The 57,123-nt window shown below is 62.3% G+C and carries 49 protein-coding genes and 1 pseudogene (2 of these 50 cut by a window edge); 17 read left to right on the forward strand and 33 right to left on the reverse strand.

Annotated elements, in window-relative coordinates; all coding sequences use genetic code 11:
- Together NKH80_RS16630 and NKH80_RS16635 are read right to left on the reverse strand one after the other, a co-directional pair.
- Positions 1-313 carry the 5' end (the start) of an ABC transporter ATP-binding protein gene (locus tag NKH80_RS16630; RefSeq protein ID WP_254820179.1) on the reverse strand. It extends 506 nt beyond the left edge of the window, so only the first 313 of its 819 coding nucleotides appear in the window; the start codon lies at positions 311-313; its stop codon lies beyond the left edge, outside the window.
- A gap of 1 nt (position 314) precedes the next feature.
- On the reverse strand, positions 315-1,499 hold the full coding sequence (locus NKH80_RS16635; protein WP_352705546.1) for an ABC transporter permease: 1,185 nt from the start codon (positions 1,497-1,499) through the stop codon (positions 315-317).
- Positions 1,500-1,576: 77 nt separating this feature from the next.
- Between NKH80_RS16635 and dgcA the strand changes: the two genes are divergently transcribed.
- Positions 1,577-2,560, forward strand: coding sequence for an N-acetyl-D-Glu racemase DgcA (gene dgcA, locus NKH80_RS16640; RefSeq protein WP_352645536.1), 984 nt, complete (start codon positions 1,577-1,579; stop codon positions 2,558-2,560).
- Here dgcA and NKH80_RS16645 read toward each other — a convergent pair.
- Complete coding sequence (locus tag NKH80_RS16645) at positions 2,531-3,748, reverse strand: MFS transporter (protein WP_352507850.1); 1,218 nt, start codon at positions 3,746-3,748, stop codon at positions 2,531-2,533. The genes dgcA and NKH80_RS16645 overlap by 30 nt on opposite strands.
- A 127-nt stretch (positions 3,749-3,875) precedes the next feature.
- Positions 3,876-4,697: a UDP-2,3-diacylglucosamine diphosphatase gene (locus tag NKH80_RS16650; RefSeq protein ID WP_352507849.1), complete on the reverse strand. Its 822-nt coding sequence runs from the start codon at positions 4,695-4,697 to the stop codon at positions 3,876-3,878.
- Between the two features lie 120 nt (positions 4,698-4,817).
- Here NKH80_RS16650 and NKH80_RS16655 point away from each other — a divergent pair, with 120 nt between their 5' ends.
- Complete coding sequence (locus NKH80_RS16655) at positions 4,818-5,597, forward strand: SDR family oxidoreductase (RefSeq protein ID WP_352705551.1); 780 nt, start codon at positions 4,818-4,820, stop codon at positions 5,595-5,597.
- A gap of 140 nt (positions 5,598-5,737) precedes the next feature.
- Here the strand turns inward: NKH80_RS16655 and NKH80_RS16660 are convergent, their stop codons facing one another.
- Positions 5,738-6,403 (reverse strand): hypothetical protein, encoded by a 666-nt coding sequence (locus NKH80_RS16660; protein WP_254820173.1) that lies wholly within the window; start codon positions 6,401-6,403, stop codon positions 5,738-5,740.
- Positions 6,404-6,427: 24 nt separating this feature from the next.
- On the reverse strand, positions 6,428-7,828 hold the full coding sequence (locus tag NKH80_RS16665) for a selenium-binding protein SBP56-related protein (protein ID WP_352507847.1): 1,401 nt from the start codon (positions 7,826-7,828) through the stop codon (positions 6,428-6,430).
- 399 nt (positions 7,829-8,227) lie between these two features.
- Here NKH80_RS16665 and NKH80_RS16670 point away from each other — a divergent pair, with 399 nt between their 5' ends.
- Complete coding sequence (locus tag NKH80_RS16670; protein WP_254820171.1) at positions 8,228-10,552, forward strand: NADP-dependent malic enzyme; 2,325 nt, start codon at positions 8,228-8,230, stop codon at positions 10,550-10,552.
- Positions 10,553-10,564: 12 nt separating this feature from the next.
- On the opposite strand, the gene NKH80_RS16675 is transcribed toward NKH80_RS16670, so the two are convergent.
- Positions 10,565-11,185, reverse strand: a complete 621-nt coding sequence (locus NKH80_RS16675; protein ID WP_352507845.1) for a DUF1287 domain-containing protein — start codon at positions 11,183-11,185, stop codon at positions 10,565-10,567.
- 258 nt (positions 11,186-11,443) lie between these two features.
- On the opposite strand from NKH80_RS16675, the pseudogene NKH80_RS30125 reads away from it, so the two are divergent.
- Positions 11,444-12,647: pseudogene (locus NKH80_RS30125) on the forward strand (DUF2865 domain-containing protein).
- Here the strand turns inward: NKH80_RS30125 and gltX are convergent.
- The 5 genes from gltX to NKH80_RS16710 form a co-directional block, all read right to left on the reverse strand.
- Positions 12,565-13,938, reverse strand: coding sequence for a glutamate--tRNA ligase (gltX, locus tag NKH80_RS16690; RefSeq protein ID WP_254820168.1), 1,374 nt, complete (start codon positions 13,936-13,938; stop codon positions 12,565-12,567). The pseudogene NKH80_RS30125 and the gene gltX overlap by 83 nt on opposite strands.
- 133 nt (positions 13,939-14,071) lie before the next feature.
- Positions 14,072-15,877 (reverse strand): ABC transporter ATP-binding protein, encoded by a 1,806-nt coding sequence (locus tag NKH80_RS16695; protein ID WP_352992564.1) that lies wholly within the window; start codon positions 15,875-15,877, stop codon positions 14,072-14,074.
- A gap of 374 nt (positions 15,878-16,251) precedes the next feature.
- Complete coding sequence (locus NKH80_RS16700) at positions 16,252-16,665, reverse strand: GNAT family N-acetyltransferase (protein ID WP_254820166.1); 414 nt, start codon at positions 16,663-16,665, stop codon at positions 16,252-16,254.
- A gap of 26 nt (positions 16,666-16,691) precedes the next feature.
- Positions 16,692-18,374 (reverse strand): NAD+ synthase, encoded by a 1,683-nt coding sequence (locus NKH80_RS16705; protein ID WP_352706623.1) that lies wholly within the window; start codon positions 18,372-18,374, stop codon positions 16,692-16,694.
- Between the two features lie 65 nt (positions 18,375-18,439).
- Positions 18,440-19,153 (reverse strand): DNA-3-methyladenine glycosylase I, encoded by a 714-nt coding sequence (locus NKH80_RS16710; protein WP_352706621.1) that lies wholly within the window; start codon positions 19,151-19,153, stop codon positions 18,440-18,442.
- An 83-nt stretch (positions 19,154-19,236) separates the two neighbouring features.
- Between NKH80_RS16710 and NKH80_RS16715 the strand changes: the two genes are divergently transcribed.
- Together NKH80_RS16715 and NKH80_RS16720 are read left to right on the forward strand one after the other, a co-directional pair.
- A complete protein-coding gene (locus tag NKH80_RS16715; RefSeq protein WP_352479010.1) occupies positions 19,237-19,800 on the forward strand; it encodes a DUF1003 domain-containing protein in 564 nt (187 codons plus the stop codon).
- Positions 19,797-20,384 (forward strand): DedA family protein, encoded by a 588-nt coding sequence (locus NKH80_RS16720; RefSeq protein WP_352992566.1) that lies wholly within the window; start codon positions 19,797-19,799, stop codon positions 20,382-20,384. The genes NKH80_RS16715 and NKH80_RS16720 overlap by 4 nt, the downstream gene beginning before the upstream one ends.
- 3 nt (positions 20,385-20,387) lie before the next feature.
- Here NKH80_RS16720 and NKH80_RS16725 read toward each other — a convergent pair whose 3' ends face one another.
- From NKH80_RS16725 to NKH80_RS16750, 6 genes are all read right to left on the reverse strand, one after another.
- Entirely contained in the window at positions 20,388-20,975 is a 588-nt protein-coding gene (locus tag NKH80_RS16725; RefSeq protein WP_352992568.1) for a hemerythrin domain-containing protein, read from the reverse strand.
- Between the two features lie 102 nt (positions 20,976-21,077).
- Entirely contained in the window at positions 21,078-21,437 is a 360-nt protein-coding gene (locus NKH80_RS16730; RefSeq protein WP_352992570.1) for a diacylglycerol kinase, read from the reverse strand.
- Between the two features lie 77 nt (positions 21,438-21,514).
- Positions 21,515-21,934, reverse strand: coding sequence for a GFA family protein (locus NKH80_RS16735; protein ID WP_352992572.1), 420 nt, complete (start codon positions 21,932-21,934; stop codon positions 21,515-21,517).
- A 125-nt stretch (positions 21,935-22,059) separates the two neighbouring features.
- Complete coding sequence (locus NKH80_RS16740) at positions 22,060-23,433, reverse strand: class II 3-deoxy-7-phosphoheptulonate synthase (RefSeq protein ID WP_352508814.1); 1,374 nt, start codon at positions 23,431-23,433, stop codon at positions 22,060-22,062.
- Positions 23,434-23,613: 180 nt separating this feature from the next.
- Complete coding sequence (gene mfd / locus NKH80_RS16745; protein WP_352992574.1) at positions 23,614-27,114, reverse strand: transcription-repair coupling factor; 3,501 nt, start codon at positions 27,112-27,114, stop codon at positions 23,614-23,616.
- A 13-nt stretch (positions 27,115-27,127) separates the two neighbouring features.
- Positions 27,128-27,415, reverse strand: a complete 288-nt coding sequence (locus NKH80_RS16750) for an FAD assembly factor SdhE (protein WP_352992576.1) — start codon at positions 27,413-27,415, stop codon at positions 27,128-27,130.
- 91 nt (positions 27,416-27,506) lie between these two features.
- On the opposite strand from NKH80_RS16750, the gene recG reads away from it, so the two are divergent.
- On the forward strand, positions 27,507-29,615 hold the full coding sequence (gene recG / locus NKH80_RS16755) for an ATP-dependent DNA helicase RecG (RefSeq protein ID WP_352992578.1): 2,109 nt from the start codon (positions 27,507-27,509) through the stop codon (positions 29,613-29,615).
- Here the strand turns inward: recG and NKH80_RS16760 are convergent.
- The 4 genes from NKH80_RS16760 to NKH80_RS16775 form a co-directional block, all read right to left on the reverse strand.
- On the reverse strand, positions 29,567-30,319 hold the full coding sequence (locus NKH80_RS16760; RefSeq protein ID WP_352491637.1) for a DUF502 domain-containing protein: 753 nt from the start codon (positions 30,317-30,319) through the stop codon (positions 29,567-29,569). The two genes, recG and NKH80_RS16760, sit on opposite strands and share 49 nt — an antisense overlap.
- A 79-nt stretch (positions 30,320-30,398) precedes the next feature.
- Positions 30,399-32,222 (reverse strand): glutamine--fructose-6-phosphate transaminase (isomerizing), encoded by a 1,824-nt coding sequence (gene glmS, locus NKH80_RS16765; RefSeq protein WP_352706613.1) that lies wholly within the window; start codon positions 32,220-32,222, stop codon positions 30,399-30,401.
- Between the two features lie 235 nt (positions 32,223-32,457).
- Positions 32,458-33,819 carry a bifunctional UDP-N-acetylglucosamine diphosphorylase/glucosamine-1-phosphate N-acetyltransferase GlmU gene (gene glmU / locus NKH80_RS16770; protein WP_352901363.1) on the reverse strand — a complete coding sequence of 454 codons (1,362 nt, stop codon included), beginning with the start codon at positions 33,817-33,819 and terminating at the stop codon, positions 32,458-32,460.
- Positions 33,820-33,949: 130 nt separating this feature from the next.
- Positions 33,950-34,897 carry an AraC family transcriptional regulator gene (locus NKH80_RS16775; RefSeq protein WP_352992581.1) on the reverse strand — a complete coding sequence of 316 codons (948 nt, stop codon included), beginning with the start codon at positions 34,895-34,897 and terminating at the stop codon, positions 33,950-33,952.
- A 129-nt stretch (positions 34,898-35,026) separates the two neighbouring features.
- Here NKH80_RS16775 and NKH80_RS16780 point away from each other — a divergent pair, with 129 nt between their 5' ends.
- Positions 35,027-35,920 (forward strand): SDR family oxidoreductase, encoded by an 894-nt coding sequence (locus NKH80_RS16780; protein WP_352706630.1) that lies wholly within the window; start codon positions 35,027-35,029, stop codon positions 35,918-35,920.
- A gap of 22 nt (positions 35,921-35,942) precedes the next feature.
- Here the strand turns inward: NKH80_RS16780 and NKH80_RS16785 are convergent, their stop codons facing one another.
- Positions 35,943-36,689, reverse strand: a complete 747-nt coding sequence (locus tag NKH80_RS16785; RefSeq protein WP_254820150.1) for a cytochrome c biogenesis CcdA family protein — start codon at positions 36,687-36,689, stop codon at positions 35,943-35,945.
- Positions 36,690-36,895: 206 nt separating this feature from the next.
- On the opposite strand from NKH80_RS16785, the gene NKH80_RS16790 reads away from it, so the two are divergent.
- The 8 genes from NKH80_RS16790 (at position 36,896) to rpmG (ending at position 45,947) form a co-directional block, all read left to right on the forward strand.
- On the forward strand, positions 36,896-37,273 hold the full coding sequence (locus NKH80_RS16790; RefSeq protein ID WP_352992583.1) for a COG4315 family predicted lipoprotein: 378 nt from the start codon (positions 36,896-36,898) through the stop codon (positions 37,271-37,273).
- A 445-nt stretch (positions 37,274-37,718) separates the two neighbouring features.
- A complete protein-coding gene (gene topA / locus NKH80_RS16795; protein WP_352823972.1) occupies positions 37,719-40,334 on the forward strand; it encodes a type I DNA topoisomerase in 2,616 nt (871 codons plus the stop codon).
- Between the two features lie 6 nt (positions 40,335-40,340).
- A complete protein-coding gene (gene rnr / locus NKH80_RS16800) occupies positions 40,341-42,644 on the forward strand; it encodes a ribonuclease R (RefSeq protein WP_502900965.1) in 2,304 nt (767 codons plus the stop codon).
- The gene (locus tag NKH80_RS16805) at positions 42,644-43,096 is read left to right on the forward strand and encodes a DUF983 domain-containing protein (protein WP_352823971.1); all 453 of its coding nucleotides are present in this window, start codon (positions 42,644-42,646) and stop codon (positions 43,094-43,096) included. Before rnr ends, NKH80_RS16805 begins: the two co-directional genes overlap by 1 nt.
- A 72-nt stretch (positions 43,097-43,168) precedes the next feature.
- Positions 43,169-43,903, forward strand: a complete 735-nt coding sequence (locus NKH80_RS16810) for an NUDIX hydrolase (RefSeq protein WP_352992586.1) — start codon at positions 43,169-43,171, stop codon at positions 43,901-43,903.
- 16 nt (positions 43,904-43,919) lie between these two features.
- The gene (locus tag NKH80_RS16815) at positions 43,920-45,095 is read left to right on the forward strand and encodes an MFS transporter (RefSeq protein WP_254820145.1); all 1,176 of its coding nucleotides are present in this window, start codon (positions 43,920-43,922) and stop codon (positions 45,093-45,095) included.
- 109 nt (positions 45,096-45,204) lie between these two features.
- Complete coding sequence (locus NKH80_RS16820; protein WP_352706598.1) at positions 45,205-45,660, forward strand: YqfO family protein; 456 nt, start codon at positions 45,205-45,207, stop codon at positions 45,658-45,660.
- A gap of 119 nt (positions 45,661-45,779) precedes the next feature.
- The gene (gene rpmG, locus NKH80_RS16825; protein ID WP_006201775.1) at positions 45,780-45,947 is read left to right on the forward strand and encodes a 50S ribosomal protein L33; all 168 of its coding nucleotides are present in this window, start codon (positions 45,780-45,782) and stop codon (positions 45,945-45,947) included.
- 169 nt (positions 45,948-46,116) lie between these two features.
- On the opposite strand, the gene NKH80_RS16830 is transcribed toward rpmG, so the two are convergent.
- The 8 genes from NKH80_RS16830 to NKH80_RS16865 form a co-directional block, all read right to left on the reverse strand.
- Positions 46,117-47,184, reverse strand: coding sequence for an ABC transporter ATP-binding protein (locus tag NKH80_RS16830; RefSeq protein ID WP_352992588.1), 1,068 nt, complete (start codon positions 47,182-47,184; stop codon positions 46,117-46,119).
- Between the two features lie 4 nt (positions 47,185-47,188).
- The gene (locus NKH80_RS16835; protein ID WP_352706594.1) at positions 47,189-48,037 is read right to left on the reverse strand and encodes a carbohydrate ABC transporter permease; all 849 of its coding nucleotides are present in this window, start codon (positions 48,035-48,037) and stop codon (positions 47,189-47,191) included.
- On the reverse strand, positions 48,037-48,960 hold the full coding sequence (locus tag NKH80_RS16840) for a carbohydrate ABC transporter permease (RefSeq protein WP_352992590.1): 924 nt from the start codon (positions 48,958-48,960) through the stop codon (positions 48,037-48,039). The genes NKH80_RS16835 and NKH80_RS16840 overlap by 1 nt, the downstream gene beginning before the upstream one ends.
- A gap of 215 nt (positions 48,961-49,175) precedes the next feature.
- The gene (locus NKH80_RS16845; RefSeq protein ID WP_352823969.1) at positions 49,176-50,453 is read right to left on the reverse strand and encodes an ABC transporter substrate-binding protein; all 1,278 of its coding nucleotides are present in this window, start codon (positions 50,451-50,453) and stop codon (positions 49,176-49,178) included.
- 30 nt (positions 50,454-50,483) lie between these two features.
- Complete coding sequence (locus NKH80_RS16850; RefSeq protein ID WP_254820139.1) at positions 50,484-51,671, reverse strand: PLP-dependent transferase; 1,188 nt, start codon at positions 51,669-51,671, stop codon at positions 50,484-50,486.
- Positions 51,668-52,402 carry a FadR/GntR family transcriptional regulator gene (locus NKH80_RS16855; RefSeq protein WP_352508833.1) on the reverse strand — a complete coding sequence of 245 codons (735 nt, stop codon included), beginning with the start codon at positions 52,400-52,402 and terminating at the stop codon, positions 51,668-51,670. The genes NKH80_RS16850 and NKH80_RS16855 overlap by 4 nt, the downstream gene beginning before the upstream one ends.
- 463 nt (positions 52,403-52,865) lie before the next feature.
- Entirely contained in the window at positions 52,866-54,239 is a 1,374-nt protein-coding gene (locus tag NKH80_RS16860) for a PleD family two-component system response regulator (RefSeq protein ID WP_352508834.1), read from the reverse strand.
- Between the two features lie 33 nt (positions 54,240-54,272).
- Positions 54,273-54,644 (reverse strand): response regulator, encoded by a 372-nt coding sequence (locus NKH80_RS16865; protein WP_006334976.1) that lies wholly within the window; start codon positions 54,642-54,644, stop codon positions 54,273-54,275.
- 217 nt (positions 54,645-54,861) lie between these two features.
- Here NKH80_RS16865 and NKH80_RS16870 point away from each other — a divergent pair, with 217 nt between their 5' ends.
- On the forward strand, positions 54,862-55,161 hold the full coding sequence (locus NKH80_RS16870) for a DUF3572 domain-containing protein (protein WP_352448688.1): 300 nt from the start codon (positions 54,862-54,864) through the stop codon (positions 55,159-55,161).
- 65 nt (positions 55,162-55,226) lie between these two features.
- On the opposite strand, the gene NKH80_RS16875 is transcribed toward NKH80_RS16870, so the two are convergent.
- Together NKH80_RS16875 and NKH80_RS16880 are read right to left on the reverse strand one after the other, a co-directional pair.
- Entirely contained in the window at positions 55,227-56,717 is a 1,491-nt protein-coding gene (locus tag NKH80_RS16875; RefSeq protein ID WP_352992593.1) for a hypothetical protein, read from the reverse strand.
- 104 nt (positions 56,718-56,821) lie between these two features.
- On the reverse strand, positions 56,822-57,123 hold the 3' portion of the coding sequence (locus NKH80_RS16880) for a GNAT family N-acetyltransferase (RefSeq protein WP_352992595.1). It continues 274 nt past the right edge of the window; the window shows 302 of its 576 coding nt (coding positions 275-576); its start codon lies off the right edge, out of view; it ends in the stop codon at positions 56,822-56,824.

The raw sequence follows: 57,123 nt of genomic DNA on the forward strand, positions 1-57,123 counted from the left end.
GGAACAGCACGCCAAGCCGCATGTCGATTCGAAGGCGCTCCCTTTCGGTTGCCTTCTCGACGTCGACGCCGAACAGTTTGATTGTGCCCGATTGCTTGCGCGTCAAGCCAAGGATGGTGCGCAAGAGAACAGATTTGCCCGCACCGGAGGCACCAACAAAGCCGAGAATCTCCCCGCGCCAGATATCGAGCGACAATTTGTCGAGAACGACCTGGTCGGCGAACGATACGGTGATGTCGTGTGCCGACAGCACGATCTCGTCTTCTTTGACCTTCGTCGCCACCTTGGTCGTGTTTGTGCCCGGCAGCGCCATCTCAGAACTCGATCGCTGCATAGAACATGGCGAAAAGCCCGTCGAGGATAATGACCACGAAGATCGACTTCACCACTGAGGCGGTCACATGCTGGCCGAGCGATTCGGCGCTGCCGCCAACCTTCATGCCCTCGACCGAGGCGATTATGCCGATGATCATGGCCATGAACGGCGCCTTGATCAGGCCCGCAAAGATGGTGCTGAGGTCGATTGCGACACGCAGCCGGTCGATGAACGCTGCCGGTGCAATATCAGAGTAGAGCCACGCAGCCAAAATGCCGCCGCCCAGTGCTGCAAAGTTGGCGATGATCGTCAGGCAAGGCAGCGCGACGACCAGCGCGACCAGCCGCGGAAACACCAGCACGCCGATTGGATTAAGACCGATCACCTTCAGCGCATCGACCTCCTCGCGCATCTTCATCGAGCCGATCTCGGCGGTGATCGCGCTACCGGAGCGGCCGGCGATCATGATCGCCGTCATCAAAACGCCGAGCTCGCGCAGGATCAGCACGCCGACCAGGTCGACGACGAAGATGTCGGCGCCGAAATAACTGAGCTGATAGGCGCCTTGCTGGGCAACGATCGCACCGACGATGGCCGACATCAGCACCACCACCGGTATGGCGCCGACGCCCATGCGATCGATCTGGTTGAAGATCGCCGCCATATTGACGGCATGGCCACGGCCAAGCTTCATCTGAGAGCCGCGTATCGTGGCGCCGAGGATGTTCATTGCGGCCAGGAAATCGTCGCGCATCTCATAGACGCGACGGCCTACCGCCTCGAGCCCCCGAATGATGAAGTTGGGCGGCTTTGTCGGACCGGATCCGGGCTCGCGTCGAACCGCATCGCCGACGGCGCCAAGCAGGATCGAGGCAATCTCGCTTTGCCCCTGCATCTTGATCTCGACGCCCTTCTTTTCGAAGCTGCTCACCAGGCGATCGATCAGCCACGCCCCGGCAGTGTCCATCTTCTCGATCTGCGACAGATCGAGCGCCAGCGTCTGGAAGCCGCTGCGCTTCTCGATCTTGCGCATCTCGGCATCGACCAGGGCGACGGTGCGTGTCGTCCAGCTTCCCGAGAACGCGCAGCCAAGAACGCCGCCCTCCTCGCCGATCGCGATGCGCGGCTGGTGGTCGGGCTCCTTGGCAGGGCCGCTTGCGTCGCGTTTGCGGATGGTCAACATGGCGTCCTGTTTAGCCTGACGGGGCCGAGCTGTCGATTTGCCGACATCCTCCTTGTGCACAGCCGGAGCAGAAAAATATGGCGCGTGTCATTTCGGTCGAGGCCGAGCGCTTTCCGATAGCCGGGACCTTTACCATTTCGCGCGGCTCGAAGACCGAAGCGGAGGTGATTTCCTGCGCCATCACCGAAAACGGCCGTACAGGGCGCGGCGAATGCGTTCCTTACAAGCGCTATGGCGAGACCGTTGAGGGTGTGCGTGGCGCGATAGAGGCGATGCGCAGTGAGATCGCGCACGGCATCAGCCGCATCGCCCTGCTCGGTGCCATGCCTGCCGGCGCGGCACGCAACGCCATCGACTGCGCGCTCTGGGACCTGGAAGCGAAGATCAGCGGAACACCGGTGGCGCATACGATACGAACCGTTCCGTTACGACCGCTTGAGACGGCGTACACATTGTCGCTCGCCGAGCCGGAAGCGATGGCGGCGCAGGCCCGCGCCAACGCCCAGCGCCCGCTGCTCAAGGTCAAGATCGGCGGCGACAACGACATCGCCCGCATCCGCGCAGTGACGGCGGCGGCACCCGACAGCCGAATCATTCTTGATGCCAACGAAGGCTGGACGAACGACAACATCGTAGAAAACCTCGCCTTTGCCGCTGCGCAAGGTATCGCCTTGATCGAACAGCCGCTGCCGGCGGGACATGACGGTATTCTTCGCCACATCGCGCATCCGGTGCCGATCTGCGCCGACGAAAGCGTGCACGAGGCGAAGGATATTGGAGCGCTTGTCGGCCTCTACGACGCCATCAACATCAAGCTCGACAAATCCGGCGGCCTGACCGCAGCACTCGTGCTTCGCGACCGCGCCCGCGAACTGGGTCTTGGCGTTATGGTCGGCTGCATGGTCGGCACATCGCTTGCGATGGCGCCGGCCGTTCTGTTGGCGCAGGATGCCGATTTCGTCGATCTCGACGGTCCGTTGCTGCTAGCCCGCGACCGCATTCCCGGTCTCGTCTATCAAGGGTCGCTGGTGTCACCGCCCGAGCCGGCGCTGTGGGGCTGAACGCGCCGCAAGTCCGATCAGCGCCAGGCCCGTCAGGGCGATCGGGATCATGGCAAAGAAGCCGTTCGCGCCGAAGCGGTCGTAAAGAGGACCGGAAATGAGCGTCGCCACCGCCATGAAGAAGCCGTTGGAAAAATAGGCGATGCCTTGCGCCGCCCCGGTGCGTTCTTCCACGACCGTCTCACCGATCATCTTTTGCAGGCCGATCAGCACCAGCGCCACCGAAACCGCGTGCAGCGTCTGGATCGCGAAAAACCCGCCAACGCCAAGTCCAAGCGGCCAGATCAAAGGGAAGGCGATCCAGCGCACGATAGCGCCTGTCCCGGCAATCAGCATGATCGACACGATCGAGAAGGAGGCGAAAGCCCGAGTGAAGACGACGAACATGCATATCTCGGCGACGACGCCCCACCCCCAGAGCAGCCCAACAACCGAATCGCTGATGCCGATCGACTTCCAGTAGATCGACACGAAGCCGTAGAGAAACGCGTGGCTGGCGGTGATGACGCCGACCCCGGTCGAAAAATAAAGAAAATACGGGTTGAGGAGTTTTGATGCCGATTGCTGGATGTCGGCAGCCGAAAGCGGCGAGGCGCGGCGCGGGCGGCCGAGGCGCGGCGCAATCAGCCCGGCGGCTAGCGCGGCGCATAACGACACGAAGATGATCACCGGGACAGCCTGAGCACCGCTCGCCGACAAGATGAAACCGCCGGCGAGATTGGCACAGAGATAGGAGATCGAGCCCCATTTGCGCATGCCGGCGTAGTTCGAGCCGAAGCGGCGAACACCAGAAAGGGCGAGCGAATCGGCAATCGGCGAATGCGGCGTCCAAACGACCGTCAGCGCCAGGGATACGGCAAGTACCATTGCGTAGGTCGGCGGCAGGAGGTAGCCGGCGGACAGGATCAGCGATGCGGCGACCAGCGCAACATAGACATTGGCGCGATCGCTCGCTTTGTCTGCCAGCGCGGTAAGAAAAGGCGTCGTTGCCACACGCAGGAACATCGGCGCGGCGAGGATCACGGCTATCTGCTCGGCGTGGAACCCCTTGGCCTGCAGCCACAGGGGAAAATACGGCACATGCGTTCCGAGCGGCACGAAGAGCGTGAAGAAGATCAAGCTCATGCGCAGTTCGAAATGGCGTGGCTTGACGAGCTGTTCGGGCGAAAGCGGCGGCAGCGAGGACATTGACAGGCGATCCGTCGGCACGGCATTCAGCCGGGTCGGCCCACCACACCTGCCGCTGCATAACACGGCGAAAAAGTCGATGAAACCGCTGGACTAACCGATTGAAGCGAGGGCGGCCGGGTTTTGGTCAAGCCGCCTGGACTGCCCTGCCCTTGATGTCGATCGGCACGAGCACCTCGCCGCCGACCGGAGTCTCCGGCAGGACATGCGCCCAGTGCAGGATCTCCATCCGGCCGTCAAAATGCTCGACCACCGCCGTGCAGCTCTCCACCCAGTCGCCGGTGTTGATGTACTGCACGTCCTCGTAGCTTTCGATCGCGGCATGGTGGATATGCCCGCAGATCACGCCGTCGACGTGCGAGCGGCGCGCCTCCTCGGTCAGCACGGTCTGGAACGAGCCGATGAAATTCACCGCCTTCTTGACCTTGACCTTGGCCCAGGACGAGAACGACCAGTAAGGCAGGCCGAGCACCTGGCGCAGGCGCGTGATGATGCGGTTGACCAGCATCGCCGCGTCATAGGCGTAGTCGCCGAGATAGGCGAGCCAGCGCGCATTGTGGACGACGGTGTCGAACTGGTCGCCATGAATGACAAGAAGGCGTTTGCCATCGGCGGTCTCGTGGATGGCGCGGTCGGCGACGACAATGCCGCCGAAATGCACGCCCTGGAACTGGCGCGCGAACTCGTCGTGATTGCCGGCGATATAGGTGATGCTGGCGCCCTTGCGCGCCTTGCGCAGCAATTTCTGGACGACGTCATTGTGGCTCTGCGGCCAATGCCAGCTTCGTCTCAAGCGCCAGCCGTCGACGATGTCGCCGACGAGATAGATGATATCGGCATCGTGATGGCGCAGGAAATCGATCAGGAACTCGGCCTTCGCCGCTTTCGATCCGAGATGGACGTCGGAGATGAACATGCTGCGGAAAGTGCGGGGCTCTGCGCCGGACATCATTTGTCACCGTTGCTTTCGCGTGAGGCTATGCCCCGATTCATGCAACAACCGTATGACGGTTGCGATTGGTCCAGCCATCCGGATAGGTTGCCACGGCAATCAGAGGAGAAAATCACCATGGATCTCGGCATTCGCGGCAAGAAGGCCATCGTCTGCGCTTCGAGCAAAGGCTTGGGACGCGGCTGCGCCATGGCACTGGCGGAGGCAGGCTGCGATCTGGTCGTCAATGGCCGCAGCGCCGACGTGCTGGCCAAAACCGCCGCTGAACTGCGGGAGAAATTCGGCGTCAAGGTGACCGAGATCGTCGGCGACATATCCAAACCCGATGTCCAGCAGGCGCTGCTTGCCGCCTGCCCCGATCCCGACATCCTCGTCAACAACAATGGCGGTCCGCCGTTTCGCGATTTCCGCGCGCTCGACCGCGAAAAGATCCTCGAGGGCGTCACCCAGAACATGGTAACCCCTGTCGAACTGGTTCAGGCCGTGATCGACGGCATGGCGGCGCGCGGCTTCGGCCGCATCGTCAACATCACCTCGCTGTCCGTCTATGTGCCTATCCCCGGCCTCGACCTGTCGTCCGGCGCCCGCGCCGGCCTCACCTCGTTCCTCGCCGGCGTCGCGCGGACGGTGATCGACCGCAATGTGACGATCAACAACATGCTGCCGGGAAAACTCGACACCGACCGGCTGCGCGGCCCGCATGAACCCGGCTGTGTCGAGGATCCGGCGGCAGCTGCCGCGCGCAAGGCGCAAGCAGCAGCCAATGTTCCGGCCAAACGGCTCGGCACGCCGGAGGAATTCGGCCAGATCTGCGCCTTCCTGTGCTCGGTCCATGCCGGCTACCTGACCGGGCAGAACGTACCGGTCGACGGCGGCCTCTACGTCAGCGCGTTCTAGTGGTAGAATCCAAACGCTTGGTTACCCTCTGGACGGCGGAAGAACGACCCTTTGCGGTTGTTGGGTGCGAGCGCCGCATGATGCGATCTGACCTTCCTGACATTCGCAGAAGGGAGAATTCCTTTGCCAATGCATGCAAGCTAGCGAGCGAATCCGATACTCGCGATCCCAATTCCGCCCACCAGGATCAGGCTCAGGGCCCACACAGTGTCGAGATTGAACCAGCTTTGTGAGATGAACTTGGGTCCGAGCCATCGATAGACGGCAATGGCGATAACACCGCCGCTTACAATCATCGCGGCCGTATGGACCACGGAGACGGTGGTGGCGGTGATCAGATTACCGGCCATGAGCGTGGTAGCCGCCTGGTGTCCAACATCGAGATCGCCTGCCTGGCACAAGCCGAGATAAATCGGCACCAGCATCAGCCCGGCGCCATGCGCGGTGGCGGCCGCGAAAGACCACAAGGCCAATTGCGCCGGCGGGATACGGGCAAGAACACGCGGGTGGCGCCGGTTGATCAGGAGATAGATCCCGGCTGCGATCACAATCAACCCCGCCGCGATGCGAATCTGTCGTTCCCAGACGATGAGCGTCAGCATCGCGCCGAAGGGCAGCAGGATACCGATCATCGCCACAAAGTGGCCTATTGCCAAAAGGCCGAGCGCCCGAAACAATTCGCCGGCACGTCTGTCCAAAAGGCCGGCCGAAACGGCCAACGGCCAGCCCATGCCAGGATTGATGCCGTGATAAATGCCGCTGGCGACGACGGCCAGCCAGAGACCGGCCGTCGTCCACTCGCTCATCGCTTCATTGACCCGGGCAGTCGGTTACACCGACGGATAGCAGAACGAATCCGTCGAGCAATCGCCACCTTCCAGACGAATCTGGTGCGAGCGATACCCCTCGGGGAACTCGACATAAAAGTCCTTGTCCAGGGTGATTCCACCGTTCTCGCCGACATTGGCCTTGACCATGGCTGCCGGAATACCATCGCGATAGAACTGATCGTCCCAAGTCGAATACAGGGAGTTGGTCCAGTAAACGCGTTTGCCGTCGCGGCTGATCTCGACCATTTGCGGTCCGCCCCTGTAGTCGCCGCCGCCGGGATGCTTGGCCTTGCGCGTGATGCCGCCAATATGGATGGACCCTGCAAGCTTAGGCTTCATCGGATCGGTCACATCGTATTGGCGCATCTCGCCGGTGCCCCAGCAGGATACGTAGAGGAATCGGTCATCGAGCGACAGGTCGATGTCGGTTACTAGCGGCGGCACCGCCTCGAAGCCCTGAAGCAACGGCGGCAGGTCATCCTTGGCGGCTGCCTCGGGCGGGATGGTCGCCGTCTTTTCGCAATGGAATTTGCCGCCCTCGCGCCACCAGGTCCAGATCGATCCCTCGAGGTTTGTCGTGTCGACGACCACTCCAAGGAAACCGTATTCCTTGACCGGGTCATGGGCGGGGCGGACTTCCAGCGCCATCTGGTGGTTGGCGCCCAGATCGATGGTCTGCACGTTCCTGCGTTCGCGCAAATTCCAGAAATGCACCCGGTGTCCGTATTTGTTCGACAGGAGGTCTTCAGGCACGATGCCCTGCTCGAACTGGGGCGGAAGGGCCCACTCGCTCGACACCATGTAGTCGCGTGGCAGGTTCCACCAGAAATCATACTGCTTGTCCTGCGGCCCGCGATCGATCTCGTAGCGCCCGATGACGTCGAACGTCTGGCAATCCATGACAAAGATGCCGGGAGGTCCGTCGGTGCCGTCAGGGCCACCGCCCCCAAGCGTCGAGACATAAATACCTTCCGGACCGCAGTGAATCGTATGAGGCCTGGAATAGCCCGTCTTGGCAAACACTTCTTCTGGCTCGATGACCTTGTGTATCTTGGCCTTGGTCGGTCCGCCCTTGGTGTCGATGACGTAAATGCGCGAAGATCGAATACCGGGAATGATCAGAAAGCGGCGCTCGAGAAACGGGTGACCATTCAGCGGCGAAAGGGCCGAAGAGCACGCGTTCCAGCCGAAATGGTGAAACTCGTCGCCCTTGTTCGGCATTATCACGCTATGGACGACCTGGCCGTAGTCCTTCGACTTCGGGTTTACGTCAACTATGGCTAGTCCATCTGGCTGAGAGAAGTCGGGACTCAACATCAAAGTGTAGGCAAAATTTTCGACTGGCGCCTGCATTGCGAGCTTGGCAGTCGCGTGGAAAGTCGGGTCTGGCCGTACAGTCATTGTCGTCCTCCCTTGGCAGGTTAAGCAGTCCGACCGACAATCAGGGGCACGATCTGTGATGCGTTTGGATGTCCGCCGAAAACGTCGGGGCGCTTTGTTGTTCGCACGCTATTTCGTGCGACTTTTCGAAGAATCTCACGGATTTTGGAGAACTGCAATGTCGACTTGTTTCGCCGCAAGGCCTCTGTGAGCGACGAGCGCCACCAGACATTCGAACTGGGCCGCGTACCTCGCCGCAGCACCCCGCCTATCGCCCCAACATCTCAATGGCAGACCGCACAGGAGGGCGGGGGTGCAAGCCGCAAGCTCGCGCTTGCGACATATCACCTCTCGAAAAGCCTCGGCTGCATGCTAAGAGACTCAAAACACCAAACGGACTGAACTGAGGAGGCGGCCGTCATGACAGGCGAAAGCAAGAAGGCGGCCCGATCCGACCTCGACGAAGCGGCGCTCTATTTCCATAAGCACCCCCGTCCCGGAAAGCTTGAAATCCAGGCGACGAAGCCGCTGGGCAATCAGCGCGACCTGGCGCTTGCCTATTCGCCGGGCGTCGCCGCCCCCTGCCTTGAAATCCGCGACGACCCGGCAACCGCCGCCGACTATACAGCCCGCGCCAATCTGGTCGGAGTTGTCACCAACGGTTCGGCGGTGCTGGGCCTCGGGAATATCGGTCCGCTCGCCTCCAAGCCGGTGATGGAAGGCAAGGCGGTGCTGTTCAAGAAGTTCGCCGGCATCGATGTCTTCGACATCGAGATCGACGCACCGGGCATCGAGCGCATGGTCGAAACGATCTCGGCGCTGGAACCAACCTTCGGCGGCATCAACCTGGAAGACATCAAGGCGCCCGAATGCTTCGAAGTCGAGGAGCAGTTGAAAGCCCGCATGGGCATACCAGTCTTCCATGACGACCAGCACGGCACCGCCATCATCGTCGCCGCCGCCGTGCTCAACGGGCTGGAATTCGCCGGCAAGTCCATCTCGGACATCAAGATCGTCACGTCGGGCGCTGGTGCTGCGGCGCTTGCCTGCCTCAACCTGCTGGTCTCGCTCGGCGCGCGGGTCGAAAACATCTGGGTCACGGACCGGTTCGGCGTCGCCCATAAGGGCCGCGTCGAGGAGATGGACCGCTGGAAAGACCCTTATGTGAAGGACACCGAGGCGCGTACGCTGGCCGACGTTCTGCCCGGCGCCGACGTGTTTCTCGGCCTGTCTGCTGCCGGCGTGCTGAAGCCGGAATTGCTCCACCACATGGCGCCAAAGCCGCTGATCCTGGCGCTGGCCAATCCCAATCCCGAAATCATGCCGGAAGCAGCACGGGCGGCGCGGCCCGACGCGATGATCTGCACCGGCCGCTCCGATTTCCCCAATCAAGTCAATAACGTACTCTGTTTTCCTTACATCTTCCGTGGCGCGCTGGATTGCGGCGCAAGCGCCATCAACGAAGAGATGAAGATGGCTGCTGTGCGAGCGATTGCAGCGCTCGCCCGCGAAGAGCCGTCCGACGTTGCCGCGCGTGCCTATTCCGGCGAGACGCCGATCTTTGGTCCGGAGTTCCTGATCCCCTCGCCTTTCGATCCGCGGCTGATCCTGCGCATTGCCCCTGCTGTCGCCAAGGCAGCTTGCGAGACCGGCGTCGCGACCCGGCCGATCACCGATTTCGCCGCTTATATCGACAAGCTGAACCGCTTCGTCTTCCGCTCCGGCCTGGTCATGAAGCCGGTGTTCTCGATGGCCAAGACGTCGAGCGCCAAACGCGTCATCTATGCCGACGGCGAGGACGAGCGCGTGCTTCGCGCCGCCCAGGTCGTGCTCGAGGAAGGCATTGCCGAACCGATCCTGATCGGCCGCCCGCATGTCATCGAGGTGCGGCTGAAGCGCTACGGGCTGCGCATCAAGCCGGGCGTCGATTTCGGCTTGATCAACCCGGAAGACGATCCGCGTTACCGCCACTATGTCGACCTTTTGATCGAGCTTGCCGGCCGGCGTGGGGTGACGACGGAAGCCGCGCGCACCATGGTGCGCACCGACAATACGGTGATCGCGGCCCTTGCCCTGAAGCGCGGCGACGCCGACGCCATGGTCTGCGGGCTCGAAGGCCGTTTCGAGCGCCATTTGCGCAACGTAACGCTGATCATCGGGCCGCGCCCCGGCATTAGGGATCGCGACCTGTCGACGCTGTCCATGCTGATCTCGCAGCGCGGCATCATTTTCCTCACCGACACCCATGTCTCCGTCGATCCGACCGCCGAAGAAATTGCGGAAATGACCGTTTTGGCGGCCGAGGAAATTCAGCGTTTCGGCATTGAGCCCAAGGCAGCGCTGCTGTCGCATTCTGATTTCGGCTCCCGCGATTCGCCAAGCGCCATGAAGATGCGGCAGGCGGCGGCGATCCTGGCGCGCATCGCGCCCGACCTGCAATGCGACGGCGAGATGCATGCCGACTCGGCACTATCGGAGCAGCTGCGCCAACGCGTCTATCCGCATTCGCGGCTGAAGGGCGAAGCCAATCTGCTGGTGTTTCCCAATCTCGATTCGGCGAACATCACGCTGACCGCGCTGCGCACGATGATGGACGCGCTGCATGTCGGCCCGATCCTGCTCGGCACCGACAGCCCGGCGCACATATTGACACCGTCGGTCACCTCGCGCGGCGTCGTCAACATGACGGCACTGGCAGTGGTCGAAGCCGCGCATAAGGCGCAAGCCATCGTCGATCTGGGCTAGCGATGGGCCTTCTCAGACTGGCTTGAACCGGAAATGCCCTGTCTGCCTGAAGGCAAACAAAGTGTCCTCTTCTCTGGCGCCGCCGCCGATGTTGTGAATAACCAGCCTTCTTGTCGGCACCACAGTGGAGTGATTGGACGACACGATGGCAATATGCGACAGATTGCCGGGCAGCATCTGGGCGACGAGATCCCCAGGCCGATAATCGGCGGGGTCTTGGCTGACGGGCAAGGCAGCACCGCGCCGTTCGAAATAGACCGCAAGATTGGGCACACGGCGGTGGTCGATGTTGCGGTCGGGCGCCTTCAGGCCCCAAGCCTTCGGATAGGCGGCAAAATTGGCCCGCATATCCTCATGCACCAATTCTTGCAGGTCGAGATCGAAGGCGCGGCGATAGGCACGGATCACGACATCCGTGCACACACCCCGCTCAGGCTCAACGTCCCCGCCCGGATAGGCCAGGCGTGTATAGGTCGGATCGTAGAGCGTGGTGACGCCGATCTGCTCACGAGCGGCTTCGACCAATCTGGTGCCCCAATCCGGCGTGACAAGCTTTTCCTGCGCCATGGCGACCGGCATCGCCAGGCATAAAAGACCAAATTGCACCGCGGCTCGACGGGTAATCGAGGTCATCCCAAGCCTCCGGGCATTACTGAATCCAGGCATTCTTCTCGGCGAATACGCCTTTTTCGTGCAACGCCAGGATGTCGCGGTTCTGGCCCTGTCCGAAAAGGCCGTGGGGGGTGGTCGGCATGACAGCCCTCGTCGTGATCGCGCACAGGCGCAAGCCATCGCCGATTTGAGCCGAAGCCGGAATCGGCGGTATGCTAAACGAACGGTTAACCGCGAGCGCGGTAGTTCTAAATGACAGGCAGGTGGAGGTCCGGAAGGATGACGGGCGCACGTTGCAAGCTGACGCGGGCGGCCGCGCTGCTCGGCGTCCTGCTACTGTGCAGCATTGCCGTCACTCAGGCGCAGGCCGCTTCGCGCCTCTGCCGCCAGCTTGAAGCCGATCTTGGCGCCGCTTCTCGTGGTGGCGGCGGCAAGCCGGGCCTACTCAGGAAATACGACGACGCGATCGTCCGGCAGCGCCAGCAGATTTCAAAAGCCGTCAGCCAGTCCAGCAGCGCCGGCTGCGGCTTTTCGCTGTCTCGCCGCAACGCCAATGCATGCGCGGCACTCGACGCCACCATCGATCGCATGGCTGCCAATCTCGACGCCTTGCAGGCCAAACGCACTGAGCTTGCCGACGGTGGTTCGCGACGCGATCGCGCGCGCATATTGGCCTCGCTTGACGCCAATGACTGCCGCGATGATGCGGCGTCGACGCCCACACCTGTCCGCGAAGCCAGCCGTGAAAACGGCAACCGAAGCCTGCTCGACCAGCTTTTGGGCAGTGAACCTGGTGCGCCCGACCAGCCCGAAGAGCTGCGACCAGGCTGAAGAGCTAAGTCAGCCGCGCAACATCCGCAGCATCCTCAACAACGCCGACGAGTTGGGCCAGCCGCGAGGCGAATTCCGCACCATGTGCGTGCGGACCTGCGACGGCTATTTCTTCCCGATGTCGAATGCTGCCTCGCTGGGCGATTTCGAGCGCGACCAGAAGAATTGCGAATCGAGCTGCCCCGGCACCGAGATGCAGGTTTTCTACACGCGCGGCATGAACGACGATTCGGCGTCTATGACGTCTTCAGTGACCGGCAGGCCTTATATCGAACTGTCGACGGCCTACCTCTACAAGCAATCCGACACGCCCCGGCCGCCGACCTGCGGCTGCAATGCCGTGCAGAATTTCCAGATCATCGCCGGCAACCCGCCAACCCCGGCACAATCCAAGGCGAGCGTGGAGACCACCCCGTTCATTCCGCTGCCGGTTGCCAAGCCTGATCCGGGCGCCGACCCGGAGACCTTGGCCAATTCGCAAGGCGGCCTCAACCGTGAGGCGATCAGACGGCTTGCCGCCAAACCTGTGCCCTCGCCGACGTCGCTGCCGCCGCCGGAGCAGCGCAAGGTCAGGGTCGTCGGGCCAACGTTCCTTCCCGACCCAGTAGCGGCAACAGATCTGCAAGCTCCGGACCGGAAGACTGTCCCGTAAGCGCCAGCCTGAGCGGCATGAACAGGGCCTTGCCCTTGCGGCCGCTCGCCGCTCGGATCTTGCCCGTCCAGTCCTTCCAGACAGTGCCGTTCCAAGGCTCTTCCGGCAGCAGCTCGAATGCCTGGCGAAGAAAGTCGCGGTCCTCGTCGGAAAACTCCGCCGGCTCCTCTGGGCCGTCTCGAAGCGTACGCCACCAGATCGCCGCATCGGCCAGTCTGTCGAGATTGCCGCGCACCGCCAGCCAGAAAGGCTCGGCCTGTTCGCCGGAGATGCCGAGCACGATCAGCCGGTCGCGCGCCTCTGAAAACGGCATGTGGTGCAGCAGCGTGCGGTTGAGCACGAAGAGCTCGTCCGGATCGAATTTGGCGGCGGATTTCGATGTTGCAGCCGGATCGAAGCGCTCGGCTAGCTCGGCCATCGTTGGCACCGCTACGACGTTTTCCGAGGTACCGACGAGCACCGCCAGCGAAGCCACCGCCATCGGCTCGATGCCGCTCTCACGCAGGCTTTGGATGGACAGCGCGCCGGTGCGCTTCGAAAGTCCCTCGCCTGATGCCGTTGTCAGGAGATTGTGGTGGCCGAACGCCGGCGGCTCCGCGCCAAGTGCTTGGAACAGGGCTATCTGGACGCCGGTATTGGTGACGTGGTCGTCGCCGCGAATGACATGGCTGACGCCCATGTCGATGTCGTCGACGACCGAAGGTAATGTATAGAGGTAGGTGCCGTCCTCACGCCGCAGAACCGGGTCTGAAAGCGAGGCGAGGTCGACGGTTTCTTCGCCGCGCACCAGGTCGTTCCAGTGGATTTCGGTGCGCTCCGGCTGCAGCGGATCACTGGTGAAGTTGGGCAGCAGAAAGCGCCAGTGCGGCCGCCGCCCATCGGCCTCATATTCCGCCACCTGCTCAGCTGTCAGCGTCAACGCCTCACGGCCATAGACTGGCGGCAGGCCACGCGTGCGGCGCACCTTGCGCCTCAGGTCGAGCTCTTCGGGCGTCTCATAGCAAGCATAGACGAGGCGCGCCTCCTTCAGCTTCTCCAGTGCGGCATCGTAGATTTCCACGCGCCGCGACTGGTACTCCGTGGCGTCGGGGAAGATGCCCAGCCAATGCAGGTCATACAGGATAGCGTCGGAAAACTCCTGCGTCGAACGGGCAACGTCGGTGTCGTCGAAGCGCTGGATGAAGCGGCCTTTGTTCTTGATGGCGAACAGCCAATTGAACAAAGCGGTGCGCGCATTGCCGATATGGATGCGGCCGGTCGGTGATGGGGCGAAACGGACGGTAACTGTCATGAGCGGGGCGTACCGGATGGTTTTGCTGTTGACAAGACGCGCCCCCGCGCTCGGCGGCAGACATAGAACATGACAAAGGCGAAGTAAAGACTGCTGCGCCGCACGTCTAACATGACGTGTGGCGCCGTAACCGTCAGATCACCAGGCCTTTGGTCAGTTCAAGCGCCTGGCGTTCGAACAGCCGGCGGTAGATGCCGCCTTGCAGCCGGATCAGCTGGTCATGCGAGCCCTCTTCGACGATGCGGCCGCGATCGAACACCAAAAGCCTGTCCAGCGCCCGCACCGTCGACAGCCGGTGGGCAATTACCAGCGTCGTGCGGCCGACCATCAAGCGCTCCATCGCCTGCTGGATCAGCACCTCCGATTCCGAATCGAGGCTCGACGTTGCCTCATCCAGGATGAGAATGCGCGCATCGGCAAGGAAGGCGCGTGCGATTGCAACACGCTGACGCTCGCCGCCCGACAGCTTTACGCCGCGCTCGCCGACCAGCGTGCCATAGCCTTTCGGCAAATTGGCGATGAAGTCATGCGCGCTGGCCAACCGCGCCGCGTGCTCGATCTCGGCCTGCGTGGCGGCCGGCCGGGCATAGGCGATGTTTTCGGCCAGCGACCGGTGAAACAGGATCGGCTCCTGCTGGACGATTGCGATCTGCGCGCGCAGCGACGCCTGCGCCACATTGGCAATATCCTGGCCGTCGATCAGGATATTGCCCGCAGTCACGTCGTAGAGGCGCTGGATCAGCTTGACGAATGTCGTCTTGCCGGAGCCCGAATGGCCAACCAACCCAACCCGTTCGCCCGGCGCGATATCCACCGAAAAGTCGCGATAGAGCGGCAGGCGGTGGCTGCCATAATGGAACGTTACATTGTCGAAGGTGATACGGCCATCGGTGATCCGGATCGGTTTGGCTCCGGGCCGATCCTCGATGCCGAGTGGTACGGACTGGAAGTCGACCAGTTCCTCCATGTCGTTGATCGAGCGCTGCAGATTGCGGATATGCGTGCCGATGTCGCGCAGATAGCCTTGCAGCACGAAGAATGAGGTCAGCACGAAGGCGACATCGCCGGCGCTCGCCTGCCCCCACGACCACAAAAGCAGGGAGAAGCCGATGACCGCTGCCCTCAAAAGCAGCAGCATCGTCCCTTGCGTGGTGCCGTTGACGGTGCCGCGCATCCAGGTGCGGCGCGTGCGACCGCGCCATTTGGCGACGACCTCGGCAAGCCGCGTCTCCTCGCGTTCCTCGGCGCCAAAACCCTTGACCACGGCGTTGCAGCTCACCGCATCGGCCAGCGAGCCGCCAAGCCGTGTATCCCACGCATTGGCAAGCCTTGCCGCAGGCGCGACATAGCCAAGCGACAGCATCGTCGTCACCGCGATGAACAGAACCGAACCGATGGCGACGACAGCACCCATCAGCGGCCAGAACCAGCCAAGCAGCAGCGTCGAGCCGACGAGCATGACGACCGACGGCAGCAGCGCGATCAGGATCGTGTCGTTGAGCAGGTCGAGCGCCCACATGCCGCGCGTTATCTTGCGCACCGTCGATCCGGCGAAGCTGTTGGCGTGCCAGTCGGTGGAGAAGCGCTGGACGCGGTGGAAGGCGTCAGCGGCGATATCCGCCATCATCTTCAACGTCAGCTCGACAATGGCCATGAAGGCGAGATTGCGTAGCACGACACCGGTGAGCGCCAGGGCAACCAGCATCGAAAAGGCCGCCATCGCCGCGTTCCACGCAACATCGTCGGCCGCAGCACTGCTAGCGACGGCATCCACCAGCCGGCCGGAATAGAGCGGCGTCAGCACGTCGGCCAAGGTCGACAGCAGGAACGTGCCCATAATGCCGGCAAGCCGCCACGGCTGACGCCGCCAATGGCTGAGCGTGAAGCCAAGAACGCTGCGAAAGGCGCCCGCGCGCAAATCTATTCGAAAACGAGCCATGATGTCATTCGGGCGCAAACGAGCCCGATCCCGGAAAAGGTCGAAAATTGAAAAAACCGCGTCGGGCGAATTAACACCCAAGGAATTGGCGGCTCGCCCGAATACGGGCGGCGACCGGCATCGACGAACGCCTGTTCTCAGCTCGGCTTCGCCGCAAAGGTAAGAACCTTCTGGCTTGCCGATTGAGACCTAGGCTTCGCGGCCTCGCATAACGATGTCAAATCCTGGCATTTCGGTCCTCCCCAAGGGGATCGCGGAAAGGCGTTTATAGAGACGCCTCAACGCCGCGCCAAGTCAGTAGATAGTCCAAAGCGCATCTGGTCCAAGCAGTGAGACGATTTTGCAACAATCGCGGGTTGTGCGCTGCCTCTGTTTCAGGTTGCCGTGATACGGTCGAGGCGCATATAGCGGCCGTCGGTGGAAGGTCTGAAGCCGAGCTTCTCGTAAACCGCATGGGCGTCGTTGGTCGACAGGCTCCAATGCGTGACAGTCTTGCAATCCGGATGATCGATAAGCGCCTGGACAAGCCGGGTTCCGATGCCTTGCCCGCGATACCCGGGCCAGACAATGATGTCGGCGAGATAGGCAAATACCGTACGGTCGGTGATCGCCCGACCAAAGCCGACCTGATTGCCGCCGACATAGGCGCCGACGCACAGTGAGTTGGCAAAGGCGCGGCGGTGCAGTTCATCGCTGCGGCCGCTGCCCCAATAGCTCTCCTTCAAAATGTCGGACGTCGCCCGGAAGTCGATCTGCGACAGGTCAAAGCTGATCTCAAAGTTGGCCATGGCTAAACCGCTATGCAGCCAATCGCCTACCCGCCATCCCTGAACCGGTTGGTGATGGGATAGCGGCGGTCGCGGCCAAAATTCTTCCTGGTGATCTTCACGCCGGGCGCCGCCTGCCGGCGCTTGTATTCGGCGACGTAAAGCAGGTGCTCGACGCGCGTCACCGTCGCCCGCTCATGGCCGCGCGCAACGATCTCGTCGACGCCCATCTCGTTCTCGACCAGGCACTCCAATATGTCATCGAGCACCGGATAGGGCGGCAGCGAATCCTGGTCGGTCTGGTTCTCTCGCAGTTCCGCCGAGGGCGCCTTGTCGATGATATTATTCGGGATCACCTCGCCGGACGGACCGAGCGCACCCGGCGGCACATGCGCGTTGCGCCAGCGCGCCAGCGCATAGACCTGCATCTTGTAGAGGTCCTTTATCGGGTTGAAGCCGCCATTCATGTCGCCATAGAGCGTAGCGTAGCCGACCGACATCTCGCTCTTGTTGCCGGTAGTGACCACCATCGAACCGAACTTGTTGGAAATCGCCATCAGGATGGTGCCGCGGGCGCGGCTCTGCAGGTTTTCCTCGGTGATGCCTTCCTTGGTGCCCTCGAAAAGCTGCGTCAGTGTGTGCAGGAAGCCCTCGACCGGCTCGAAGATCGGCACGATATCGTAGCGGCAGCCGAGCGCGCGGGCGCAGTCCTCGGCGTCCTTGAGCGAGTCCTTCGAAGTGTAGCGGTAAGGCATCATCACGGCGCGCAGCCGTTCCTCGCCCAGCGCATCGACGGCAAGTGCCGCGCAGATCGCCGAATCGATGCCGCCGGAAAGGCCGAGCACGACATTCTTGAAGCCGTTCTTGTTGACGTAGTCGCGCAAGCCCAACATGCAGGCGCGATAGTCGGCCTCCTCCTTTTCAGGGATTTTCGACATCGGTCCGTCATAGCAGACCCAGATGTCATTCTTTCGCTTCCAGGTGGTGACGTTGACCGTCTCCTCGAACTGGCTCATCTGGAAGGCCAGCGTCTTGTCAGAACCTATGGCAAACGATGCGCCGTCGAAGACCAGTTCGTCCTGGCCGCCAAGCTGGTTGGCATAGATGATCGGCAGTCCGCATTCGATGACCTGGCGGATGACGATCTGGTGGCGGACATCGACCTTGCCGCGATAGTAGGGCGAGCCGTTGGGCACCAGCAGGATTTCCGCGCCGCTTTCGGCCAGCGTCTCGCAGACGGCAACTTCGCCCCAGATGTCTTCGCAGATAGGCACTCCCACGCGCACGCCGCGGAAATTGACCGGCCCCTGGATCTCGGGGCCGGCCTGGAAGACGCGCTTCTCGTCGAACTCACCGTAATTCGGCAGATCGAGCTTGTAGCGTTCGGCAAGGATTTTGCCACCATCAGCAAAGATGATCGAATTGTGCGTGCCGGTCTTGCGCTTCAACGGCGTGCCGATGATGAAGCCCGGGCCGCCGTCGGCGGTATCGCCGGCGAAATCCTCCGCCGCCCGCTCGCAGGCCTTCAGGAATGCCGGCTTCAACACCAGATCCTCAGGCGGATAGCCGGCAAGGAAAAGCTCGGTGAACAGCACGAGGTCGGCGCCTTGGCGGGCGGCATCCGCCCTCGCCTCGCGCGCCTTGGCGAGATTGCCGGCGACGTCGCCGACCGTCGGATTGAGCTGGGCGACGGCGATGCGCAATATGTCTGGAGCGGTCCTGTCTGTCATGCCCGTGGGTTTAGCGCGGCAAAATTCGTCGGGCAATGGCGTTCGTTTGGACCAAACAGTCGATCCTATTCGCTCATATATTCGCGCAAGGCTTCCGGCGGATGGTTCTCGCCGATCGACATTGCCAGAATGCGCGAAATGTGTCGGCGCGGCAGCCCGGTTTCCGCCGCCCAGGCGTTGATCTGCGCCTGGATCCTGCCCAAATCCCTCTTCGAGGTCGGGCTCTCCGCGATGTTGAGTCCAGCATCGCGCAGTGCGGCCGCCATATCGGCCGAGACAACAAAAGCGTCCCACTCAAGCCAGCGCAGAAAATACTGGCCGGTATTGCCGCCGAGCCGGCTGCCGTGCTTGCCGAGATAGGCCATCAACCCGACCTGGTCATCCGCCGGCCAATCGGCCAGGAACTTGCCGAAGCCGCCGTGCTCCTTCGACACACGCTCGACGAAGGCCGCGTTGTCGCGTACGGATTTGATCTTCTGCGGATTGCGCACGATGCGCTTGTCGGCGGTGAGATCGTGCCAGAAATCGTCAGGCTGGAACAGCAGCCGCTTCGGTTCGAAGCCAAGAAATGCTTCCTCGAAACCCGGCCATTTCTGCTCGATGACGCGCCAGACGAAGCCGGCGGCAAAGACCCGCTCGGCCATGGTCGACAGGATCCGGTCATCCGCAATCTTTGCCACCGCGGCATTGTCAGGCATTGGACCCAGCAGCGACGTAAGGGCTGCCTCACCGCCTTTGCGTTTCGCTGCACGGGCGCGAATTTTCTGAAAATCCACCATTGTTTCCTGACCCCATCGCGTCAATCTACCACTTCTCGTATGAACCGGCAGCTTCTACCTCATCGCTGACGACGGAGGCGACGATGAACAAAACGATCGAGGACCTGGCAAGCCGCTGGCTGAAGCGAAAGCCGGACGGCCTCAGCGCGCTCGAAAGCCGGGTACTGCAATCTACGCTCGAGCGCACCACGATTTCCAAGGACACCAACAAGGCCGTCGCCTTTCACCAGACGTTTGGAGATCGCCTGGCCGACACCATCGCCCGGATCGGCGGCTCGTGGTCCTTCATCCTGGCATTCATTGGCTTCCTGATCCTGTGGACGGCAGGCAATGTCTGGCTCTTGTCGAGCGCCGCCTTCGATCCCTATCCATTCATCTTCCTCAATCTCGTGCTTTCCATGGTTGCCGCCCTGCAGGCGCCAGTGATCATGATGGCGCAGAACCGCCAGACCGAGCGCGATCGAATCGACGCCGCCCACGACTATGAGGTTAACCTCAAGGCCGAGATCGAGATCATGGCGTTACACGAAAAGCTCGACGAACTGCGCCACAGCCAGATCATCGGCATGCGAGACGAGATCGCCCGGCTGGCCGAGCAGGTGAAGCGCATCGACGGCATTCTGTCGAAGCAGCGAACGTCTTCATGACGGAAGCCATCCATCGTCTCATTGAGCAATATGGGTTGGTCGCGGTTTTCCTGGGCTGCGTGGCCGAAGGCGAAAGCGCCGCCATCCTTGGCGGTTTCTTCGCGCATCAGCATGTTTTCGTCCTGTGGCAGGCTTTCCTCGCGGCAGCGCTCGGCGCTTTCGGTGGCGACACGTTCTTCTTCATCTTGGGGCGGAGCTTCGCCGACCATAAATTCGTGATCAGGCTCCGTGCCCGGCCGGGCTTCAGCCACGCCTATCGCCTCGTCACCTCTCATCCCAACATCTTCGTGCTGTCGAACCGCTACATCTATGGCCTGCGCCTGGTCGGTGGTATCGCGGCGGGGCTGTCCGGCATCGCCGCGGCGCGTTTCGTCATCCTCAATGCCATCTCATCGGTGGTCTGGGCGGCGCTGTTCTGCACGGTCGGTTATGTGTTCGGGCTGGGCGCCGAGCGCATCGTCGGCCAGACGCTGGCCCGCCACGAGCGGCTGCTGATCGCTCTGGCAATCGGCCTCGTTGTGGCTATCCTCGGCTGGCTGGCGTCGCACTTCCTCGCCAAGAAGGAGCTTCGCAGGGGAAGCTGATCGTCAATCTGTGCCGAGCGCACGGTCGCCCTTTTCCAGGATCAGCGGGATGATCAGGTCTTCCTCGTCGGCAAGATGCCTGGTCAGCATGGCGATCAGCCGGCTGTTCTCGTCGGCATAGGTGTCGGCGGCGAAGCGCTGCTTGACCTCGCTCTCCTGAAGCGTGCGGATGAAGGCATTTGCCGCCTCGGCATTGCGCTCCAGTCCCTCATGGATTGTGTGGTGATCGGCATCGAGAATCTCGAAGCCGCGCTTCAGACGGGTCTCGGCCCTGGCGAAGACCGGGAAATAATGATGGTCCTCGACATTGTGATGGCCGTCGAGATTGCCGAGGAAATGGTTGAGGCGCGGCGCGAACCAGCGCGCGAATTCCGGCGCGTTCAGCCTACCTTCTGGATAATCGCCGATACCACTGGTGAGCATGTCGCCAAGCTCGCGGAACATATCGTGCCGCTGCAGCCACATATTGGCCACGCCGTGAATGTTGGCATGCGCCTGCCAGATCTCGCGCGGATATTTTTCGGCCAGCCAGCACAGATCGTCCGGCAGGCCCTCACGTTCAAGCAGCAGAAATCCGGCGGTATTGGCCATGTCGGTTCCCTCAGACCATGATCCCGAAAAGTGGTACCGGTTTTTCGGAAAAGATCATGGTCAAAACGAGAAATGCAGTGACGGCATGGAGTGTTTGAAACGTCAGATCGGCACCCCGAGGATCCGCTCGACGATGGCGACGCCCCAGACGCCTGCAGCGATTACCACCGAAATAAGCACCGCCAGCGAACCGCAATCCTTGGCCAGCTGGATATCGATGTTGAATTCACGGCTGAACGCGTCGCATGCCGCCTCGATGCCGGTGTTCAGCACCTCGATCAGGATCATGAGCAGCACCGCGCCGATCAGCAGCGCATAGCCGCGCCACGATTCCGAAAGGAACCAGCCGAGCGGCAAGGCAAGCACAAGCAGCGTCAGCTCCAGCTGGAAGGCCTCCTCGCTGGCGGCCAGTTTGCGAAACGCCCGCACCGAGTTGTAAAAAGCGTCGATCAGCCGCTGCATGCCAAAACCCTTCGGAATCACCGGCAGGGGATTAGCGCAATGGCTGGACCAAGGGAATAAGGCGACCTCTTCAAAAATCAGTCGCCTGCCACCTTGATCGACGGCGTTGACTTCTCGAACTGCGGCAGCCCGTCGTCGACCGCGTAATAGTCGCCCTTGTCGCCGACGAAGATGTGACATTCCCCTTGAAGTCCGGTTGGCGCGTCGAACAGCCCGGCCAGGACTGAAACATAGCCATCATCCGTCGGCTTCCAGAACAGCAGCGAGCCGCATGTCTTGCAGAAACCCCGTCTGGCAAACGAAGATGCCTCGTACCAGGCGATGCTGTCCGCGCCCGTGATCGTGATGTCGCGGTCGGCAACATTGGTCGCCGCATAGAAATGCCCGCTCTGCTTCCGGCACTGCGAGCAATGGCAGTAGATGACACCGCGCAGCGGTCCTCGTGTCTGGAACCGCACTGCCCCGCACAAGCATGATCCGGTGTGACTGTCAGCCATATCGGCCTCCCGATGCAATTGCCGTCGCTTCGCAGGATTCCAGTTTTGCGTGCGTTAGGCACGAGCAAATGCGACACCCGCCGGACGCGTTTCGCTGACCACCTCGATGATCGAATACGTTCTAATCAGCCGTTGACGGCCTGCTTGTGCTGGACCGGATGGCTCTTCTTGAGCAGATCGGACACCAGGAACGCCAATTCGATCGCCTGGTCGGCGTTGAGCCGCGGATCGCAATGGGTGTGGTAGCGATCCTGCAATTCTTCGGCGGTGATGGCGCGGGCACCACCGGTGCATTCGGTGACGTTCTTGCCTGTCATCTCGATGTGTATGCCGCCGGGATGCGTGCCTTCGGCGCGGTGCACCTCGAAGAACGTCTGCACCTCCTTCAGGATGCGGTCGAACGGCCGTGTCTTGTAGCCGGCGGCCTCGATCGTATTGCCATGCATCGGATCGGAAGACCACACCACACTGCGGCCTTCCTTCTGTACCGCTCGCACCAGCCTCGGCAGATGGTCGGCAACCTTATCGGAGCCGAAACGAGCGATCAGCGTCAGCCGGCCGGGCTCGTTCTCCGGATTGAGCAGATCGATGAGCTGCAACAGGCCGTCCGGCGTCAGCGACGGCCCGCATTTCAGCCCCAGCGGGTTCTTGATGCCGCGGCAATATTCGACATGCGCATGGTCGGGTTGGCGCGTGCGATCGCCGATCCAGATCATGTGGCCAGAGGTGGCGTACCAGTCGCCCGAGGTCGAATCGACGCGGGTCAGCGCCTCTTCATAACCGAGCAGCAGCGCCTCATGGCTGGTATAGAAATCGGTCTCGCGCAGCGCATAATTGGTCTCCGAGGTGATGCCGACGGCCTTCATGAAGTCCATCGTCTCGGTGATGCGGTTGGCGAGCGACTCGTATTTCTCGCCCTGCGGGCTGTCGGAGACGAACCCGAGCATCCATTGATGCACGTTCTCCAGGCTGGCGTAGCCGCCCTGGGCGAAGGCGCGCAAAAGGTTGAGCGTCGCCGCCGACTGGCGGTACGCCATCTCCTGTCTTGCAGGATCGGGAATGCGCGACTTGGCATCGAACTCGATGCCGTTGATGATGTCGCCGCGATAGCTGGGCAGCGTCACACCGCCCTTGGTCTCATTGTCGGACGAGCGCGGCTTGGCGAACTGGCCGGCGACACGGCCGACCTTCACCACCGGTTGAGCGCCAGCGAAGGTCAGCACCACCGACATCTGCAGGAAGACGCGGAAGAAGTCGCGGATATTGTCCGCGCCATGTTCGGCGAAGCTCTCGGCGCAATCGCCACCTTGCAGAAGGAATGCGTCACCGGCAGCGACGGCTGCAAGCTGCTTCTTCAGCTTGCGTGCCTCACCTGCAAAAACCAGCGGCGGAAAGGTGGCGAGCTGGGCTTCCGTGTTCCTCAGCGCGGCAAGGTCCGGATAGGCAGGAACCTGCTGGATCGGCTTAGCTCTCCACGAATTCGGCGACCATTTCGTCATCGAAGCACCTAACGCTCTTTTCACGCGGACGCCATCGCCCGCCAATCCGCCCCATATGGGGTCGCGGCTGCATACACGAAGCCGATTTCCTATTCTAGACCGGAATCTCAGCGCTGGCGAATGGCACGGCAGGGCGAAAGTACCAGCGCCGTCATGGTCCAGAGCACCAGCGATACCCTGCTACGCCGCCGCCTTCTCCACCAGCCGTGCCAGCTGCGTCATGACAACCGCTGAGCCTGCCAGCCGCTTTTCGGGCGTCGGCCAGTCGCGGCTGAAGACGACGCTCTGGTCCGGCCGGATCTTGGCCAGCGAACCCTGTTCGCCGATGAGCTTGACCAGCCCGACCGGATTGGGGAATTCGCGCTTGCGGAAATGGATGACGACGCCTTTCGGTCCGGCATCGAGTTTTTCGACATTGGCCTTGCGGCAAAGTGCCTTGATGAAGACGATCTTCAATAAATGCTTCACCTCTTCCGGCAGCGGCCCGAAACGGTCGATAAGCTCGGCGCCAAAAGCGTCGATCTCTTCAGTGTTTTCGAGATCGCCAAGGCGGCGATAGAGCGCCAACCTGAGCTGCAGATCCGGGACATAGCTTTCCGGGATCATCACCGCTGTGCCGACGGCGATCTGCGGCGACCAGCCGCCGTCCTGCACCTCGCCGGAATCCTTCACTTCGGCCACTGCCTCCTCCAGCATCTGCTGGTAGAGCTCGAAGCCGACCTCCTTGATGTGGCCCGACTGCTCTTCGCCAAGCAGATTGCCGGCGCCGCGAATGTCGAGGTCGTGGCTGGCCAGCTGGAAACCGGCGCCTAGCGTATCGAGCGACTGCAGCACTTTCAGCCGGCGCTCGGCTGTATCGGTGAGCTTGCGGTTGGCGGGCAGCGTGAACAGCGCGTAGGCGCGCACCTTAGAGCGGCCGACGCGCCCGCGCAGCTGATAGAGCTGAGACAGGCCGAACATATCGGCGCGGTGTACGATCAGCGTATTGGCAGTCGGAATATCGAGGCCGGATTCGACGATTGTGGTCGACAAAAGCACATCGTACTGGCCGTCATAGAAGGCGTTCATGATGTCGTCGAGTTCGCCGGGCGGCATCTGACCATGGGCCACGGCCACTTTCAGCTCAGGCACGGATTCGCGCAGGAAATCATGGATTTCCGCGAGATCGCTGATGCGCGGTACGACATAGAAAGAATGGCCGCCACGGTAGCGCTCGCGCAGCAGCGTCTCGCGGATGACCAGCGGATCGAAAGGGGAGATGAAGGTGCGCACGGCCATGCGATCGACCGGCGGCGTGGCGATCAGCGACAACTCACGCACCCCGGTCAAGGCAAGCTGCAGCGTTCGCGGGATCGGCGTCGCCGATAGCGTCAGAACGTGGACGTCGGTCTTGAGATCCTTCAGCCGCTCCTTGTGCTTGACGCCGAAATGCTGCTCCTCGTCGATGATCAGCAGGCCGAGATTCTTGAACGAGATCGAGGAGCCGAGCAGTGCGTGCGTGCCGATGACAATGTCGACTTGGCCTTCGGCGACGCCCTTCTTGGTCTCGGCCAGTTCCTTGGCGCCGACCAGCCGCGAGGCCTGGGCGACGCGGATCGGCAGGCCGGAGAAGCGCTGCGAGAAGGTCTTGAAATGCTGGCGCGACAACAATGTCGTCGGCACCACCACCGCGACCTGAAAGCCTTCCATCGCCGCGATGAAGGCAGCACGAAGCGCGACTTCGGTCTTGCCGAAGCCGACATCGCCGCAGATCAGCCGGTCCATCGGCTTTCCAGCGCCCAGATCATCCCTGACCGAATCGATCGCCGTTTGCTGGTCGTCGGTTTCCTCATAGGGGAAACGCGCTGCAAACTCGCCATAGAGGCCTTCCGCCGGCAGCAGCGCCGGTGCGGCCCGCATTTGTCGCTCGGCGGCGATGCGGATCAACTGCCCGGCCATGTCGAGCAGGCGTTTCTTCAGCCGTGCCTTGCGCGACTGCCAGGCGCCGCCGCCAAGCTTGTCGAGTGTCGCCTCGGCCGAATCCGAGCCATAGCGCGACAGCAACTCGATGTTTTCCACCGGCAAGAACAGCCGATCGTCGCCGGCATAGTGGATTTCGAGGCAATCGTGCGGCGCACCGAGCGCCTCGATGGTGCGCAGCCCGATGAAGCGGCCAATGCCATGGTCGGCATGGACGACGATATCGCCTGAGGACAATGCCGAAGCCTCGGCGATGAAGTCGGACGCGCGCTTCTTGCGCTTCGAACGCCGGATCAGTCGGTCGCCGAGAATGTCCTGCTCGGCGATGACGACCAGTTTCTCCGTCTCGAAGCCGGATTCGAGCGGCAGCACGGCCAGTCCCGCTTGCCCAGGCTCAAGCTTTTCGGCTTCGGCAAGCGTCGCCACCGGTTTCAGATTGCCAAGATGATGCTCGGCCAGGATTTGGCCGAGCCGGTCGAGCGAACCTTCAGTCCAGCCGGCGACGAGGACACGGCGGCCTACAGCGCGCTCGTCGGAAATGTGTTTTACGACGACGTCGAAGACGTTGGCGTTAGGGTCGGCGCGCTCCTCGACGAAGCTGCGACCATGGCGCGAGCCAGCATGGAAAACCTTTTTCGCACCGGCATCGGGCGCATCGAAGGACGTGAAGTCTATCGCTTCGCGTGGGCCAAGCGAGGCAATCAGGTTTTCGGGCGACAGATAAAGCAAATCCGGCGACACCGGCTTGTAGGGCACGGCATCCTTCAAGGCGCCGTCGGCCTGTTTTTTGCGCGCCTCATAATGATCGAGGATCAGCGCATGGCGCTCGGCCAGTGCCTCATGCGCCAGATGATCAAACACCACCGGCGCATCCGGCAAATAATCGAACACGGTTTCCAACCGCTCATAGAAGAACGGCAGCCAGTGCTCCATGCCGGCAAACCGCCTGCCCTCGCTGACCGCCGCATAGAGTCCGTCTTCGCGCGAGGGCGCGCCAAAGGCTTCGATGTAGGCGCGGCGGAAGCGGCTGATCGTCTCTGGCGTCAGCGCCACCTCGCTCATCGCCTGTAGCGCCATCGACTTGCGCTGGCCGGTGGTGCGCTGTGTTGCGGTATCGAAGACGCGGATCGATTCCAGCGTATCGCCGAAGAAATCGAGGCGCAGCGCCTCAGTCCAGCCGGGCGCGAGGAGATCGAGAATGCCGCCGCGCACCGCGAATTCGCCGATACCGCGCACCGTCGGCACTCGCTCGAAGCCGGAATTCTCCAGCCGCGACACCAGCACGTTCATGTCTATCTGGTTGCCCGGTTTGGCGTGGAGGGTCTGCGCCTCGACGAGTTCAGCCGGCGGAATGCGTTGCAACAGCGCATTCGCGGTGGTGAGGACGACGGCGCGGTGGGGCTTCTTCGCCAGCGCAATCATTGCAGCCAGTGCATCGAGCCGCCTTGCGGCGGCATCGGCGCCGGGCGAGACACGGTCGTAAGGCAGGCAATCCCAGGCCGGCAGTTCCAGCACCGGGAGGCCCGGCGCGGCAAAGGCAAGCGCCTCGACGATCGCCGGCAGGCGCTGGCCGTCGCGGGCCACGAACAGCACCGGCTTGTCCGGTGCGATCTCGCGCGCAGCCTGCACCAGGGCAAAGGCTTCGTAGCCGTCGGCGACGCCATCGACAATGAACTGGCCGGCGCGGCCTTTCGGCAGACCGATCGTAGGGATAAGGCTCATAGCTACACGTTGTTCAGAAGGTCATCTCCCGGCGCGAAGCCAGGATTTTTTGCAGGACGGCACAGTCGACATCCGCCGGAACCGGGCGTTCGCCAGTGACGAGAGGCAGGAATTCGGTGTCGGGAATATCGAGGAGCCTCTCATATCGGTCGATTTCGTCGCCGGTCAAGGCGCCGATCTCGGCGTCGGCGAAGCTGCCGAGTATAAGGTCCATCTCGCGCATGCCGCGGTGCCACGAACGAAACAAAAGCTTGCGGCGGCGGGCATCGAGGCCCTCGCTTGATCGTTTCGTTCCGGTCATCTTGCAACATCCTTGCCTAGGCGGCGCATATAGCGTGGATAGAAGGCGGTGTCAGCCTTGCGCTACAGTCGCCGCAACATAAGCTGACATCATGCGTCCTTCCCTCCTCGATCCGCTGTTTGTCCCGATCACCTCGCTTGCCGGCGTCGGGCCGAAAGTTGGCGCCCTGATCGAAAAAGTCGTAGCAGCCGACCTCGGCGACCGGGCCGCGCGCGCCGGCGACCTCTTGTTCGTGCTGCCGCATACTGTCATCGACCGCCGCAGCCGGCCGGGCATCGCTGGTTCGGCCGAGGGCGCCATTGTCACACTCGACGTACGCATCGACCGCCACCAGCCGCCGCCACGCGGCAACAGGTCGGTCCCGTACCGGGTCTACGCCCATGACGACACCGGCGAGATCGCGCTGACCTTCTTCCATGCCCATGCTGCCTATCTCGAAAAAGCAATGCCCGTAGGCGAGCATGTCGTCGTCTCAGGCCGCATGGAATGGTTCAACGGCCGCCCGACCATGGTTCACCCCGACCATATCGCACTTGCCGGCGACGCGGAAAACCTGCCGCTGGTCGAGCCGGTCTATCCGCTGACCGCCGGGCTCTCGGGCAAGGTGCTGCGCCGGGCCATCGGCCAGGCGCTGGCCCGCCTGCCGGTGCTGCCCGAATGGCAGGACGGCGAGTTCCGGCGCCGCCATGCCTTTCCTGCTTTCACCGATGCGCTCAACCGCATCCACAATCCTGCCGACCCGATCGACGTCTCGGTCGACGGCGCAGCATGGCGGCGCCTTGCCTATGACGAGTTCTTGGCCGGCCAGGTATCGCTGGCGCTGGTGGGGGCCAAGGTCCGCCGATTATCGGGCCGGCCACTCGTCGGCGACGGCCGCATAGTCGAGCAACTTCGCGTGGCACTACCCTATTCGCTGACCATGTCGCAGGAAATGGCGCTTGCCGAAATCAACGCCGATCTCGGCGACCCCGAACGCATGCTGCGCCTTTTGCAGGGCGATGTCGGCTCCGGCAAGACGGTGATCGCGCTGCTTGCCATGGCGCATGCCGTCGAGGCCGGCGGCCAGGCGGCATTGATGGCACCGACCGAAATCCTGGCGCGCCAGCATCTTGCAACGATTGCGCCGTTGGCGGAACGGGCCGGGCTGCGTGTCGCCGTCCTCACCGGTCGCGAAAAGGGCCGCGAGCGTGCCGACACGCTGACCGGGCTGGCCAATGGTGACATCGACATCGTCGTCGGCACTCATGCGCTGTTCCAGGAAACGGTTACGTTCCATGACCTCGTGTTCGCCGTCGTCGACGAGCAGCACCGTTTCGGCGTCCACCAGCGCCTTGCGATCACCGCCAAGGGCGACGCGCCCGACATGCTGGTGATGACGGCAACGCCGATACCGCGGACGCTGGTGCTGACTGCATTCGGCGACATGGACGTGTCGAAGCTGACGGAAAAGCCGGCCGGCCGCCAGCCGATCCGCACCGTCACCTTACCGCTTGAACGGCTCGACGAACTGATCGGACGCATGCTCGACGCCGTCGCCGATGGCCAGAAAATCTACTGGATCTGTCCGCTGGTCGAGGAATCCGAGGAGATCAGGCTGATGTCGGCCGAGGACCGTTTTGCCTCCCTGAAGCCGCTGTTCGGCGACCGCGTCGGCTTGGTGCACGGTCGCATGAAAGGCACCGACAAAGACGAGGCGATGCGCGCCTTCAAGCAGGGCGACACCCGTATCCTGATCGCCACCACTGTCATCGAGGTCGGTGTCGATGTGCCGGATGCGACGATCATGGTCATCGAGCATGCCGAACGTTTTGGCCTCGCCCAGTTGCATCAATTGCGCGGCCGGGTCGGGCGCGGCGACAAGCCTTCATCCTGCGTGCTGCTCTACAAGGATCCGCTCGGCGAGACGGCAAAACGCCGTCTGTCGGTGATGCGCGAAACCGAGGACGGCTTCCGTATCGCCGAAGAGGATCTGAAGCTGCGTGGCGAAGGCGAGTTGCTCGGCACCCGCCAGTCCGGCACGCCGGGCTTCCAGGTGGCGCGCATCGAGGCGCATGCCGACCTGCTCGAGGCCGCTCGCGACGATGCGCGGCTGATCCTGTCGCGCGATCCGGAACTGCAGTCCGAACGCGGCACGGCGCTGCGCCTGTTGCTCTATCTGTTCGGCCGTGACGAGGCCGTGCGGCTGCTCCGTGCCGGCTGAGGCATCGTGCCAAGCGGAGGATTGGCAAGCGCGCCGTGGATCTGCTCGCCGTTCACCGTCACCATTTTGACCGCCGGCGCCACCAGGCCGGCCGACACGATCAGCTTGGCTCCGTCCTCGATTGTCATGTCGAGCAGCACAATGTCGGATTTCGGCACATACATCAGAAAGCCTGTCGTCGGGTTGGGCGTACACGGCATGAACACGGCAATCAGCGGATCGCCTTCCCGGTCGAGCTTCTGGTTGATCTCGGTTTCCTTCTCGCTGGCGACGAAGACAAGCGACCAGACCCCTTTGCGCGGATATTCGACCAACCCGACCTGGCGGAACATGTCGCCCTTGTTCGACAGCACGGTCTCGAAAATCTGCTTCAGCGAACGGTAGATACCGCGCACCAGCGGCATGCGACCAAGCAGGCGCTCGCCGAAGTTGACGATGGCGCGGCCAACGATATTGGCGGTCATAAAGCCGATGAAAGTGATGAGGATCAGGGCAACGATCAGCCCAAAACCCGGCACTGGAAACGGTAGGTAGGTGTCCGGATTGTAGCGTACCGGAATGTAGGGTTTGACCCAGGAATCGACCCAGCCGATAAGCGACCAGGCAATGTAGGCAGTAATGGCGAGCGGCGCGCAAACGACGAAGCCGGTCAGGAAATAGTTTCTCAGCCGGGTCATGCCTGAGGTCTTGAGAGCATCCGACATGGTTCACCGCAGCGTGTGTTTGCAGCGCGACACTACTGAACCCGAAGGCGCTTTGGAATGGCGAAGTTTTAAACGAGACCTATTCCACCGTTACCGATTTCGCCAGGTTGCGAGGCTGGTCGACGTCCGTACCCATGAACACGGCGGTGAAGTAGGCGAGCATTTGGATCGGCAGCGCGTAGATGATCGGCGAGATGATTTCCGGCACGTCCGGCAAAACGATCGTCTCCATCGTCTTCACCGTAGCGTGCGCCGCGCCCTTGCCGTCAGTGATCAGGATGATCTTGCCGCCGCGCGCGGCCACCTCCTGCATGTTCGACACTGTCTTTTCGAAGATGCGGTCATGCGGGGCGATGACGATGACGGGCATGTTCTCGTCGATCAGCGCGATCGGGCCGTGTTTCAACTCGCCGGCAGCATAGCCTTCGGCATGGATATAGGAAATCTCCTTGAGCTTCAGCGCACCTTCCATGGCCAGCGGAAAATTGGTGTCACGGCCGAGATAAAGCACATTCTTGTAGTGCGAGAGGTCGCGCGCGATCTTTTCGATCTGCCCGTCGAGCTTTAGCACCTGGTTGGCATAACGCGGCGCTTCCGACAGCTCGCGTATCAGCGTTTTCTCGTGGTCATGCGAAATCGTTCCGCGCGCCACGCCGGCCCGCACCGCCAGCGAGGCCAGCACGGAAAGTTGGCAGGTGAACGCCTTGGTCGAGGCGACGCCGATCTCCGGGCCGGCCAATGTCGGCAGGATGACGTCGGATTCGCGCGCCATGGTCGATTCGCGCACATTGACGACCGCGCCGATCTTCATGCCAGCCTTGCGGCAGTAGCGGAGCGATGCCAGCGTGTCGGCGGTCTCACCCGATTGCGAGATGAAGAAAGCGGCATCGTTCTTCGACAGCGGCATCTCGCGGTAGCGGAACTCCGAAGCGACATCGATGTCGACCGGCAGCCGCGCATAGCGCTCGAACCAGTATTTGCTGATCAGCCCGGCGAGATAGGCGGTGCCGCAGGCCGAAATCGCCAGCCGGTCGATCTTGGCGAAATCGAACGGCAGAGCGAGCGGCTTCGAGGCGCCACCGACGAAATCGACATAATGCGCCAGCGTGTGCGAGATCACTTCCGGCTGCTCATGGATTTCCTTTTCCATGAAATGGCGGCGGTTGCCTTTGTCGACCATGAAGCTCGTGCTGAGCGACTGTTGGCGTTTGCGGTCGACCTTGTTGCCGCCCATGTCGAAAATATCGACCTCGTTGCGGCGCACTACCGCCCAGTCGCCGTCTTCCAGATAGGTGATCGAATTGGTGAACGGGGCAAGCGCGATGGCGTCGGAGCCAAGGAACATCTGGCCGTCGCCGTGACCGACGGCGAGCGGCGGGCCATTGCGCGCGCCGACGATCAAATCCTCGTCGCCCTTGAACATGATGGCGAGCGCAAAGGCGCCTTCCAGCCGCTTCAGCGCCTTATGCGCCGCCTCGACCGGCTTCAGCCCCCTGGCCAGTTCGCGCGCCACCAGGTGCGCGACGACTTCGGTATCGGTCTGTGAGGCGAAGCTGTAGCCGTCGCGCATCAGCTCGTCGCGCAATTCGGCGAAATTCTCGATGATGCCGTTATGGACGATGGCGACGCCGTCGGAAAAATGCGGATGCGCATTGCTCTCGTTCGGAACGCCATGCGTGGCCCAGCGCGTGTGGCCGATGCCGATCATGCCGTCGAGCGGTTCGTCCTTCAGCCGGCGCTCGAGATTGACCAGCTTGCCCTCGGCGCGGCGGCGGTCAAGCCTGCCGTGCTCGATCGTGGCGACGCCGGCCGAGTCATAGCCGCGATATTCGAGCCTTTTCAACGCATCGACGATAAGCGGCGCGACCGGCGAGTTACCGACAATTCCAACGATACCGCACATCGCGCCTGCCCCCGATTCCGACCTCAAACCCGGCGCCATTTAGAGACTGCCGGGCCGTCGCGAAAAATCACATTCCATTTCGTCCGGTATCAGCCGGACTATCCTGCACAGATGCACCATGATAGGGCGCACTTGCAATCCGGTTACTGCAATTGCTCAGTTTCTCCGCTTCTGTATCCTATCTCGGCCCAACGGCTCCAGAAACCAGTCAAAGACATGATCCCGCTCGTCGCGCCTACCCTTTTTTGCGGGCCGCCGCGGCCGAAGCAAACCGTTCGCGCAACTCCTTGCCCTTGCCGGGTAGAGTCCGCTGACGGGCGCGACCGAAGGCCAGCGCATCGTCGGGTACGCTTTCGGTGATGACGCTGCCTGAGGCGATGTAGCCGTCCTTGCCGATCGACACCGGTGCCACCAGCGAGGAGTTCGAGCCGATGAAGGCACCCTCGCCGATATCGGTGAAGAATTTCGAATAACCGTCATAATTGCACGTGATGGTGCCGGCGCCAATATTGGCGCCTGCGCCGATGCGGGCATCGCCGATATAGGTCAGATGGTTGACCTTGGCGCCCTCCTCGACGATCGCCTGCTTCACCTCGCAGAAATTGCCGACCTTGGCTTTGTTTCTCAGATCGGCCCCGGGCCGCAGCCGCGCGAACGGCCCAACATCGCAATTCGACGCGATAGTGGCGCCTTCGATATGGCTGAAGGCATGGATCTTGGCGCCCGTCGCGATTTTCACGCCTGGGCCGAACCAAACATTGGGCTCGACAATCGTGTCGGCGCCGATCTCGGTGTCGTGCGAGAAGAACACGGTTTCGGGCGCAACCAGTGTCACCCCGGAAAGCATCGCTTCCTGCCGTCGACGCGCCTGCCAGATACCTTCCGCCTGGGCAAGCTCGGCACGGTTGTTGATGCCGAGCGCATTCTCGAAACTGGCTTCGGTGGCTACGACATCAAGTCCCTGCGCAGCGGCGATCTCGACGATGTCGGTGAGATAATACTCACCCTTGGCGTTCTTGCTGCCGACTTGATCGAGCAGCTTCAGCGCGTGCCTGCCGGCGACCGCCATCAGCCCGCCATTGCAGAAGGTGATTTTCTTCTCCTCGTCCGAGCAGTCCTTCTCCTCGCGGATGGCCACGAGCTTGCCGGCCTTTTCGATAAGCCGGCCGTAGCCCGAAGGATTTTCCGTACGGAAGCCGACCACGACGACGGCCGCACCTTCGGCCAGCTTCAGCCGCGCCGCCGCGAGCGCTTCTGGATCGATCAACGGCGTGTCGCCAAACATCACCAGGATGTCGTCATACCCCTTTGATATTGCTGCGCGCGCGGCAAGCACGGCGTGCGCGGTGCCAAGACGTTTCTCCTGGACGAAAGCTTCGGCCTTGGGCGCAAACTTGAGTGCGGCCTTGCGCATGTCATCGGCGCCATGGCCGATCACCAGCGCCAGATCGCCGCTGCCGGCGGCTTCGGCCGCCTTGACGACATGGGCAACCATTGGCAGGCCGGCGATTGTGTGCAGCACTTTCGGCACGGCACTCTTCATGCGCGTGCCTTCGCCGGCAGCGAGGATGATGGACAGGCAGGATCTCTGGCTCATGGGGACAGCAACCGTTGAAAGGGATCTGGAATCGGAGCGTTAGTAGCACCGGCGCCATGCTGCACCAATGCGGTTAAATTCCGGTGAGACGGTGGAACCTCCAACCCGCGGCACGCTCAGGCCGATCGGCTCAGGCGGCTTCCGCCTCGTTGCGTGATGCGAAGCTGGGGGCTCGGCCACGGCCGTATTGCCGTGGCGAACAGTTCATGACCCGCTTGAAAGCAGTGCTGAAGGCGCTTTCGGATTCGTAGCCGAGCGACAGCGCGATGACGGCGACGGGATCGCTGGAATTCGTCAGCCGATCCCCGGCCAGCAGCATTCGCCAGCGCGTCAAATAGTCCATCGGCGACGCGCCGACCGTCTCCTTGAATCTGAGCGCAAAGGTCGATCGCGACATGCCGGCCCGTTCCGCCAATTCCTGCAACGTCCAGCCATGCGCCGGATCGTCATGCATGGCGCTGATCGCCGCGCCCATCTGTTTGTCCGAGAGGGCAAAGAGCCAGCCGACGCCACCTTTCAATCCTTCTGAAAGATGCAGCCGCAACGCCTGAATAAGCATCATGTGAGCAAGGTGCTGGATCACCAGAAAGCCGCCCGGTTGTGGCTCGCGCAGCTCCTGCATCATCCGCTCCACCGACCAGCGCAGCGCCGACTTGTCCGACTCTTTGCGGATATGCACAATGGCTGGCAGCATCCGCAACAGGATGCCGGCATGATTGCCGCCAAGCGCGAAGCGGCTGCTGACCAGAAAGAAATCACCGCCGCCATTGTGGGTCACGACACCGCCGGCTCGCGCAGGCGGAAAAATCTTGATGGCTTCAACAGGCGACAAACTCATGTCGCTTGCAAGGCGGAAAGGCCGCCCACTCGGCAACAGGAAGCAGTCCCCCGTCTCAAGGCGCACTGCGTCGGCAACGCCTTCTACTGACAGCCAGCACCGGCCCGAGACCACCGCTCCGGTCTTGATGCTTTGCTGCTGGTCGGGGAACTGGATCGACCATTCACCACCTGCATCGAAGCCGGCCGACATATAGTTTCGCGGCTTCAGCAGCGAGAGCACATCTGAAAGAGGATCCACGTGTCATTCCGGACGATTGCGAAGATAATACGGACTTTACCGCATAGATCGTATTTCCTCAAGCGCCTATCACGACGTCATCGGGCCGCGAAAATGGTCGTGGTCAGAAACGAACAAGGACAAGTCGTGATGCGTGTTTTCGTTACCGGAGCGACCGGATTCGTCGGTTCTGCCGTCGTTCAAGAACTCATCGGGGCCGGCCATCAGGTGCTCGGCCTCGCCCGCTCGGAGGCGTCGGCCAAGTCGCTCGCCGCCACTGGAGCCGAGGTGCATCGAGGCGACCTCGAAGACGTGGAGAGCCTGCGCAGGGGCGCGGCAGCCGCCGATGCGGTTATCCACACCGGGTTCAACCATGACTTCTCGAAGTTCGCGCAAAACTGCGAGATGGACCGGTGTGCCATCGAGGCGATGGGCGGAGCACTCGAAGGCTCCGAGCGCCTCCTGCTCGTCACCTCGGGGACCGCGCTCCAGGCGCGGGCCCGTATCGCGACGGAGCAAGATTCGCCTGTCCCCTCTTCCGCTTCGTATCCCCGCGCCTCCGAAGCGACAGCCGCCGCGCTGGCGGCACGCGGGGTGCGCGCATCGGTTGTCCGCCTTCCTCCGTCGGTCCATGGCCAGGGCGACCACGCCTTTGTTCCTATTCTCATCGACCTCGCTCGCAAGAAGGGCGTGTCGGTCTATATCGGCGAAGGGCTCAATCGCTGGCCTGCCGTGCATCGGTTCGATGCCGCCCGCGTCTACCGGCTTGCGCTCGAGCATGGAGCCGGTGGCGCGCGATATCACGCGATCGCCGAAGAAGGCGTGCCGTTCAAGGACATCGCCGGCGTGATAGGCCGTCGCCTGAACGTGCCAGTCGTCGCCAAGTCCGCCGAAGAAGCCGCCGATCATTTTGGCTGGTTCGCGATGTTCGCGGCGATGGATGTCCCGACCTCGAGCGAACGGACCCAGGCGCTGCTGGGGTGGCAGCCGAGCGGACCTGGGCTGATCGCTGATATCGACCAGCCGGGCTATTTCGAAGGCTGAACAGACCACGTCGGGCTAGAACCTAGCCCAATTGCCCCAGCACCGGAAAATTCTCGAGCAGCCAATATGACATCGTCTGCACGCCGCCGGTCAGGAAAAACACGCCGGCGACCACCAGCAGCGCGCCGATGGCTTTTTCGACGCGGCCGAGATGGACGCGGAATTTCGAGAGAAAGCGCATGAAGGCGCCGGAAAACAGCGCAGCGATCAGGAACGGGATACCGAGGCCGAGCGAGTAGGCGGCAAGCAGCAGCGCGCCCTCGCCCACCGTCTCGCGGCCGCCGGCAAGCGTCAGGATCGGCCCCAGCACCGGGCCTATACAGGGCGTCCAGCCAAAGGCGAAGGCCAAGCCCATGACGTAAGCGGCGATCAGGCTGGCCGGCTTGCCTTGCGACTGGAAGCGCGCCTCGCGTGAAAGCAAAGGGATACGCAGTACGCCGAGGAAATTCAGCCCCATCAGGATGATCAGCACACCGGCCACCATTGCCAGCGGCTCCTGCCAGACCCGCAACAAATGGCCGATGGTCGAGGCGCCGGCGCCGAGCGCGACGAAGACGGTCGAGAAGCCGAGCACGAAAGCGATGGAGGAATTAACCAGCGCGCCTCGCGCTCCGGCCTTTGCCGTAATGCCGGCCTCGCCGCGGAAATCGTCGACGGACACGCCGGCCATATAGCACAGGTAAGGCGGCACCAGTGGCAGCACGCAGGGGGACAGGAACGAAATTGCTCCCGCCCCGATCGCACTGACATAGCCGACGTCCAACGCCATTTCCATCTCCAGATGACTGCGCAGCCATATAGCCGCGACAACAGCCGTCCGCCAATCACCATCGCGTGGCCCCATCACATTGGGTAGCAAGTCGACGCCCTCGCCTGGATCAGTGGAGAACAGCGCGGGAAGAAAGGGCAGCCAAGCAGCGTTGATCAGAAGAAGCCGCGGTTCCGCGTGCTTTTCGAACATTCCGGGAGAGGTCCATGAAAACGATCGCAATTGGCATGGCGGCGCTATTGCTCGGCACTGCCGGATCCTTCGCCGCCGAGGCGTGGAAGGAAGCGGAGGTCGGCGGCACCAAGATCTACACCGACGCCAGCGGCATGACGCTCTACACCTACGACAAGGACGAGGCCGGCAAGTCGAACTGTTACGACAAATGCGCCGCCAATTGGCCGCCGCTGAAGGCTGACGCCAACGCCAAGGCCGAGGGCGAATGGACGATGGTCGACCGCACCGACGGCACCAGGATGTGGGCCTACGAAGGCAAGCCGCTCTACACGTTCATCAAGGACAAGAAGGCCGGCGACGTCACCGGCGAGGGTGTCGGCGGCGTCTGGCATATCGCCAAGGCCGACTAAGCCTTGAGCTTCTGATCCGCTGTAACAGGCGGTAACATGGCTGGTCGCTGGGAACTTGACCCAACCGCCCGGCGGCCAGCTTTTCAGCACGCCAATTCCTTGCAACTATCCGGGCAAATGCCGGGCTACCGATTGCGCGCTTCACAGCATCTGTTCAAGCGGGGCTGGCGCGTGCTCGATGTTTCTCTTATATCCGCGGGAGAGTTTGTCCCGTTCTCCAGGATCAATTGCCGGGTTTGTCCAGCGATAGGCTGCTCATTTCCCTTGTCCAGGATTGCGGAAATCGCATGGCGCGCCGTTGGGTTGCGCATTCGGTGCAGGGCCGCATTTTGACTGCTTGGCCTTGACCGGATGCAAAAGCGCGGCCATGTGAGCGACACATTGAACGAGATTTCGTCGCGCGCAGCGGAATTCTTCTGCCGCATCACAACTGATATGAGACCGTATGGACGTCGTCGTCGTCGAATCGCCGGCCAAGGCGAAGACAATCAACAAGTACCTCGGCAAGAACTACAAGGTTCTGGCTTCGTTCGGCCATGTCCGCGATCTGCCGGCCAAGGATGGCTCGGTGCGTCCGGATGAGGACTTTGCCATGTCCTGGGCCGTCGACACCGCGTCTGGAAAGCGTCTCGCCGATATCGCCAAGGCGGTCAAGGACGCCGACGGGCTGATCCTCGCCACCGATCCGGACCGCGAGGGCGAAGCGATCTCCTGGCATGTCCTGGAAGTGCTGAAGCAAAAGCGCGCGTTGAAGGACAAGCCGGTCAGCCGCGTCGTCTTCAACGCCATTACCAAGGCGTCGGTGCTGGAGGCGATGGCCAATCCGCGCCAGATCGATGCGCCGCTGGTCGATGCCTATCTCGCCCGCCGTGCGCTCGACTATCTGGTCGGCTTCACGCTGTCGCCCGTGCTGTGGCGCAAGCTGCCCGGCGCCCGGTCCGCCGGCCGTGTCCAGTCGGTGGCGCTGCGTCTGGTCTGCGACCGCGAATCCGAGATCGAGCGCTTCGTCCGCGAGGAATACTGGCAGGTCGCCGCCATTCTTGGCACGCCGCGCAAGGAAAATTTCGAGGCGCGGCTGACCACCTTCGAGCGCAAGAAGCTGCAAAAGCTCGACATTTCCAACAAGGCGCAGGCCGACGACATCAAGGCGATGCTCGAAGGCGCCAGCTTCAAGGCGGCGTCGGTCGAAGCCAAGCCGACCAAGCGCAATCCCGGGCCGCCCTTCACCACCTCGACGCTGCAGCAGGCAGCCTCGTCGGGTCTCGGCTTTTCGGCCAACCGCACCATGCAGGTGGCGCAGCGGCTCTATGAGGGCATGGAGATCGGCGGTGAGACCACCGGCCTGATCACCTATATGCGGACCGACGGCGTGCAGATGGCACCGGAGGCGATCTCTGCCGCACGCGATGCGATCACCAAGGAATTCGGTGCCAAATACCTGCCTGAAAAGGCGCGCTACTATTCCGCCAAGGCCAAGAATGCCCAGGAGGCGCACGAAGCGATCCGTCCGACCGATTTCATGCGCACGCCGGCTTCCGTCAGGCAGTATCTCGACGCCGACCAGGCGCGGCTTTACGAGATGATCTGGAAACGCGCCATCGCCAGCCAGATGCAGCCGGCCGAGATAGAGCGCACCACGGTCGAGATCGAGGCCATCAACGGTTCGCGTACCGCCGAGCTTCGTGCTGTCGGCTCCGTTGTTCGCTTCGACGGCTTCCTTGCTGCCTACATCGAGCAAAAGGAAGAAGATTCGGAAGACGAGGAAAGCCGCCGCCTGCCCGAGATCCGTGCCGGCGAGCAGCTCACACGCGAGGCGATCAACGCCACCCAGCACACCACCGAGCCGCCGCCGCGTTATTCGGAAGCTTCGCTGATCAAGAAGCTGGAAGAGCTGGGCATCGGCCGGCCGTCGACCTATACGGCGATCCTGAAGACGCTCGAGGATCGCGATTACGTCGCCATCGACAGGCGCAAGCTGGTGCCACAGGCCAAGGGCCGGCTATTGTCAGCCTTCCTCGAAAGCTTCTTCGAGCGTTATGTCGAGTACGATTTCACCGCATCGCTCGAGGAGAAACTCGATGAAATCTCCGACGGCAAGCTCGCCTGGAAGGACGTGCTGCGCGACTTCTGGAAGGATTTTTCCGGCGCCGTCGCCGACATCAAGGAGCTGCGGGTCACCGACGTCCTCGATGCGTTGAACGAGGAACTGGCGCCGCTGGTGTTTCCCGCGCGCGAAGACGGTTCGAACCCGCGCATCTGTCCGAAATGCGGCACCGGCAACCTGTCGTTGAAGCTCGGCAAGTTCGGCGCCTTCGTCGGCTGTTCGAACTATCCCGAATGCTCCTTTACCCGCCAGCTTGGCGACGCCGCCAATCCCAATGGCGAGAACGGCGGTGGCGAAGACGGCACCAAATTGCTCGGCAAGGACCCCTATACCGCCGAGGAGATCACGCTGCGCAATGGCCGGTTCGGCCCCTATGTCCAGCGCGGCGACGGTAAGGATGCCAAGCGCTCCAGCCTGCCCAAGGGCTGGACTGCCGATTCGATCGATCATGAAAAGGCGCTCGCCTTGTTGTCGCTGCCGCGCGACGTCGGCAAGCATCCGGAATCCGGCAAGATGATTTCGGCAGGGCTGGGGCGCTACGGGCCGTTCGTGCTGCATGACGGCACCTACGCCAATCTCGACAGCATCGAGGACGTGTTCTCGATCGGCCTCAATCGCGCCGTCTCGGTGATCGCCGAGAAGCAATTGAAGGGCAAAGGCGGCCGCAATGGCGGCACAGCCGCTGCGCTCAAGGAACTTGGCGAGCATCCTTCCGGCGGCGGCAAGATCGTCGTGCGCGACGGCAAATACGGCCCTTATGTGAATTTCGGCAAGGTCAATGCGACGCTGCCGAAGGGCAAGGACCCGCAATCGGTGACGATCGACGATGCCGTGGCGCTCATTGCGGAAAAGGAAGCCAAGGGCGGCAATGGCGCCAGGAAGCCCTTCCGCAAAGCGGCCGCGCCTGCCAAGAAACCAGCTGCAGCCAAAAAACCGGCGGCCAGGAAAAAGGGATAGGACGGGTTGGCGCGCAAAGTCTCCGGAAGAAGCCACGGCGATCTGCGCACCGCCGATACCCGCGCCAAGGTCAGGGACAATTACCGGCCGTCACGCGACGAGATACTGCGTTACATCGCCGAAAATCCGGACCGCGCGGGAAAACGCGACATCGCAAAGGCGTTTGCGCTACGCGGCGAAGACCGTATCTGGCTGAAGGACGTCTTGCGCGACCTGCAGGACGAAGGCCTGCTGACCAAGGAGCGCAAGCGGCTCGCCCGTGTCGGCGCCCTGCCCCACGTCGCGGTGCTCGACATCTTCGGCCGTGACGCCGACGGTGTGCTGCTGGCGCACCCGACCGAAGCGATCGGCAATGGCGAACCGCCGGTCATAGCGATCCGCGTGTCGCGCGGCAATGGGCCGACGCCTGGTATCGGCGACCGCGTGCTGGCCAAGACCTTTCCGACCGACGACCCGGCAGGCCCCGCCTATACCGGCCGGGTTATGAAGATATTCGAGAAGCGCACCGATGCGGTTCTCGGCGTTTTTCGCGTGCTGAAGGACGGCACGTTCCGCATCGAGCCGGTGGAAAGGCGCCAGCCGGAGCTGGTCGTCGACAAGGAATTCCAGAACGGCGCCAAGAACGGCGACCTGGTCGAGGTCGAGCCGGCGCGGGCCTCCCGCTACGGGCTGCCGAGAGCCAAGGTTCTGGCGGTGTTGGGCTCGCTGACCAGCGAAAAGGCGGTCTCGATGATCGCCATTCACGCACACGACATTCCGCACATTTTTCCCGCCGACGTCATCGCCGAGGCGGAGGCGGTCAAGCCTGCCACGCTTGCCGGCCGCGAGGATTGGCGCGAGCTGCCGCTGCTCACCATCGATCCGGCCGACGCCAAGGATCATGATGACGCGGTGTTCGCCATGCCCGACACCGACGAGAAGAACGCCGGCGGCGTGGTTGTCACCGTCGCCATTGCCGATGTCGCTGCATACGTGCGCTATGGCACGGCGCTCGATCGCGAAGCGCTGAAGCGCGGCAATTCTGTCTATTTCCCCGACCGCGTCGTGCCGATGCTGCCGGAGCGCATCTCGAACGACCTCTGTTCACTGCGCGAGGGCCAGGATCGTCCGGCGATAGCGGTGCGGATGACTTTCTCGGCCGATGGCCACAAACTCAGACACTCGTTCCATCGCGTCATGATGAAGTCGGCGGCGAAACTCGCCTATCAGCAGGCGCAAGCGGCGATCGACGGCGCACCGGACGACACGACTGGCCCGATCCTCGATGCGGTGCTGAAGCCGCTATGGGACGCCTACGGGATCCTGAAGCGCGGCCGCGACACGCGCCAGCCGCTTGAACTCGATCTGCCCGAGCGCAAGATCCTACTCAAGCAGGACGGCACCGTCGACAAGGTCGTCGTGCCGGAGCGGCTCGACGCGCACAAGCTGATCGAAGAGTTCATGATCCAGGCCAATGTCGCCGCCGCCGAGACACTCGAGGCGAAGCGGCAGGCGCTGGTCTACCGCATCCACGATGCGCCTTCGCTTGCCAAGCAGGAATCGCTGCGTGAATTCCTGCAGACGCTCGGCCTGTCGTTGGCGCGCGGCGCGCAGATGCGGCCGAACCAGTTCAACGGCATCCTCGCTCGTGTGCGCGGCGCCGACAATGAGGGACTGGTCAACGAAGTGGTGCTGCGCTCGCAAAGCCAGGCCGAATATTCGCCTGCCAATATCGGCCATTTCGGCCTCAATCTTAAGCGCTATGCGCATTTCACCTCGCCGATCCGCCGCTATGCCGACCTGATCGTGCATCGCGGGCTGATTGCCGCACTCGGCCTTGGTCCGGGCGGCCTGACGCAGGACGAGGCGGAACGGCTGGAAGAGGTCTCGGCGCTGATTTCGGCGACCGAGCGGCGTGCAATGGCCGCCGAGCGCGACACGGTCGACCGGTTGATCGCCGCCCATCTCGCCGAGCGCATCGACGACCGTTTCGACGCCCGTATCTCGGGCGTCACCAAATCGGGCCTGTTTGTCCAATTGCCGCAGTATGGCGCGGATGGCTTCATTCCGGTTTCAACCCTGGGCGGCGACTACTATATATACGACGAAACTGCTCGATCGCTTTTCGGAGAACGCACCGGCAAGGGCTACCAGCTTGCTGATCGCGTCGAGGTTCGCCTGATCGAGGTGGCGCCGATGGCCGGCGCGATGCGTTTCGAGATGCTGACCGAGCCAAAGCCGCTGCCCGGCTCCAAACGGTCGTTCCACAAGGCCAAAGGCCGCGCCCGGGCGTCGCAATCGCGCCCAGGTTCGCGCGGCAGGAGACGGTAATGCCAACAGAACTGCAGGTGGAAAAACGGGTTTTCGGTGGCGAACATCACTCGGGCCGGACCGCCCGGCCACTATGGACGGCAATGAAGCGCGGCATGCTCGGCCGCTGCCCGCATTGCGGCGAGGGCAAGCTGTTTCGCGCCTTCGTCAAGACCGTCGACAAATGCGGTCGTTGCGGCGAGGAGCTCCACCACCATCGCGCCGACGACCTGCCGGCCTATCTTGTGGTGGTCATTGTCGGCCACATCGTGCTTGGCGCTTTCATGGGTGTGGAGGCGACCTCGACGCTGTCGACCTGGCAGCACATCGCCATCTGGGTGCCATTGACCATCATTCTCGCCGTCGTCCTGCTGCAGCCAGTCAAGGGCGCTGTCATCGGCTTGCAATGGGCGTTTTATATGCACGGCTTTGGCGGTGACGAAGATCTGATCGAGTCGCATCCCGAGGCTTGAAACCGAGGCTGGCGCAATCGGCATGGCTGGACGCCACTTTCGCATCGGAGAAGATTCCGCTAGGTCGAGCGCATGGACGTTGTGACCAAGGCGGAAGTCGACAAGGTTGAGCGGGTCGCGCTCGACGCCAAGCCTATACGCCCGCGCGACGCCGCGACGCTGATCCTGCTCGACGGCAAGGGCGACGAGATCCTGGTGCTGATGGGCCGCCGCCACGCCCGTCATGCCTTCATGCCGGGAAAATTCGTGTTTCCGGGCGGCCGCACCGATCCGGCCGACAGCCACATCCCGACAGCCACCGCACTTCATCCCGACGAAGAAGCGAGATTGACCGCTGGCATCGGCCGCACCAGCCCGGCCCGCGCCCGCGCCATTGCCCTGTCGGCAATCCGCGAAACCTATGAGGAGGCCGGCCTGCTGATCGGCCAAAAAGGGGTCTTCGCAACCGCCAAGCGCGACTGGCAGGGCTTTGTCGAGCACGGCGTCATCCCATCACTGCAAGCGCTGCGCTTCGTCGCACGCGCCATCACCCCGCCCAACCGGGTGCGCCGGTTCGATACGCGATTTCTCGCCGCATGGCGCGACGATGTCGCCGTGGAACTGCCGGATGGCGGTCCGACCAACGAATTGGAGGACGTCGTTTGGCTGCCGCTGGCCAAGGCCAGGCAAGCAGATATCCCAGACATCACGCGCAAGGTCCTGGAGGGACTGGAAATCCGCCTCGCCCAGGATCCGCTGCTGAGCCCCGGCGGTCGCGTGCCGTTCTACCGGCTTGTCCGCAATCGCTTCGTCCGCGAAATTCTCTAGAGCAGCCAGGCATTCCATGACAGTCGACATCCAGCCGCAGGGCAAGGAACGCGTACACTGGCTGCCGATGGTCGCGGCGATCTCGTCGATCAGCGTCGTCGGCATTGCCATCGGGCTCGGCATGCCGCTGCTCAGCGTGATCCTTGAAACACGCGGCCACTCCGCGTCGATGATCGGCCTCAACACCGCGGTCGCCGGCCTCGCCTCGATCGCCGGCGCGCCGCTCGCCACTCCGCTTGCCATGCGGTTCGGGGTCGCCTGGACAATGCTTGCCATGATTGCGGCCGGAGCGCTGGCCTTTGTCGGTTTCCATTTCGCGCCAGCTTTCTGGATGTGGTTTCCGCTGCGGGTCCTGCTGCATATCGCGCTGACGGTGCTGTTCATCCTCTCGGAATTCTGGATCAGCACCTCGGCGCCGCCACACCGGCGCGGACTGGTCCTCGGCATCTATGCCACCGTGCTGTCTCTCGGCTTTGCTGCCGGGCCTTGGCTGTTCGCCCACCTTGGCAGCAGCGGTTTCCTCCCTTTCGGCGTCACCATCGCGCTGGTTACGCTGGCTGCCATACCGGTGCTGGCGGCACGCAACGAGAGCCCGACGATCGTCTCGGACGGCGAAACCAGCAATTTCCTGCGTTATATCTGGCTGGTGCCGACGGCGACCGCCGCCGTGCTGGTATTCGGCGCGGTCGAGACCGGCGGCTTTGCGCTGTTCCCCGTCTATGGTAGCCGCATCGGCTACTCAGAGGCGGACGCAGCCCTTTTGCTCACCATGATCGGCCTCGGCAACGTGCTGCTGCAGATCCCGATCGGCATGATCAGCGACCGCGTCAGCGACCGCCGCTATCTGCTGATGGCCTGTGCCACCGTCGGGCTTGCCGGCACAATCTTCATGCCGTTCTTCGCGCAGAACTGGCATTTGATGGCAGCGCTTCTGTTCGTCTGGGGCGGTGTGGTCGCTGCCATGTACACAATCGGCCTGGCGCATCTCGGCTCGCAGCTTTCCGGCCATGAATTGGCCTCCGCCAACGCCGCTTTCGTGCTCTGCTACGGCGTCGGCATGGTGCTTGGCCCGCAGGCAATCGGCATCGGCATGGACGCTTTCGGGCCGTCGGGCTTCGGTTGGGCGCTCGGCCTGTTCTTCGCGTGCTATATCGTGCTGGTCGGCACCAGGCTGCTCCGCAAAATCCTCTGAGTCGGTCCAGCTTCCGACATCGCTCCCACTGCTGACCAACTACTGACACAACCGTGTCAGGAGGGCTCGAGTATATGCTCCCCCAAGTGCATAAGCAGGGAGACCTCGGATGATCGATAGTGGCTTTGAAACGAAATCGCTGCGGATGGAATTGCTGCTGCTGGTGACCTTTCAGGCACCGGCAGCTGATGTCGATCGCATCATGGAAGCGGTGGTCGCGATCGCGCCGCTCAGAATGGGCAAATATGACAGCAATGCCTTTCAGTCGGCGGAGGGCATCGAACGCTACCGGCCGCTTGAAGGTGCCGCCGCCGGCGCCGAGACGGAATTGCGCAGGCGGCCTGGGACTGTCGAGGTGTCGTTCGAACTGCCAGATGATCAGAAGCTCGCCGCTCGCGTCGTCGAAGCGATTTACCAGGTTCACAGCTATCAGGAGCCGGTGATCCGCATTCAGCCGCTGCTTGCCAGCCGCTCCAAGGGTCTGGACGACCGCGCCAACCCGAACCGCTGGTGGAACACGACGGGCGATTGGAAGAAGGTGTTGCCAGTCACGGAAGACGCATGAACCTGGACAAGGGTTGACTTTCCGGGCGCGTTCTTTATGTGTCGCGGCAAGTTTCCCGCGTCCGGGTGTTTCCCGTGCTCCAGCGGCCAAAACTCCACGAACATTAACGGACGAACATCATGGCCAAAGCCGCAAACATCAAGATCAAGCTTCTGTCGACCGCCGACACCGGTTTCTTCTACGTGACCAGCAAGAACAGCCGCACCAAGACGGACAAGCTGTCGTTCCGCAAATACGACCCGGTCGCCAAGAAGCACGTCGAATTCAAAGAAACCAAGATCAAGTAATCGGGTTTCTCTCGCAGTACTGAAACGCCGCCTTCCGGGCGGCGTTTTTCGTTTCGGGAATTCAGGACTAGAGCATTTTGCAGCCAAATGGAATCATTTGGCGTCCGCATAAATGCGGCAAACCAGATAATTAGAGCGAGTTACCGGTTCCACGAGAACCGGAACCGCTCTAGTCGATGCGATCGCCGCTTGCCGGATCGAACAGATGCAGCGACGCCGGATCAGCCGACAGGCGCACGCCTTCACCCGGTTTCACGCTGGCCCGGCCCATGGCAAACACGCAGACCTGCTGGCCGGCAAGCCTGGTATAGAACTGGGTCGACAAGCCGAGCGGCTCCACCACGCCCACCTCGCCTTTCAGCGCGCCATTGTCGGCGAGCCGGATATGCTCGGGCCGCAAGCCTACGGTGATCGCATCGCCATCCCTGAGCGGCAGGCCGTCGGGCAGCCTCAGCTTCTGGCCGTCGGCCAGGATGGCATCCGGCCCGGCGCCCTTTTCAACCACGGCAGGCAGAAAATTCATGCCGGGCGAGCCGATGAACCCGGCGACGAACATGTTGACCGGCCGGTCGTACAGATCGAGCGGCGCGCCGACCTGCTGGACTAGGCCGTCATGCATGACGACGATACGGTCGGCCATTGTCATCGCTTCGGTCTGGTCATGGGTGACATAGACCGAAGTGGTCTTCAATTGCTGGTGCAGCGCCTTTATCTCGGCACGCATGTGGACGCGCAGCTTGGCGTCGAGGTTCGAAAGCGGCTCGTCGAAGAGAAAAACCTTCGGGTCGCGCACGATGGCCCGCCCCATGGCGACGCGCTGGCGCTGGCCGCCGGACAGTTGCCGCGGCAGGCGTTGCAGAAGGGCATCGAGCCCGAGCCGCTTGGCGGCGGCGTCCACCCTTGCTTCGATAGCTGGCTTGCCGGCCTTCCTCAACATCAGGCTGAAGCCCATGTTCTTCGACACGTCCATATGCGGATAGAGCGCGTATGACTGAAACACCATGGCGATGTCGCGGTCCTTTGGCGCGATGTCGTTAACCAGGCGCTCGCCAATATGGATCTCGCCGTCGGAGACCTCCTCCAGCCCGGCGATTATGCGCAGCAGGGTCGATTTCCCGCAGCCGGACGGGCCGACCAGGACCACGAACTCGCCGTCGGCGATTTCGAGATCGACCGCGTGCAGGACGCGCACGGCTCCATAGTCTTTGCGGACTTTGTCGAGTGTGACGGAGGCCATCGATTTATCCCTTGACGGCGCCGGCGGTAAGGCCGGTGACGAGGTAACGCTGCAGGAAGGCAAAGAAGACGCAGACGGGGATCAGCGCCAGGATGGAAGCCGCCATCATTTGTCCCCAGTCGACCGCGAATTTGCCGATATAGGTGAGCAAGCCGACCGCGAAAGTCTTCTGGTCGTCGCTGGAAATCAGCATCAGCGCAAACAGCAACTCGCTCCACGCGGCGGTAAAGACGAAACCAAGCGTCGCCCCCATGCCGGGCAGCGTCAGCGGCACGATCACCTTGCGCATGGCCTGCAGGCGCGTGCAGCCGTCGATCATCGCTGCCTCTTCCAGGTCTCGCGGGATGCCGTCGAAGAACGACTGCATCAGGAAGGTTGCAAAGGCTGTATTGAAGGCGGTGTAGATGATGACGAGGCCGGTCAGGCTGTTGATGAGACCGATCTGCCCCATGATGCGGTAGATCGGCGGAATGACCATGACCAGCGGAAAAGTCTGGGTGAGCAAAAGCAGGATAGCCAGGGTCGCCTTGCCGCGGAACGAAAAACGCGACATGGCGTAGCCGGCAAGCGTGGCAATGACCGTTACGAAGGCAGCCGTCGACACCGAAACGATAACGCTGTTTAGGAAATAGCGCGGAAAATCGGTGGCTTCGAGCACGGTGACGAAGTTCTGCAGCGTCGTTTGCGACGGCCAGAAAGTGATGCCTTCGGAATAGAGCAGCCGCTCCGGCGTGACCGAGATCTTCAACGTCCAGAAGATCGGGAACAGCGCGAAGGCCATGTAGGCTCCGATCGCGCCGTAAAGGCCGATGCCGCCGAGAACGCGCGAGGAGACGGAGCGTCCGGCAATCATCAGACGTGCCTTACCAGCGAACGGCGGATGCCGATCAGCGCAACCGCATAGACGATGAGCAGCACAAGCAGCAGCACCGCCACAGCGGAGGCATAGCCCTTGTCCAGCGACTTGAACGCGCTGACGTAGATATAGACCGGCACCGTGGCCGTCGAACCGGCAGGCCCGCCTTCAGTCATGACGAAGATCAGGTCGGCGAAGGTGGCGATCCATATCGTGCGCAGCATGACGGTAATGACGATGGTTGGCGCCAGGAACGGCAGCGTCACCTTGGTAAAGCGTTGCCACGGCGAGGCGCCGTCGATGGCCGCTGCCTCATGCAGTTCTGACGGGATCGACTTCAACGCCGCCAAAAGCGTGATGGCAAAAAAGGGAATGCCGAACCAGACATTGGCGACGATCGGTCCCCACATGGCTGTCGAGGGATCGGAGAGCACGTTGGTTGGCTCGGTCTTCAGCCCCGAGGCGTAGAGCCAATGCGGCAGCGGCCCGATGATCGGGTTGAACAGCCAGGCCCAGGTCAGGCCCGAGAGGAAGGACGGTACCACCCAGGGCAGGAACACCACCGCCTGCACGATCTTTCTGCCCCGGAACGGCGTGTCTAGCAACAGCGCCAGGCCAAGGCCGAGGAAGAACTGGAAGAACAGGCTGGCTGCCGTCCACCACAGCGTGTTGACGAGCGCCTGCCCGAGCACGGGATCCGACAGCATCGCCTGATACTGCCCAAGTCCGACATATTCGGATTTGAAAGCGGAGAATTTGCGGAACGAGTAACCGATACCGATAACCAGCGGCACCAGCAGCACGACGACCAGCAGCACGATCGCCGGGCTGAGATAAAGCCAGGGCTCGATTGCGGCATGGGATAGCCGCTTTTTTCGCGGCCTGCCGACGGATCGTATTTCGGACACGGCGTAGGTCATGGGTGCTGGATTGTCTCCTGGGGCAAGCATGGGCTGGCGACAGCGCCTTTCCCGTTTACGGGGAGATGCCGGTCCACCCTCCGCAGCTGCAGCGCAGCTGCTGCGGGGGACGGGCAGGCAGATGAGAGGCAACACGAGCCACGACGGGTTAGCGCCGCCCCTCATCCGTCACTTTGTGATGCCTTCTCCGCGTGAACGGGGAGAAGGGAGGAAAGCTATTTCTTGTTCTTGGCCATCCAGTCCTGCTGTTCCTTGGTCAGGAACTTGGCCCATTCGTCGGCCACGTCCTTTGCCGCCTTCTGACCAAGCAGCACTTCCTGAAAATTCTTGATCGCTACCTGGTCGACGAAATTGCCGAGATTTTCCAGATGCGTCGGAGGCGTCACCATCTCGTATTTGTCGCCGTTGTTCAGTTCCTCGAACCAGCCTTTGAACTGCTCGGTCCTGAAGTGAGCGTCCTGGTCGGCGCCATTGTGGATTGGAATGACTCCGACTTCCTTTGCCCATTCCAGATTGTCCTTGGGCGACAAAAGCGTTGCCATCAGCTTCCAGGCATCGTCCTTGTGCTGGGAATTGGCGAACATCGCCCAGCCGGCATAACCGAGCGTCGGATAGGATTTGCCGCTCGGCCCGACTGGCATCGGCGCCACGGCGAAGTCGTCGGCGCTCATCTTGTCGGCGATGCCGAGCAGCGCGTCGGGATCCTGGTTCAGCATGGCGCAGGTGCCGCTATAGAACCCGGTGACGGTCTCGTTGAAACCCCAGCTCACCGCGTCCTTAGGCGCCAGGCCGTTCTTGTACATGTCGGCGAGCATCTGCAGGCCCTTGACTGAGCCTTCCTCGTTGATGGTCGAGGTGCCGTCCTCGTTGAAATAGCCGCCCTTGCCGGCGGCAATGTTCATGAACATGTGCATGCCGTTGAAGGCGCCAGGGCCGCCGCGCAGGCAGTAGCCGTATTTGCCCGGTATTGCCGAGATCTTCTTGGAGTCCTCGACGAATTCATCGAGCGTCGCCGGCGGACCGTCCAGACCGGCCTCCTTGAACAGCTTCTTGTTCCAGAACAGCGCGTTCAAGTAATAGCCGTAAGGGATCATGTACTGCTTGTTGTTGACGGTCGAGCCGAACTGCTTGGCACGCTCGCCCAGCGTTTTGGCATCGTCCCATTTGGCCATATATGGCCCGAGATCCTCGAGCTGGCCGTTGGTCGCATAGAGGCCCATCCAGCGTTCCGGCATCTCAACGATGTCGGGCGTGTCGCCGGCCTGCACCATGGTAAGGAACTTCTCGAACGCCTGGCCCCAGGGCAGCGATACCAGCTCGACCTTGACACCCGGATTGGCCGCCTCGAACTCGGCGATCTGTTTCTTGAGGAATTCGGTACGCGGCGGGCTGGTGATGACCTCGACCATCTTGACCGTGGAATCGGCCAGCACGCTGCCGGCGGAAATCGCCAGACCTGCGACGGCACCAAGAAGGATGCTCAGTTTTTTCATGTTCAGCACTCCCATTTTGAACGGCTCCATTTATCTTTTTGCTTTGTCGAACGCCTGGGCAACGTCAGCCCACAGGCCTTCGACACTTTCCAATCCGACACTGAACCGGATGGTTCGCGGGCTGACGCCGAAGCGCGCCATCGAATTCAGGCCCGGCGTCTGCTCGAGCGAGGCCTTTGCTGGAACGACCAGGCTCTCATGGCCGCCCCAGCTGACGCCGATGCGAAAGAGTTTCAGCGCATCGACGAAAGCCGGGATGTCGACGTCTTCCGTCACCTCGAATGAGAACAGCCCGGCATAGCCGGCAAGCGTCGCCTTGCCCGGATGGTTGGAATAGGCCGGGTGGTTGACCCGCTCGACATGGCCATGCGCTTTCAGCCGTTCGGCGATGGTCAGCCCGCTCTTCATGTGATGCGGCAACCGCAGCGGCAATGTGCGCAGCCCGCGCAGCAACAGCCAGGCCTCGAAAGGCGAAAGTTTGCCGCCGAGGTAGGAATAGGTCTGCTCGTTGATATGTCGGATATGGGCAGCCGAACCGGCCACCACACCGGCGACGGTATCGCTGTGGCCGCCGAGGTATTTCGAGGCCGAATGCAGCACCAGGTCGACCCCGTGCGAAATCGGCTTCTGGAACACCGGCGTCGCCCAGGAATTGTCGATCGTGGTGACGATGCCCTGCTCTTTGGCCAGCCGCGCCAGGTGGGTTATGTCCTGGAGCTCGAACATCATCGACGTCGGGCTTTCCAGGTAGAGCAGCTTGGCGCCGGGGAGTGCCGCGGCGACCGCGTCCGGATCGGAACCGTCGACATAGTCGACCTTGATGTTGAGCCGTGGCAAAAGCCGTTCGAACAGCCGGTAGGCATCGCCGTAGCAATTGCGCACGACAACCATGCGCTCGCCGGCACCGACGAAAGCAAGCACCGTGGCGCTGATCGCCGCCATGCCGCTGGAAAAGCCGCGCGCGGCCTCCGCGCCTTCGAGAGCGGCGACACGCGCCTCGAACTCCATGACCGTCGGGTTGTCGCCGCGCGAATAGATCGGCTGGCGTCGCCTGCCGGCGAATGTATCGGCCATCTCCGAATAATTGGAGAAGGTGAAGAGCGAAGTCTGGTAGATCGGCGGCACCACGGCACCGCCGGGGAAAGGTTCGTCATGGGCGAGAAGCGTCGCCGCCTCGGCGAGATAGTCGTTTTCGAAACCGGCGGGATGATCGCTCATTTCTGGCCTGAAAGTTCGAGTTTGGCCGCGCCGCGCTTCAGATCGTCCTCGACGGTGGCGATCAGCTTGAGCGCCTCGGCCCGGGCCCCCTCCGGATCGTGCGCGGCAATGCGTTCGTAGATGGTGCGGTGGTAAGGAAAGCTGGCGTGGCCGAAATCACGCACGCCGAGCGGATGCTCCCAGAAACGGTGGAACAGTTCGTGCATGGCGGCGATGATCTGCTCGAAGAGCGGATTGCCGGAACTGCGGTAGATCGACTGGTGGAATTCCCAGTCCTCCTCCGCCGACATCCCTGCGCGGGTGTGGAAGGCCTGCTCCATAATGTCGAGCTTGCGCGCGATCTCGGCGATCTCGGCCTGGTCCGCGCGAACGGCGCACAGGGCGGCGGCTTCCGCTTCCAGTGCCCGGCGGATTTCCAGCGTCTGCATCAGGCTGGTGAAATCATTGCCGCCGGCCAGCGTCAGCGGCATGTGCAGCATGTCCAGCGAGACCACTCCCTTGAGATAGGTGCCGCTGCCTTGCCGCCGTTCGACCAGGCCGAGCCCTTCCCAGCGCGTCAGCGCCTCGCGCACGGTGTTGCGGCTCACCTTGAGGCGCTCGGCCAGGATGCGTTCGGTCGGCAGTCTCTGGCCGGGCCCGAGAGCTTCCCGCATTACAAAGCCGGCCAGCGCCTTCAGCACCGCGTCGTCGCGAGCAGTTGCCTGTATGGGGGAAAGGCCGAATTCGGTCATGCCAACGGGTCACCAAATGGCTCAATGGTCCAACCAATTTCTGCATAGAAGACAGGCCCTGTCAACCGACTGCGGGCGCATACGCTCTGCCCAGCCGGCTATTTCAAAGGGCGCTGTCGCTGTCGCAACAAAACAAAAGCGTTTTCCGGGTCTTGGCGCAGAATCCTGATGTGTTTTGAAAATTGGGGGCCAGCCGGCGTTTGGCAGCGGTACGAGGAGGCCACTATGTGCCAGCGCCGGCCAGCCGACCCCACGGACCCAGGAGATGCGGCGGACCTGAGCATCATGGGGTATTCTTTCGGTCGAACCGGCGATCTAGACCTCGTGCCGGTTACGTCTAAGGGCTGCACATTTGCGCAACAACTTATGAAAATCAACAGTTTCTTAACCAAGCCTCGCAACTCGCTTGGATTAAGGTAAATTCGTAACCTTGTCGGGTTGACTGGCTAATTCGTCCATGGTGCTACGCCGCCTTGGCGACGACGCGATTGCGGCCGCCGCTCTTGGCCTCATAGAGCGCAAGGTCGGCGCGTTTCATCAGCGCCGCGACCGTGTCCATGCCTTTCAGCACCGACGACACGCCGACGCTGACGGTGACTTCGATCGCTTTGCCCTCGCTGCCAACGGCAAACGGCAGTTGGGCGATTTCGGCGCGAATGCGTTCGGCTACCTTTTCGGCTACCGCGCCGTCCGTGTCCGGCATCACCACCACGAACTCCTCGCCACCGAAGCGGCAGGCTAGATCGATGCCGCGCACGTTCTTGCGCAGCCGCCGCGCGAATTCGCGCAGCACGTCGTCGCCGCCGTCATGGCCATGCGCGTCGTTGATGCTCTTGAAGCGGTCCAGATCGGTGATCATCACCGACAGCGGCCGGCGCCGTGCCACGGCGCGGTCGAACAGCGTCTGCAGATGGCTGTCGAGATAGCGGCGGTTGTGCAGACCGGTCAGGGCATCGGTCACCGCCATCTCGATGGTCTGGGTGACACTGGCGCGAAGCTGGTCGTTGTAGCGCTTGCGGCGCACCTGCGTACGCAGCCGCGCCGTCAGCTCCTGCTGGTCGATCGGCCGCATCAGATAATCGTTGATGCCGAGTTCGAGGCCGCGGATGATACGCCCCTCCTCGCCCTCGTCCGCCAGAAGGATGATCGGCAGGAAACGGGTGCGATCAAGCGAGCGCAATTGCGAGCAGAGCCTAAGCGGGTCGAAATCGGCGAAGGCCGTCGAGATCATCACGCATTCGTAGGGCAGCTCGGCGGCCTGGAAGAAGCCGGCATGCGGATCGTTGGCGACGTCGAGAGCGGCACTGCCGCGCAGCATCTTCTGGATGCGCTCGAACGAGGATTTGCGCTCGTCGACCAGCAGCACCTTCGGCACCGCGTCATCGGTAGCGAAGTTGCGGCTCAAAAGCTCCTCGATGCCGATATTGCGTGTCGTCGAGGCGCGCAGCCGCAGCTCATCGGTCAGCGACTTCAGCCTGACCAGGCTCTTCACGCGCGTCATCAGCTGCAGATCGTTGACAGGCTTGGTCAAAAAATCGTCGGCGCCGGCCTCGAGGCCGCGCACCCGGTCCGAAACCTGGTCGAGCGCGGTGATCATCACGACCGGGATGTGCGATGTCGCCGGGTCGCCCTTCAGCCGCCGGCAGACCTCGAACCCGTCCATGTCGGGCATCATCACGTCGAGCAGCACGACATCGACCTTGCCGTTCTCGCAGATCTCGATCGCGTCCGGCCCGTTGGTGGCGGTCAGAACCTCGAAATATTCGGCGAGCAGCCGAACCTCCAGCAGCCTGACATTGGCTGGGATGTCGTCGACGACGAGGATCCGCGCGGTCATTTCACAAAGCTCCGGCTCGGCTGGAAAAATACATCAGGCATCGCCCAGGTAGGATTTGATGGTTTCGATGAAACGCGGCACCGAGATCGGCTTGGAGATATATGCCTCGCAGCCACCCTGGCGAATGCGCTCCTCGTCCCCCTTCATGGCGAAGGCGGTGACCGCAATGACCGGGATGACGTGGAGATCATCGTCCTCCTTCAGCCATTTGGTGACCTCGAGGCCCGATACTTCCGGCAGCTGGATGTCCATCAGTATGAGGTCCGGCCTGTGCTGCCGCGCCAGATCCAGCGCTTCGAGGCCGTTACGTGTGCGCACCGTCTCGTAGCCGCTCGCTTCGATGAGGTCGCGAAAGAGCTTCATGTTGAGCTCGTTGTCTTCGACGATCATAACCTTCTTTGGCATCGATTTCCCGTCCCGGCTGACCTTCCACTCGAAGGGTGCCGTCATGCGCCCCTTGTCGGCACGCACCAAACCTGTTCCCACTATACGGCAATATGATTGACGAAACGGAAACCGGCCGCCCTAAAAGCTTTCGGATTCCAGGTCGGCGAGCTTGCTGCCGGCGACACTTGCCACTACTGCGAAAACAGAACGATTCCGCCCACGAAGGAAGGTAGCGATGGCAAACGCAGCGTCAATGCGCGAGGAAGCGGAAACCATTGCCGTAAAGGCGCTGGGCTTCGTCGCCGCCGATCCGGAACTTCTGCCCCGCTTCCTGGCGATCACCGGCATCGAAGCTCATTCCATCCGCCAGGCGGCGGGTGAACCGGGATTCCTGGCCGGCGTGCTGCAGTTCATCCTTGCCCACGAGCCGACGCTGATGCGTTTTTCCGAGGAGACCGGAACGCCGCCCGCCGCAGTCGGCAAGGCATTGCGGGCGCTGCCGCTCGGCGACGACAATCACGAGCATTCGATATAAGCGGCGATCCCGAGACTGCGGGCAGATCGAAGAACCTGCCGCAGACGACGGCCACTGCTGGTGCTTTACGGCGTTGCCTCTTCCCCACTGTCGTCAGTCCCGACGGAGTCGGCCGGCTTCAGCATGGCGCCGTTGACCGTCACCGAACCGTCGGCTTTGGTGTTGATCACCCATTCCAGCCGGCCGTCCGGCAGCGTCTTGCCAAACCCTTTGATCGCCAGCGCGCCGCTAAAATACTGCGCGGCCTGCGGGTCTGTCTTCGCCGCCGTCTGCAAGGTCTCCACGATTTTTTCGTATCCGGTGATGTCGAGGGTTACATTTGCCATCGGCGTCGCCCCTGGAAACGTCATCTCGCCCTCCAGCACGATCTCGATGCCGCCGTTCTTCACCGTGCTGTGCCCGATGACGAATTTCGGCGTCTTGGCCATGAAATCGGCCTTGATCTGATCGCCAAAGTCGGCCGGCAGCGGCGGTTTGTTGTTCAGGTCAAAGGCTTCGATGGCCTTCTTAGTCATACTGTCGAGATCGATATTGGCGCCGCCGAAATTCAGGTCGATGTCGGTGGGCAACAGCGCGGCACTCCAGCTCGGCAGCACGTTTCGAGGTATCGTCAGCCCTGCCGCTCTGATTGCATAGTTGATCGTCCCGTTCTGCGCGATGCCGTCGCTCCCGAAACTGGTGCCCAGTTCCGCCGCGCCGAAACGTCCGACGGGGCTGTCCACGGCGAAATCCTTGAACCCGTAGGTTCCGTCGATCCGCTCCCATAGCGGCAATGCGGCGAGCAGCAGCGATTTGAGTTGCGCCTGATTGCCTTTGAGCTTGGCCTCGTCCTCATTGGCCACTGCAAATGCCAGAAGATCGAGAAGCGGCTTTGTTCGTATGCCTTTGCCGGTCGCATTGACCGACAGTCCCGGCGACGTGATTGCGAGCGGGAATTTCAGCCCGCTATTGGGGTCGTCAAAGTCGATCGCTTCGGCAAAAACCGCTATCGTCTGCGTCATGGTGAAGTCGGCGCCGCCATTCACCGCCTTGGCGGCGCTCATGGTGGCCGTACCGGGGCCGGTGCTCACTTTCACGCGTTGCATGGCGTCCCGGGAGTCCATCGTCATGCCGGTCATCGATGTAGTGGCGCTGGCGAAAGCCGCCAACTCGGGATCATAGACGCCGGCGAACTTGCCGCCTGCGATTGATAACTGGGTGCTCTGCGGCCCTTGCGGCCCCTCGACCTCGAAGGAAGCGCTGGTCGACATGTCCGCCGAGACGTCCCATTTCCCATCCCTGCGCGGTTTGGCAAGGAGGGCATAGGGCGCCAAGTTGAATTTCGCGAAATTCTGCTTCGGCAACATCCCGGCAAGCGCCTTGAAGTCGAAGGCGATCTTATAGGCGTCGCCCTCAAGCGAAACCTTTACGACACCCTTGTCGATTGCCTGGCTGCCGACATAGCGGGCCAGATTCTCGGAAAGCTGCTTCGCGCCCTGCTCATCAACGGTTTGGCCGAAGGCGGGTGCGCTGAGCGCGAGCACAAAGACGACTGGCAGGACACGGTTCACGCTCATTCTCCGTTGGGCCATTGGAATTATCTGCACTTTCTCATTTCGTAGGAAATTACCACCCCAACCGCAAGGCGAGGCGGCGCGACCCGAATGGCCTGCGGCATTGCCTAAAGCACCAGCCGCACCAGCGGTCGGCCTGGCTTGCGTTCGACCAACCGCTGGAACCCGGCCTTTTCGAAGACCCGCGACGAGCCGACGAACAGCCCGATCGACCGCGAATCCTTCGACAGGTCGATGGGGCAGTCCTCGATCAGGCGCGCGCCGTTCTGGCGGGCGAACTCGATGCCGCCTTGGACCAGGCGGTGCGACAGGCCCCTGCCGCGTGCCTTGGTGCGGATGAAGAAGCAGGAGATCGCCCAGACGCCCGGATCGGCGGCGTCGGCGGGGTCGATCGGCGCCGACCCCCTGC

Source organism: Mesorhizobium sp. M0904, from assembly GCF_040319475.1.
Lineage (GTDB): Bacteria > Pseudomonadota > Alphaproteobacteria > Rhizobiales > Rhizobiaceae > Mesorhizobium.

Excerpts from the sequence above, each read along its gene's own strand:
- NKH80_RS16635 (WP_352705546.1), bottom strand. The coding sequence starts at position 1,499 with ATGTTGACCATCCGCAAACGCGACGCAAGCGGCCCTGCCAAGGAGCCC.
- dgcA (WP_352645536.1), top strand. The coding sequence starts at position 1,577 with ATGGCGCGTGTCATTTCGGTCGAGGCCGAGCGCTTTCCGATAGCCGGG.
- NKH80_RS16645 (WP_352507850.1), bottom strand. The coding sequence starts at position 3,748 with ATGTCCTCGCTGCCGCCGCTTTCGCCCGAACAGCTCGTCAAGCCACGC.
- NKH80_RS16650 (WP_352507849.1), bottom strand. The coding sequence starts at position 4,697 with ATGTCCGGCGCAGAGCCCCGCACTTTCCGCAGCATGTTCATCTCCGAC.
- NKH80_RS16655 (WP_352705551.1), top strand. The coding sequence starts at position 4,818 with ATGGATCTCGGCATTCGCGGCAAGAAGGCCATCGTCTGCGCTTCGAGC.
- NKH80_RS16660 (WP_254820173.1), bottom strand. The coding sequence starts at position 6,403 with ATGAGCGAGTGGACGACGGCCGGTCTCTGGCTGGCCGTCGTCGCCAGC.
- NKH80_RS16665 (WP_352507847.1), bottom strand. The coding sequence starts at position 7,828 with ATGACTGTACGGCCAGACCCGACTTTCCACGCGACTGCCAAGCTCGCA.
- NKH80_RS16670 (WP_254820171.1), top strand. The coding sequence starts at position 8,228 with ATGACAGGCGAAAGCAAGAAGGCGGCCCGATCCGACCTCGACGAAGCG.
- NKH80_RS16675 (WP_352507845.1), bottom strand. The coding sequence starts at position 11,185 with ATGACCTCGATTACCCGTCGAGCCGCGGTGCAATTTGGTCTTTTATGC.
- gltX (WP_254820168.1), bottom strand. The coding sequence starts at position 13,938 with ATGACAGTTACCGTCCGTTTCGCCCCATCACCGACCGGCCGCATCCAT.
- NKH80_RS16695 (WP_352992564.1), bottom strand. The coding sequence starts at position 15,877 with ATGGCTCGTTTTCGAATAGATTTGCGCGCGGGCGCCTTTCGCAGCGTT.
- NKH80_RS16700 (WP_254820166.1), bottom strand. The coding sequence starts at position 16,665 with ATGGCCAACTTTGAGATCAGCTTTGACCTGTCGCAGATCGACTTCCGG.
- NKH80_RS16705 (WP_352706623.1), bottom strand. The coding sequence starts at position 18,374 with ATGACAGACAGGACCGCTCCAGACATATTGCGCATCGCCGTCGCCCAG.
- NKH80_RS16710 (WP_352706621.1), bottom strand. The coding sequence starts at position 19,153 with ATGGTGGATTTTCAGAAAATTCGCGCCCGTGCAGCGAAACGCAAAGGC.
- NKH80_RS16715 (WP_352479010.1), top strand. The coding sequence starts at position 19,237 with ATGAACAAAACGATCGAGGACCTGGCAAGCCGCTGGCTGAAGCGAAAG.
- NKH80_RS16720 (WP_352992566.1), top strand. The coding sequence starts at position 19,797 with ATGACGGAAGCCATCCATCGTCTCATTGAGCAATATGGGTTGGTCGCG.
- NKH80_RS16725 (WP_352992568.1), bottom strand. The coding sequence starts at position 20,975 with ATGGCCAATACCGCCGGATTTCTGCTGCTTGAACGTGAGGGCCTGCCG.
- NKH80_RS16730 (WP_352992570.1), bottom strand. The coding sequence starts at position 21,437 with ATGCAGCGGCTGATCGACGCTTTTTACAACTCGGTGCGGGCGTTTCGC.
- NKH80_RS16735 (WP_352992572.1), bottom strand. The coding sequence starts at position 21,934 with ATGGCTGACAGTCACACCGGATCATGCTTGTGCGGGGCAGTGCGGTTC.
- NKH80_RS16740 (WP_352508814.1), bottom strand. The coding sequence starts at position 23,433 with ATGACGAAATGGTCGCCGAATTCGTGGAGAGCTAAGCCGATCCAGCAG.
- mfd (WP_352992574.1), bottom strand. The coding sequence starts at position 27,114 with ATGAGCCTTATCCCTACGATCGGTCTGCCGAAAGGCCGCGCCGGCCAG.
- NKH80_RS16750 (WP_352992576.1), bottom strand. The coding sequence starts at position 27,415 with ATGACCGGAACGAAACGATCAAGCGAGGGCCTCGATGCCCGCCGCCGC.
- recG (WP_352992578.1), top strand. The coding sequence starts at position 27,507 with ATGCGTCCTTCCCTCCTCGATCCGCTGTTTGTCCCGATCACCTCGCTT.
- NKH80_RS16760 (WP_352491637.1), bottom strand. The coding sequence starts at position 30,319 with ATGTCGGATGCTCTCAAGACCTCAGGCATGACCCGGCTGAGAAACTAT.
- glmS (WP_352706613.1), bottom strand. The coding sequence starts at position 32,222 with ATGTGCGGTATCGTTGGAATTGTCGGTAACTCGCCGGTCGCGCCGCTT.
- glmU (WP_352901363.1), bottom strand. The coding sequence starts at position 33,819 with ATGAGCCAGAGATCCTGCCTGTCCATCATCCTCGCTGCCGGCGAAGGC.
- NKH80_RS16780 (WP_352706630.1), top strand. The coding sequence starts at position 35,027 with ATGCGTGTTTTCGTTACCGGAGCGACCGGATTCGTCGGTTCTGCCGTC.
- NKH80_RS16785 (WP_254820150.1), bottom strand. The coding sequence starts at position 36,689 with ATGGCGTTGGACGTCGGCTATGTCAGTGCGATCGGGGCGGGAGCAATT.
- NKH80_RS16790 (WP_352992583.1), top strand. The coding sequence starts at position 36,896 with ATGAAAACGATCGCAATTGGCATGGCGGCGCTATTGCTCGGCACTGCC.
- topA (WP_352823972.1), top strand. The coding sequence starts at position 37,719 with ATGGACGTCGTCGTCGTCGAATCGCCGGCCAAGGCGAAGACAATCAAC.
- NKH80_RS16805 (WP_352823971.1), top strand. The coding sequence starts at position 42,644 with ATGCCAACAGAACTGCAGGTGGAAAAACGGGTTTTCGGTGGCGAACAT.
- NKH80_RS16810 (WP_352992586.1), top strand. The coding sequence starts at position 43,169 with ATGGACGTTGTGACCAAGGCGGAAGTCGACAAGGTTGAGCGGGTCGCG.
- NKH80_RS16815 (WP_254820145.1), top strand. The coding sequence starts at position 43,920 with ATGACAGTCGACATCCAGCCGCAGGGCAAGGAACGCGTACACTGGCTG.
- NKH80_RS16820 (WP_352706598.1), top strand. The coding sequence starts at position 45,205 with ATGATCGATAGTGGCTTTGAAACGAAATCGCTGCGGATGGAATTGCTG.
- rpmG (WP_006201775.1), top strand. The coding sequence starts at position 45,780 with ATGGCCAAAGCCGCAAACATCAAGATCAAGCTTCTGTCGACCGCCGAC.
- NKH80_RS16830 (WP_352992588.1), bottom strand. The coding sequence starts at position 47,184 with ATGGCCTCCGTCACACTCGACAAAGTCCGCAAAGACTATGGAGCCGTG.
- NKH80_RS16835 (WP_352706594.1), bottom strand. The coding sequence starts at position 48,037 with ATGATTGCCGGACGCTCCGTCTCCTCGCGCGTTCTCGGCGGCATCGGC.
- NKH80_RS16840 (WP_352992590.1), bottom strand. The coding sequence starts at position 48,960 with ATGACCTACGCCGTGTCCGAAATACGATCCGTCGGCAGGCCGCGAAAA.
- NKH80_RS16845 (WP_352823969.1), bottom strand. The coding sequence starts at position 50,453 with ATGAAAAAACTGAGCATCCTTCTTGGTGCCGTCGCAGGTCTGGCGATT.
- NKH80_RS16850 (WP_254820139.1), bottom strand. The coding sequence starts at position 51,671 with ATGAGCGATCATCCCGCCGGTTTCGAAAACGACTATCTCGCCGAGGCG.
- NKH80_RS16855 (WP_352508833.1), bottom strand. The coding sequence starts at position 52,402 with ATGACCGAATTCGGCCTTTCCCCCATACAGGCAACTGCTCGCGACGAC.
- NKH80_RS16860 (WP_352508834.1), bottom strand. The coding sequence starts at position 54,239 with ATGACCGCGCGGATCCTCGTCGTCGACGACATCCCAGCCAATGTCAGG.
- NKH80_RS16865 (WP_006334976.1), bottom strand. The coding sequence starts at position 54,644 with ATGCCAAAGAAGGTTATGATCGTCGAAGACAACGAGCTCAACATGAAG.
- NKH80_RS16870 (WP_352448688.1), top strand. The coding sequence starts at position 54,862 with ATGGCAAACGCAGCGTCAATGCGCGAGGAAGCGGAAACCATTGCCGTA.
- NKH80_RS16875 (WP_352992593.1), bottom strand. The coding sequence starts at position 56,717 with ATGAGCGTGAACCGTGTCCTGCCAGTCGTCTTTGTGCTCGCGCTCAGC.